Raw genomic sequence first — 56,478 nt, forward strand, 5'->3', positions numbered from 1 at the left:
TCCGGCATCAGCACGGTATCGGCTACAACGTTCACGATCGCCGTTATGGCAGGCAAATCCGTAATGATCTTCATGGTGGCATTCATCGGACATGACTGGCAGGCCTTTATCCAGCAGCCTTGGCGCATTCTTATCGCGGCCGTCGTCCTCTGGCTGTTGTGGCTGGCCGGCAAAAAGATGGAAAACCGTTACCATCACGATGATCAGTCCGGAAGCGTCGTCATCAGCAGTAAAAAGAAGAAGCGTTAGATGTTTAACAAGAAGACCCGCCGGTCCCGATTGCTGGGATGGCGGGTCTTGTTATTTATGAGCGTGCTATGTTGGAAATCATCATGTTCGCTCCAATACGTATGCCGCCAGTTCATGCACCGTCTCAAAGCCCGCACGATGATACAGCTGGAGCGCCCCTGCATTGTCCTGGTCCACGCATAGCGAGATTTCTTCCAGCTGCAGGACCTGGAACAAATAATGGAGCCCTTGATCAAGCAGGATCCGGCCATAGCCTTTGCGCCGGAAATGTTCGGATACCGCAATGTACTCTATGCTTCCTTCCTGGAATTCGGGGTCTCCCTCCACATACACATACCCGGCGAAACGGCCATCTTCCGTAAGTATGAAGAGCCGGTGATCCTCATCCAGCTTCCGCAAAATAGACTCCGAGCTGAGATAGGTATTCGGGAAGGCCTTGCCATGCAGATCCGCGAACTCATCCCAATACTCGGGCGTGATATCCTGCAATCCAGGCGCGGCATTCGTTAACAAGGTGGATTTTTGGAACCTCAGTACATGATGCACGCCTGTCTTTCTTCCCCCTTTGTCCTCCATAAACCTCGCAGCGGACTGATGAGCTGCATTATAAAATCCGAAATAGCGTGATACGCTGCCATTCAGCTTCGTTGTTCCTTCAACCCATAGCTCCTTCGCCAACCGATGCCAAAGCTCGCCTTCCGCATCGATAAAAGGTCCCCATATCTCAGCAGTTCCCTCTTCTTCGTCCACATCGAAACCCAATGCGCCTACCATCTGATCTTGATCATAGATCACGGTAAATCGCTGGCTGCTCAGCCGGCCATTTTCCGAAAAATCTTCCAGCAGCGTGCAATAAATCTCCCCTTCCTGTTCGCCGCAATATCCGACATGATGATGACGATTCCCATTCATTCGGGCAAGAAAGGAAGACAGCTCTCTTAATTTCGTTTGATCTGTATCCAATACCATCTGTACACATTCTCCTTGTTCAGGATCAGCTTTCCTAGCGTGATATCCCATCACTCCGCGAACCCGTTTTGGTCAATTTTACCACGGAATGATACTCGTGAGCCAGGCATGCAACCAGAGATGGGCTTCCCATATGCTTGGAAAGCCCATCTCATCTTCTCCATTATTCATCGGGAACTTGTTTACGGTTTGCGGTCATCCTTTCTCGGAATGTTCGGCCTTCCGGGAATCGCGCATGCGTTCACGTTCGCGCTTGAGAGCAGGCTTCAGGTCATCATGAACGCTTTTCTCCCACATGGATACCCCAGACCGGTAAGCCGCCCTCCCGTTCAAGTGGCCGGCAACCGGACCCGTAATGAAAACGAACACGATCCCCAGCAGCAGCTTCGCGCTGACATGCTCCAAGTAAAAGGTGAAATATAGAAATGCGCCCGCAAGAATAAAGAGGACGCCAAGGGTAGCGCTCTTCGTGGCTGCGTGGGATCTCATGTACACATCCGGCAGGCGAATCAGGCCGAATGCGCTCAATGCGCCGAGTAAAGCTCCGAGCAGCACCATCAGCGCAATCAGAAACTCACCGATCTGACTCATCGTTTGTGCGCTCAATGACGTCACCCCTTTCGATATATCTGGCGAGTGCGGTCGTTCCGATAAACGTTAGAATTCCGATCAGCAATATGATGTCGAAATAGACCGTTGTGCGGAAGAGCATGCACAACACAGCGATCATGGACAACAGGATGATTCCGATCGTATCCAGCGACATGATCCGGTCGTTCATGGAGGGTCCCTTGATCAAGCGATACAAGCAGCCCAGGATGGCAAGCGACAAAATCACCAGCGAAGCAATCAGCATGCTCTGGATCATGTGCGGGTCACCTCCTTGATCGCCCGTTCGAAGGTGCCGCGAATCTGATTCGACAGCTCTTCGACGTCCTCGATATCCATCGCATGAATATAAAGCGTCTGACCCTCGCGCGACACTTCCAGGGTAAGCGTTCCTGGCGTCAAGCAGATCAGGCACGATAGCACCGTGATCTCCCAATCGGATTTCAGCTCCGTGGAGTAAGCGAAGATGCCGGGACGAACGTTCAGCTTCGGTCTTATGATCTGACCGATGACCGTGACGCTCGATTTAAACAGTTCGCTTAGAAACAAGAGCAGCAGCATCAGGATGGACCACAGCTTGCGCAAATAGAAGTCGTTCGGCCAGAAGCGCCGCAGCATATAAATGAGCAAGATGCCGATCAGGTATCCAACAATGAATTGCTGGGGAGACCAGTTATTGTTCAGGAACATCCAGACAACGGCAATGATGATATTTAACAGGATTTGATGGCCCATATCCACTACTCCTTTAATACGGCATGAATGTATAGTGACGGATCGGATAATACGGCGCCTGCTTGGGAGGTATAGGAATATACCCATTCTGAACCGACCCCCAGGACAATCACTATGATCGCAAGCCCGATCGCTCCCGCATATGCGGTCCGATGGATTCTGACCGGCCGCGATTCGTTAGGCCCTGGGAATTCGCCCCAGAATGCTCCCATAAACACTTTGATCAGGGAGTAGAGCACCGCCAGGCTTGATGCCAGCGCCAATCCCGTCAGCGCATAATGCCCCTCGCTCAGTCCGCCGCGAACGATAAGGACTTTGCCAAGAAATCCGCTAAGCGGCGGGATGCCGACCAGCGCCAGCGCCACGATGAAGAACATCCACCCTACCAGAGGATGCCGCTTCATCAGGCCGCCCATTTCGCTCAGCTTGCTCGCGCCCGCGCTCGCCATGATGATACCGCCCAGAATAAACAGCAGCGCCTTAGCGATCATATCATGCATCAAATAGAACACGGCTCCGTTTAAGGAATCGGAGGAGGCCACTGCTACACCAAAGGCGATGAAGCCCACGCTAATGATGATGTTGTAATTCAGGATGCGTCCGAGATCCTTATACGCAACCGCGCCCAAGCTGCCCAGAACGAGCGTAGCTGCGGCCATCCAGCCGATGACGGCGTGAATGTTGCCGGTATCGTGATGGAAGATCAGCGTAAAGGTTCGGATAATCGCATATAACCCGACCTTCGTCAGCAGGGCGCCGAACAGAGCCGTTACGGCCGCCGGAGGTGCGCTGTAGGAACCGGGCAGCCAGAAGAACAGGAACAAGCCTGCCTTCAGTGCGAATACGATCAGGAACAAAAGGCCAATGACCGACAAGATTCCGTCCTGCTGTACTTCTGCCACACGCAGGGACAGATGCGCCATGTTCAGCGTGCCGACCGTGCCGTACAAATAAGCTACGGCTGCAACAAACAAGGTGGATGAAATAATGTTAATCAGCATGTACTTCAAGGTTTCTCTCAGCTGTCGCTTGGTGCCGCCCAGCACGATCAGCGCATAGGAAGCGATCAGCATGACCTCAAAGCAGACAAACAGGTTGAACAGATCCCCCGTCAGAAACGATCCGATCACGCCGGCCAGCAGAAATTGAAAAAAGGGATAGAAGTAATGCTTCTCTCTCTCTTCCCCGATGCTCCGAAAAGCATAGAACAGGCAGGCTCCCGCAACGATCAGCGTCGTAAGCACCAGCAGTGCCGCCAGCATGTCCGCCACGAACACGATCCCGTACGGCGGCTGCCATCCGCCCATATGAAGCGTCTGGATGCCTTCGTTACTCACCTGGTTGACGATGAACAGGGCACAAAGCAGGTTGATTAGAATACTAACCGCGCTGATCCACCGCTGCGCGCGGACGTATTTGGAACAGAAAATAAGCATGACGGCCGTAACCAAAGGAATCAGGAGCGGAAGCACAATCACGTTATTCATCGTCCATCCCCCTTAACTCCTCCATGTTGTCCGTGCCCAACCGTTGATATGCTTTATAAGCCAGTACGAAAAAGAACGACGTGACGCCAAAGCTGATGACGATGGACGTCAGTATCAATGCTTGCGGAACCGGATCAACGTAAGAGGAGGCCTCTTCGCTAAGCAGCGGCGCAGCCCCGGTCTTCAGCCTTGACATGGTGAGCAGCAGCAGATGGACGCCGTGGGTTAACAGCGAAGTGCCAAGAATGATCCGCAGCAGGCTCTTGGATAAGATCTGGTAGATCCCAACCGCGAAAATAATTCCGATGGCAAGCGACATGTATAGTTCCATGGTCAGTTATCCCTCCCGATCGAATTGATGATGGTCATCGTCACGCCGACTACGGCCAAATAAACGCCGAGGTCGAAGAGAACCGCAGTAGCCAGCTCCGTTTTCCCGAGCAGCGGCAGGTTGAAATAACCGAAGGAATGACTTAAGAACGGTGCGTTAAAAGCAAAGGAGCCGATCCCTGTAAGCAGGGCGATGGCAAGTCCCGCCGCCGTAACCTTTCGGAACTCGAAAGGCACGATCTTGCGGGTCATATCCATGCCGAAAGCCATGGATAACAGAACCAGTGCCGCAGAGGTCATCAGTCCTCCGATAAATCCGCCGCCCGGCTCATGGTGTCCCGAGTTGAACAGGAACCAGGAGAAGGTTACCACGATAAAGATAACCACCTTGGATACGGTTCGAAGAATGACATCATTGCTGTCGGGCAGATATGCCCCTTCATAACGATCCCGCTCTCCCAGAATCCCTTCTCCCAAATCGATTTTGATCAAGGCATAAATTCCAAGGGATGCAATGCCCAGAACCGTAATTTCAAGCAGGGTATCAAAGCCGCGGAAATCCACCAGAATGACGTTGACGATATTTTTCCCGCCGGCGGAGCGATAGCTCTCTTGAATGAAGTAATCCGCAATGGAGTCGAAGGTCCTGCCGCTGCTCGCAGCCAGGGCGATCAAGGTCACGACAGCACCGACGCCTGCCGAAATAAGCAGATTTCTCCATTTCAAGCTCATCGGCACCTTCTCCCGCTTCAGCTTCGGCAGATGATAAAAACAGAGCAGGAACAGCATCACGGATACCGTCTCGACGACCATCTGGGTCAGGGCCAAATCCGGCGCCCGGAACAGGACGAAGAACAAAGTCACCATGTAACCGGCAGCACCGGTCAATATGATCGCCATCAACCGCGTCCGGACGAACGGCAGCGCGATGACCGGAATGACCAGGCCGAGTATGGCGACGGCCTCATAGAAGGACATCGGCGCGTAAGCGGTCCTATCAAACCCGATATCGTCGATCAGCAGAAGCCCCCCGCCAAGAACGGCTATAAAAAACACGAAGATATACATCACGTAATGACGGAGAGAGCCTGTCATATAGGTTGAGGTCAGCGCTTCGCCGCCTCTTTCGAGAACGCGCAATCCCCCGTCATACAGTTTGTTCCATGTCCATCGCTTCATCAGCGATGTATTCAATATTCGAGCTCTGCCGTGAATTTTATACAGCACGGTACCGAGAACTATGATGCCGATGGTCATGAAAATCTCCGTCGTCCAGCCGTGCCACATTTCGATGTGTACGTGAAAACGATCCTCCGCCCCGAGCAGCCCTGGATGAATCGCGGCCATCGCCGGTTCGATGAGCGTTTGGGACAACAGGTTCGGAAACAAACCGAACACGATGGCGAGCGATGCCAGAATGACCGGTGGAATCAGCATTCCCAGCGGGGCTTCGTGCGGCTTCTTCTCCAGCTTTTCAGGCTGGAAGCGTCCAGTGAAGGTTTTGAAGACCAGGATCATGCTGTACAGGAACGTAAACACGCTGGCAATCCAGGCGACGACCGGGATCAGTATGCCCCAGGTCTCTGCATTCCAGAAATTCATGTCAGAGGCCTGAAGGACTGCCGTAAAGAACATCTCTTTACTCAAGAATCCGTTGAACGGAGGCAACCCGGCCATGGAAAAAGCCCCTATGACCGCCACGGTAAACGTAATCGGCATGAGCGACATCAGCCCGCCGAGCTTCCGCAGATCCCGGGTGCCCGTCTCATGATCCACGATGCCGACGACCATAAACAAGGCGCCTTTGAATATGGCATGATTCATCAGATGAAAGATGGCCGCCGTCGTCGCTTTCGCGTAGAGCAGCGTGTCCACGCCGCCTCCATAATAAGCGGCGGCAGAGCCCAAGCCGAGCAAGCTCATGATCAGCCCCAATTGGCTGATGGTGGAGAATGCCAGGAGCGCTTTTAGATCCGTCTGCTTGATCGCGCGGATCGAAGCATAAATCAGCGTGGTCAAGCCCGTAATCGCTACGATCCAGAACCAGGATGCCTGCCCGGCAAACACCGGACTAAACCTGGCCACCAAATAGATCCCGGCCTTCACCATGGTCGCGGAGTGCAGATAAGCACTTACCGGGGTCGGTGCTTCCATCGCATCCGGCAGCCAGATATGGAACGGAAACTGCGCGGACTTGGTGAAGGCCCCGAGCAGGATCAGAATCATGGCCGGAATAAACATCGCATCTCCGGCAATGCTCCCTACATCGGCGACGATCTCCCGTACGCTAAAGGTGCCCGTCATGGCATAAAGCAGGATAAACCCCGCGAACATGGCAAGTCCGCCGAATACGGTGATGAGCATGGATTTTAAGGCTCCGTATCTGGAGCGGTCCCGATGATGCCAGAATGCAATCAGCAGGAAGGACGAGATACTGGTCAGTTCCCAGAAGCCGTACAGCACCATCAGATTATCGGAGAGCACGACGCCCAGCATGGCGCCCATGAACAGAAGCAGGTACACATAGAATCTGTGAACCGCTTCCTTGTTTTTATCCATATAAAAGATAGAGTACAGGACAACGAGTGAACCAATGCCGGATATTAATAGTGCAAAAATCAAGCTTAATCCATCCAAATAAACGGTAAAGTTTATTCCCGCGCTTGGAATCCATTCCAGGACGGCTTGGAGCTGTTCACCTCCCTGAATGGTTGGGATAAGTCCCAAAAAATAGGCGAACAGGACAACCGGGACCGGCAAAACCACCCATCCGGTGTGGACGCGGCCGATGAGCTTGTAGGTCAGCATAACCACAAGCGCTACGATAAAAGGTGCCAAAACGGCGATGTGCAGCAAAGACAAAGTCTACTCCTCCTATAGTCCGATTTTTCCTTCATTAGTAGTATTTCCCCATAATTTAGGCATAAGTCCAAAAAAACACAAAAAGAGCCCGCTGTTGGCAGGCTCCTCCAGGTAAAACCATATGGTATTTTTTCGAATCACACTGAAAATCAGTATATCTTGAGATCAAAGCTTTGTCAAAGGGTATGTCGGGGAATGAAGTGGAGGCTCTCGGGAAATTACTGTATGTAAAGGAGTGGTTCCCATGATGATCAAAAAAGCGGCAGTTTGCGCCTTCGTCTTTCTCATGATATTGACGGCGGCCATCGTGATGAATCTACGCACGCAGTCCGCCTACCTACAGGAAAACCCGTCAAACGGCGTATATCACATGCAGCATTCCCAAGGAGGAGCCCCCTTGTTCTCTCCCCGGGAATACGTGAAAATCATTCGCCATTCACCCGAAACCTTGCCGGATCAGCCTTAAGCTAACGCAGAACCCAATCCGTGGGCCTATCCATGAAATTGGATCTCATTATTCTCCTTGCTTCGTTTATTTCTTCGCATCCACCACGAAATGATCAGGATGACGGCCAGCGCCGCAACGATTCCAGCCGCATAATAACCGTACCGGTTAATCAGCACGCCAATATGATCGACGACCTGATCGCCTACAAACATGCCCAAAGAAAAATAACCGGTGGTCCACACCAAGGACGCGGTATACGAGTAGATCGCAAACCGGCGATACGGCATTCCCTTCATCCCGACCGCATACGGAGTAACATTGCGCAGGATGGGCAAAAAGGCGCTAATGCATATGGCATAATTGCCATATTGGCGGGTCAAGCGTTCGGATACATCGAGAAACTGGCGAATCTTCGACTTTTCCCCTACGCGGTTTAACAGCTTGCTGGCGGTAAATCGGCTAAGCATGAAACCGACCGTCGATCCCGAGCACACGCCGAGAAATGTCATGATAAAAGACGGGGCCGGCGATAATATCCCGGATGCCGCCAACGCTCCGCCAGTCATGGCCACGACTTCATTCGGCACGGGAAGCCCGACCAATCCCAGGCATAATACGAGGAATAATGCGTAATGCCCGATTTGTTCAATAAAATTCAATAGCGTATCCACGCCCTGGCCCCCTAATCCGTCCCTGGAATATATATCAGCTTATATGACAACGCGGCTTTCGCAAACGTGCTGTAGACGAGGATATGAACTGGACCTGAGACCAGGTTTGTTTGGGATTATGCTCGTTCAGAGATTTTTAAATGCCGAAATGAAGGACCCCGGATCCTCCTTCACCGTGTACGAATACACCCCTTGCTGGGTATGCAGGTACAAGAAACCTCCGCCGTCTCCCATCGGCCGATAGGACAGGTCAAACACCTGCCGGATCGGAAACTCCCGGTATTTGGTTACGATTCGATCCTCGTACAGGAACATCTCCCGACCTTGCTCTTCCGTTCGTTGTTCAATGCCGTCCACGATTCGGTTGATTTTGTAGTACGGCTGTACGGCTACCCAATTCACAAGCTCCCTCCTTGCCGTCTTCATATTCTCACTTGGAAGATCGCATGTCTCCCTTCTTCTTCCTGCGGCTCTTCATTCGTTCCAGCAGCTCCAGCGCCCCGATAAAAAGCACGAATACCACGAAGAGTGCGGCGGCACGGCCAGGCTCGATCAGACCGGTAACGGACGCTATAATGCCTGTAATGCCTACAATAATAATACCTAATACAGATAGTTTCCAACCTGTTAACATATGTATGCTCCTATAAGTAAACATAATTGCCGTCCCATATGATCGTAGACCTTCATCATCAACCAACTCTCCGGCACACACGGAATGTATCATAAAGAACACCCTATATTCAAGTTATGGCCGCTATGCCCGAATCCAGAATTTCGATTGCCAACCTGCGATACATTTGCAATAATTTACACATGGAGAGAAATGATAGTCCCGCCTCCGCATACCAAAATAGACAGGAGGAGCATGTATGAACTCAACAACCTGGATACTGCTCATTGTATTCATCGTGGTGGATGTATGGATTATTTCTTTTTTCGTTAAACGCTCGTTACGCAAACAAAATAGCCAGCTGGTCCCTAAGGGAAATAAGCCTCGGCGAGGGAAAATACCGGAGCTGCCGCCGATCGTCAAGGCCGGAAGCCCGGCAAACGAGCTTGTCGGCAGACTGGAGGCTGCGCTGCCCGATACTTATCAGAGCATGCTGAAACAGCGCGTGATGAGTGAGCATCCGGACATGTCCGAACAGGAATATGAATGGAGATGGCAGGAGCTTAAACGTTTCTTTATCATGTGCGCCGTATTGGACCGCGTACCGATGTTCAGCAAGGACGTCGATGAGGTCTGGCATGAAATGCTGATGTATACATACGAATATCAACAATTCTCGGACCGCTTTCTTGGCCGGATGCTTCACCATGCTCCCAACACCGGTACCGAACAAGTGCCGATTCCGAATGAACGCGCCTGGTTCGATACCGTATATGTGCAATTATTCGGCTGGCATGGATACAGTGCCAAGCTATGGGGAGCTTTCTTCCGCGTCCCGCTGCCGCGTGAAGAGCTGGACCTTTGCACCTCCCCCCATTTTGCCGTGAATCATGGCCAGAAGCGCTTTAATGCCTGGACCTATGAGAAGATTCCTGCAGCACGCATGGCCATTGATGCTATGATCCGGGATCTGCAGGATCGGGTCAGAACCGCTCAAACCGAGCCGCGGCGTCAAGAGAAGAGGGTCAACTTTCAGAATAGCGATGTGCTCCTGGCAGCGGCCGTCTATTTTGCCTGGAATGCACCGGATCAATTCACTGATCATATGATCCCGGATGAGCGCGAGCTTCATAAGAACAACAGCAGCTCCTCCTGCACCTATGCTTCGGCTTGCGGCTCAGGCGGCTCGGATTCCCATGACGGATCGTCAAACGATGGTTCATCAGGCGGCGGTTCCTCCTGCAGCAGCGGGTCCTCTTGCAGCAGCGGTTCGTCCTGCAGCAGCTGCGGAGGCGGCTGCAGCAGCTAAATACAAACTTAACAAGAATGGTTGCTTATTCATGAATCGAACAAAAGCATGGACCTGAGAATTCAGGCCATGCTTTTTGTTATATCCAGCGTTCAAACCCCGCCATATACAACTTGGCCTCGTCTTACCTTGATATCGCCTAGCCAATTAATATTAAGAGATTTCGTATTAACCCAAAACAAATCCGGATGATCCGACACTTGAAAATGCAAATGCGCTTCGGTTGAGTTGCCGGAATTTCCGCATAGACCTATCAGATCCCCTGCTTCGACCTCAGAGCCTTCCTTCACGCATACCGATCCCTGCTTTAAATGTGCATATAGGCTATATTCTGAATGTCCATGATCGATGATGACATAGTTGCCGACGGGCTTGGTTTCGTTTGTCTCACCCACAGGCTCATTGTCCCTGATGTTATTCTCGATACCCACCACCTTCCCGCGGGCACCAGCAAGAATCTCCTCTCCAAACGCGAAGTAACTCTCATTCTTGGCTGGATCTCCTTCATAGGACATGGCGTTCTCCGTCTTGATGACGTCTATTGCGTACCGCTGGCTTTCCTCTGCGTAATGGTAATTATCCGTAACATTCTCGCCGCCCCAGAACACATACCATTTTCCCTTAAACGGAGCTCGGAAAACCGTGACGGTTTGCTTGGCATCCGATTCAGGAAATCTCTCAATAGGCGATAGCATAAGCCCTACAATGGTACCCGTTTCATCGATCATCGCTTGAATGCCTTTTTGCCCGCTATCATCCATCCAGTTTATCAATCGGATTTTGTTGAGCGTGTCGTCCAACGTGATATGGAACGTTTTTACGCCTGCCGTATACTCCACTGCCATCGCTTCAAATTGTTCGATCGTTGCAAGTGAACGCAAATCCTCTCCGAACAGCTCGTACAGCTTGCGATGTTCCCCATTCAACAGGAATCTAGTAACATCTACCATATTCAAACCTCCTTAATATTCAAACCCAATGTTATAAATAGTATATCTGACGAAATGAACCTGCATTGAAACAGAAACTTAACATTGGTTAAACTTTCAGTTCCCGTAGGTACAGATGCCCGGAAAAACAGCCTTCCTCTACAACTAAAACAAAGAAGCACCCGAACCCATTCGTCAAGGTTCAGATGCTTCTATTCTTAATATACATACAGCCTATTAATGGTTAGATGTGAGTACCAAGCCGGAACGGGTTTGCGGTCCGACCTTGCGCACGGAAACCTGATTTTGCTCGGCCCAACGCGTGAGACTCCGAATGCCTTCACAATTCTTCTCTTCAAATTTAAAGCAGCAGTACATCGGATTTACGCTCTTATCCTTGAGGCTAATTTGAAAAGCGGCTTTATGGCAACCGGAAACCTTGATTTCGCGGATCTGTTCAGCGTGAATCTCTACGCCGTTGATCGAAATCGTCTCCGAATTCTCCTGAATATTCACTTCCCGCTTCACCAATCTCGCATAACCTTCAATAGCCAGTGCCGCAACGACAACGACATTCACGGCCATCTGCATATAGAAGAAGAAAGGATAGGAATATTCGGTCAAGGTGGCTACCTGAAATAGGATAATGCTAAGGACAAAGGAAAACAAAATAACGTCTTTCATTCTGGTAGAGTAATGGATCGCATATTTCATGATTAATCAGCTCCGTTCATTCTGTAAGGGTTTTCATTCAGCTCTTACCTTATTATAACACCATTGTACATAATTTTGACACATATCATTCACATTTTTGTCAAAAAAATATTTGCCTCGCTCCTTATCCTATGCTTATCCATTTCGCGTCGTGTCGTTCATGGTCCAACCAACCATATAAATACACGGTTTGTTTCCTGACAACAAAAAAAGAGAGCATCCCGCCAGATCCAAGATCCGTTGGGACGCCCTTTGCTTCAACACTTTTATCTTTACTTGGTTAACGCCGTATTGCCTTCCTTTCCCCGAAACCATTTCATCACGACAGATACGGTATCAATAAGGGTAATGATCACAATGATGTAAATGAGGCCATCCCTGGATCGATCCCAAATTGATTTTACGGTCTCATACGCTTCATCCCCCGGTGTTACGAAACCCGCTTGAACGAGCTGATCCATGAATGTCGGATTCCAAATCGTCATATCGGAGAACAGGATCACCGTAACGATAACGGAAGCAACGTTAAATATGACATGCATGACGGCAATCTGCGGCGTCCACTTTCTTGTGATTAATTTCCTGGCTTCATTGAATATGCTGAAGGCGGTAAGAAGCCATATCAGCGGTAAATACTTGGCGAAGGCAGCCTGTTCAAACACCGGAATGGCGATCGAGTTTTCGTCGAATCGATGAACACCAATCAGGTTAATGGAAAACGTGAACAGGACGAAGAACAGCACGGAAAACAGGATGCCGAGCACAGGCTCGATCGGTTTAATCCGAGCGGCTGGTTCCGGAATTGCCGGCAATTCCGAGGGTTTCCATGGATCATTGGGGACTTGGCGAGCCCCGCGGTATTCGATAAAGGCAAAAATAACGGTAACCCATGCAAATCCGTGGATTCCCACGCTAAGCAGCGAAACAAGTAATTCCAGCAGCTTCTCGGCAGTGTGTTCCGTGCTTGTAAAGAAATCAATGATGTAGACGATGCCAAGAGCAACGGCTATCGAATACAGTACGATCCTCAGGACGGACCAATAGCTGTTAATCAAACCCGGACCTATGAGATACCTTTCCCTTCCTCTGTACCTGGCTGCCATTTCCCCGGGCGGCCCTAGCTCAAACAGCACCTGCTCCACCTCTTCCAAACTTGCGGTCTCTACGCCGGCTCCCCGGTCTTCCAGCATGTCTTCGACGAGTCCTTGAAGCTCCTTCTCAATATCCGTCCGCTGCGATTCGGGCAGCTTCTGGGTCACCGCATAAATATACCTGTTAATCAGATCCATCACCTTAGTCCCCCTTGTCATTCACAAGTCCCTCCAGACTTGTCATCATATCCTTCCATTCATGGTAGAGCTGCCGATATATGTCCTTGCCTGTCTGACTTATGATGTAATATTTTCTGGGCCGGGCTTCATTCGTATCCCACTCGCTGTTAAGCAAGCCTTGTTTCTCCAGCCGACGCAGCAACGGATAAAGCGTACCCGCTTCCACGTTGATCCCCCTCTCCTGCAATATGGTCACCAATGAATATCCATACTGTGGTTCGGACAACTGACTGAGAACACCAAGGATGATCGTACCCCGCCGAAGCTCCTGCACCATACTGTTTAAAATATCCTGATCCTCTGGCATATCATCATCTCCTGGAAATTATTATACTGTACGTCACACACTAATGTAAATAAACAATTAATAAATTTTTAAAAATATTTTAGTTAACCTTATGTTAACGGCTCCCAAGCTTGATGGCTACCATAATTCAAGCATTTCCTTGTACGCAAAAAAAGGTTATCCTACAGCCGTGACGGACCGTAAGATAACCTTCTCTAAATACGCTCACCCATAACCGGGTTCCTGATAATGTTCACTTTCTGGGAATGATAAGCCAATCTCCATAGTTCGTTGGCAGCTATATGTTCAGCCGCCTATCTATCTCGATTTTCTGGGAAAACCGTTCTGGTATTGTGCCGGAATCGCGATCTCCTTCTGAAGCACCGTTGCTGCTTCTAATGCCCAGTACGGATTGCGCAGCATTCCTCTTCCAACAGCGACGAGATCAGCGTCTTCGTTGCCTATTACCGCATTCGCCAAGGCGGGTTCATCCAAACGGCCCACGGCAATGACGGGTACTTGCAGCGCTTCTTTGATCTGTCTGGCTAGCGGTACTTGGTAGGCGACGTGGGTGCCCGGTCTTCCTTCCGCCGCGATTGGTCCTTCGCCGCCAGCGCTGACATGGAACATGTCAACGCCTGCAGCCTGATATATCCTGGAGAATGCGATGCTCTCTTCGATGCCATAACCGCCCGTTACGTATTCTCTAGCCGAGATTCGCATGATTAGCGGCATGTCCTCAGGCATTTCGCTTTTTGCGGCTTGAATCACTTCTTGGCCGAACTTGGTTAGATCCTGGCCGTATTCATCCGTTCTCCGGTTAGTCAGTGGAGAATGGAATTGATGAATCAGATAGCCGTGGGCTCCATGCAATTCAATCGCGTCAAAACCGGCCTTCACCGCACGGCGTACAGCCACGCGGAATTTTTCCACCATCTGCTTAACTTCTTCGGTTGTGAGTGCCCTTGGCGTTTTCGAGTGCTCATCGAATGGAATAGCCGATGGGGCAACGGGCGTTTCCGCGTCCTCCGCTTTGCGTCCGGCATGCGCAATCTGAATCGCCGCCTTGGCGCCATGCTGATGTATCGCTTCAACTATGCGGGCCAAAGCGGGAATCTGCTCATCCGACCATAACCCAAGATCATAATCGGAAATACGGCCGTCCGGTTCCACATCCGTCATCTCCACGATAACGAGTCCGGCTCCGCCGATTGCCCGGCTTGTATAATGCAAATAATGCCAATCGGTGGCAATGCCGTCTTTGTTCGTTACCGAGTATTGGCACATGGGGGGCATAACCACCCGGTTTTTCAGATCTAACGATTTCAATTTATATGGACTGAGTAAATGTTCCATTCAGAGACACGCTCCTTCTATCCTCATGATTTGATCTCTTTAAACAAAATGCATGCACATGCATCTAAGTTAGCAAAACAAAGACCATTCGTCAAGAATGGCTGTTGAAACGATCTAGTTACCCTCGAATATGCTTCAATGCATCTTCCAGACCATGCTTCATTTTGGGCATTGCGAATTGCTGCTCCAGCACGTCTTGGACCGTGTTCTTGGCTTTTTGCAGCTTCTCTTCGCCAATCGGAGTCAGTGACGTGTAGATTCCTCTCCTGTCATCCTCGCAAATCGCCCTTTGCATGGCGCCGCAGCCTTTGGCTTCAAAGCGGCTGACCAGTCTCGACATCGCACTCTGGCTTAGCCCCACCATCGTTTGCAGCTGCTGAAGCCTTAATTTTTGCTCGGGAGCCTCGGACAGAAATAACAGCACGTAAAATTCATTCAGCGATAAATCGTGCTTCTGCTGGAGCTTTTGTTCCAGCTCGTTGGAAATCAATGCATGAATCTGCGTCAAGGATAGCCAACTTGTGATGAGTTGTCGCGTTTGATCGGCTGACATAGGGTCTCCACCTGTTCCGGTATATTTCCGCCAGAAAGTTCGTATTACCATATAGCGGGTCACTGTCAGTTATTAATAATAGCAAGTCCCTGTTTCCGTCGTCAAACCTGCGATGGGGCGTTAGCATACGGAACGGAAATTCATGCCAGTCCTCACGCACCGCAAAATGCGCTAAGACTGACACGCTGTCCAGGCTTTTTTATCGTAAAACCCGTTACTTAATCTCCTGCGGCTCCTTGCCCAGCAAACCGAGCATGCGAAGTCCGTATTGTATTCCGTCTTGGCCGACATCGCGGGTGACATGCCTGGCCGCCTGCTTCACGATCTCCGGCGCATTGCCCATTGCCACGCCGTGGCCCACGTACGACAGCATCTCCAGATCATTCAGATAATCGCCAAACGCGACGGTATCCTCCAGATCGATGCGCAGCAGCTGAATCAATTGTTTGATTCCTTCGGCTTTGGAGCCCCCTGCCGGTAACACGTCAATTCCATAGGGGCCCCAGCGCACGAAATCGAACCGCCCTTCGAATCTTTTTACGTAATCGGCCTCCTCATCCTCGGTACAGAATACAATGGCTTGATATATATCGCGGCCCAAGTAATATTCCGGATCGTATTCCGGGATCGTCAGTTTCAGCTCCCCCCAGCTGGAATCGATATGGACATGCTCGGTTACGTTCATCTTCATCGCTTCGCTGCCGGCATAGATAATCGGATGATCCAGCCGAACCGCTTGTTCCGTCAGCTCCTGCAAGGCATCCTCCGCCAGAGGATTACCGTAGATCGGTTTGCCTTCATAAACCACATATTGACCGTTCAAGCAAACATAAGAATCGATGCCGAGCTCTTCCCGCAGCTCTTCAAAATGATAGGGGGCGCGTCCCGTAGCAATGGCTACGATATGGCCGGCCTTCTTTAATTCAGCAATGGACTCCTTCGTTGTCGCCGGAACCTGCTTCTCATGATCCAGCAGCGTACCGTCAATATCAAAAAATAGGATCTTCTTCATCAATAACGCTCGCCTCTCTTTACGTATATTCAAGCTTGTAACTGTATTGTAAATGATGAAAAGCATTTCAGAGCAAGCCATAATTTTACCAAGCTCCCCTGGGTCAGCCTTGATAACGCCAAAAAACCGCAGTAGAGCACTCTTTTCAGATATCCATTTTAATGAACAAGAAAGCCGGTCAGCAAGACGATTTACCAGCATCCGGACCAAAAAAGGCCCGCCTGTTCAGGGCGGACCTTTCGCTTATGGCTTTATTTCGCTTCAGAGCGGACCTCTTCAAGCATCTTATCATTGAATCCGAATATCCAGGTCAGCACGAACGTAATCGCCATCGCCGTCAGGTTGCACAAAATGTAAAGAGGAAGCTGGCTGTTCAAGTACAACAGCGTGCCCGGGATGACGGTAATGGCCATGCCTGTGGCCTCAAGCTGAAAGATGGAAGCCATGAAACCGCCCACGCCGCCCCCGATCAAGGCGATAACAAACGGTCTGACGTAACGGAGGTTGACCCCGAAGATCGCCGGCTCGGAGATTCCCAGCAAGGCGGAGAATGCCGATGGCAGGGATAATGCCTTGAGCTTTTTATTTCTCGTCTTGAGTCCGACAGCCAGACAAGCTGCACCCTGCGCTGCCATGGCGCTGGTCACGATCGCATTGAACGGATTGCTCCCTGTCTTCTCAAGGAGTTGGATCTCCAGGAAGTTGAAAATATGATGCACCCCGGTGACCACAATGATCTGGTTAAAGAAACCGATGACCAGACCCGCGATACCGAACGGCAGCTCCAGCAAGAACGTCGTCGCGTTCAGAACCACTTCTTCCAGGGAGTGGAACACGGGGCCGATCGCAAACAGGCCGAGGGTTATCATAACGAGCAAGGTCAGAAACGGGGTAACGATCAGATCGATGGCGTCAGGAATGCGTTTTCGCAAAAATCTCTCGAATTTCGCGCCCAGCAGTCCAATGAAGAATGCCGGCAGGACCGAGCCCTGATACCCGACAACCGGAATGAAATCAAAGATCATGAGTGCCTCAGCCGAGCCGTTCGCCACGCTGTACGCGTTGGGAAGAGCCGGGTTAACCAGCATCAATCCCAGGACGATACCCAGCACGGGGCTGCCTCCGAACACCCTGAACGCGGACCAAGCCACCAAGGCGGGCAAGAAAGCGAAAGCCGTATCCGTCAGTACCTGGGTGAAGAGCAGGAAATTAGCCGAGATATCATCCGGTGTCGCACCGAACCAGGCAAGCACGGTATCCTGGGTCAGCAGCCCCCGTAATCCCATGAACAAGCCAGTGGCGACCAATACCGGGATAATCGGCACAAACACGTCACCGAATGTACGAATCGCCCGCTGAAACGGATTCCCCGACTTTTTCGCCTGAGATTTCAGTTCTTCCTTGCTTGTGCTCTCCATTCCAAGGGATTCGACCGCTTCAAAAATCTGATTGACGGTTCCTGTTCCGAAAATGATCTGGTACTGCCCGGAGTTGAAAAAGGCTCCTTTGACCTTGTCGATCTGCTCGACCTTCTTCTGGTCAATCTTCTTCTGATCATGAACCATGATTCTCAGCCTGGTGGCACAATGGGCAAAGGAAGCGATGTTCTCCCTGCCGCCAATGGCTTCCACTACCTGCCTTGCGATTTCCCGATTATCCGCTGCCATGTTCATTCAGCCCCTTCTTTATCTTTTACGGCTTCGGTCAGATCCCATTTCTCGACCTTCAAGCCGGCACTGCCGTTCTGTACGAAAAATCGAATGTTTCGGCTGTTCCACTTCGGAAAAATTCTGCTTGTAAACACCTCTTCGCCATCGTTGATGAACAGCTCGACCGAAGAAATGTCCACGAACAGATGAAATTTGATCGAATTTCTTTCGGTTGGCAGCATACAGGATCGTTCCGCTCCGTAATCACTGACAATCGTTGCACCCGAAGAAGAGCGATCCAGCGTAACCTTCCGTTGGCCGGATTCATATCGAATAACGGTTCGTTCCCCTTCGCCAGCCCGAAATTCAATGCCAACGACGTCCGCCTCGATGGCTTGGAACTCGCATATCATTTCAAATGCGGTTCCTTGAACCCCCTCGTAACTCTTCACTTCGCTGTGAAGCGTATCCACTGCCTGAGCGGCATGATCGCGGAGCGCTTGAAGCTCGGGAACCGGCTGTTGAATCAGCCTGCCTTCACGGAACGTAAGCATACGCGGAAGCGTCAAACAATGGGCCCAGCCATGCGAATCGGTGGGATACCCGATATCCGGCAAACCCATCCAGCCCACCATGATGCGCCGGTCTTTCTCATCCAGCATGGTCTGCGGCGCGTAGAAATCAAAACCTCTGTCCAGCTCGCAAAAGGGACCGTGATCAAACTCCAGCGTATTCCTATTGAGCGGCTTGCCTGAAATATAGCCGGATTGGTAAATGTTTCGAAAATGGTCGTCCTCCGGAAGCAGCCCTTGCGGGGAAAACAGAAGCACGCCCTGGCCATCCAGTTCAAAATAGTCGGGGCATTCCCACATATAGCCGAAATGCTGAAGCCGGGTTTGTATCTCCCCCTTGAATTCCCAAACCAACAAATCCGAGGATTCATAAACGACAGCCGCACCTGTCTGGTTAACCCTTTGGGCACCGATGACGAACCGGTACTTGTCTTTGTCTTGCCATACTTTCGGATCCCTGAAGTGTTCGGTATATCCGTCCGGCACATGGTCGATCAGCGGCTTATCGAGCTTCGTGATGGATCCGTCGCGGTCCATCACAGCCATGCATTGATAAGATTGCCTGTTCCATTCCTCATCCCGGGCATTCCCGGTATACATGAGGCATAGTTTGCCATCTTTCACGATACCGCTGCCCGAATAAGCGCCATAAGCATCATGCGGGTGACCGGGTTCAATAGCGATGCCTTGGTTCTGCCAAAACACCAGATCTTTCGAGGAAGTATGGTACCAGTATTTCAAGCCGTGAAACGTACCCAGAGGAAACCATTGGTAAAACAAGTGATACTCTCCGTTGTAATAAGAAAATCCATTGGGATCATTCATCAGGCCCATGATGGGCTGCACGTGAAATTTTTGCCTCCATTCGCTTAATCGCACTTTCTTCCTAATGGAGGAAAGCTCTTCGGGAGAAGCCTGATCCAGGCGTCGGTATTTCAGTTCTCTGTCCATATCTCTTCTCCTTATAAATGGGCTTGCTGAAAAATCAAACTGAACATGCTAACACGTGCACGCTACTGTGGTGGAACCGGTTCCAATCAAAGGTAAAAATAATGAACTCAGTTCCAATACCAAGCAAACACTCGGATTGGAACCGGTTCCGTTATTTGAAGTATAAAATACCTAATTCAGATTGTCAACGCTTTCCCGATGAATCATCTCGCAATTCATGACCGTCAGGAAATCCACCGGCTCGTCGTTGACCAGCTTCATAATATGCTGTGCCGCGAGGTGGCCCGCTTGGAAATATCCATATTTCACCGTTGTTAACCCGGGATGAATCACCTCGGTTACGTCGTATCCGCCAAATCCGGTCACGGAAAGTTGGTCGGGAATAGAGATGCCTTTCATGTGCGCCGCTTTCATCACGCCTAGCGCAATGTTGTCCGTGGCGCAGACCACGGCCGTTGGCAGCGTTCGGTGAAGCTCAAACATGGAGCATGCCGTCTTCACACCATCCGACATCTTGAATCCACTCTCATAGAGAACCGCTTCCGCCTCTTCATACTCGCTTACCGCTTTGAGGAACCCTTCCTTCCGCTTGACTCCGACGGCTACGTCCTTTTCCGTCACCCCGATATAGGCAATTTGACGATGTCCCATCGACAGCACGTACCGGCCCATGTCATAACCTGCGGCATAATCGTTATAGATCATGCTGTGGACATGTTCATGCTGTTGTCCGAGCAGAATGACCGGAATGCCGATCTCTTGAATCGCGGCAAGATGGGTTTCCGTCACCTGCGTGGCGAACAGAATAATGCCTGATATTTTTTGTCTGGCGAGATCATACAGCGCTTCGATCTCCCTGGATAAATCCTGGCTTGCGTTGATGATCAGTAGCTGATATCCGTGTTTTCTTAATTCTTCGTCCATGCCGGCGACAGTCTGCGATGCGGAGAAGGAGTCCAGACGCGGCATAATGGTGCCGATCATGCTCGTTTTTTTCGCTTTCAGGCTTTGCGCAAAAGAATTCGGGATATAGCCGGTTTCCTGAATAACCTGCTCAATCTTGCGGCGTGTCGCATGACTGACGGATCCTCCGTTCAAGAAACGGGAGACCGTGCTTTTGGCAACTCCGGCTTTGTGGGCAATATCGGCGATCGTGTTCTTCATGCCAAGATCTCCGGAGCCGTTAGCAGCGCTGCATCGAACGGATCTTTCTCTGGAGCTCCCTGTTGTCCCGCACAACAGGCCATGATTCGTATAAACATGAATCTCTCCCCTTCGTATTTCTCTTATTCCTAACTATACCATGACGTCCAGGGGTCCGTGAAATGCGGGCTCCAAGCCTAGCATTGCATGGTCCATATTTGCAGGCTCTGGCATAAAATGAAAGATTCGAAGGGGATGATTCATGGGTGCAGCCTTGCTTCACATGCAAGTAGTCAAGTGCATTCCCTTAAGCTTGGACGGTTCGCTCGGCCGATTCGACGGTATGCTTCAGCAATGTCGCTATCGTCACGGGGCCGACGCCCGCCGGTACCGGCGTGATTGCGGAAGCCGCCTTGGCACAGGCTTCGTAATCGCAGTCCCCGATATTCCCTTTATTGTAACCGGCGTCCAACACGACGGCACCCGGCTTGATCCAGTCCCCTTGAATGAAATTAGGCTTGCCTACGGCCGCAACCACAATATCCGCTTGGGACACAATCTCCCCAAGGTTCTTCGTTCTCGAATGGCAGATCGTAACCGTGGCGTTGCGATTGAGCAGCATCATCGATACCGGCTTGCCCAGAATCGGACTGCGTCCGACCACCACCGCATGCTTCCCTTCGATCGGCAGGCTGTAATAGTCCATAATCGCGATAATCGCCGCCGGCGTACATGACGGGTAATCGGCGAAACCAAACGCATTTTGCGAGAACCCGAGCGTGGTTACTCCATCCACGTCTTTTTTAATGTCGATGGCATCAAAAGCCGCCCGCTCATCGATATGGTGCGGTACCGGGTGCTGAAGCAGAATACCGTGGACGTTCGGATCCTCGTTCAGTGCTTGAATCGCAGCGATCAGCTCCTCCGTCGTTGTCGATGTCTCCAGCACTACTTTTTTGGATATGATGCCAAGCCGCTCGCACGCATTTCCCTTCATCCGCACATAGGTCGCCGAAGCAGGATCATCGCCAACCAGAATCGTTGCCAGACAAGGGGTTACCCCTTGCTGTTTCAATTCCTGTACCTTCACCGCCAGCTTTGCCTTGATATCATCGGATACTTTTTTTCCATCCAAAATTACGGGTTCCTTACTCATGCTAATCCGCTCCTTCGCCATTGTATTAAAAAACATAAAGAGGCAAGGCGACTCGAACGTCTCCTTACCTCTTGCCCAGGCGTACGGCATATGATCCCATGTGCTCCCTCTTGGTAACCCAAGCTACGCCAGTAACACAGGGATAACTTTTTTTAATATATCACGACTTTGGACTTCGCGCCACCGGCTATGCGGCCGCCCTTTAATCGTAAAGTTTTTGATTTATTGCCTGAAATCACGTATGTTGCCGATGGTACAAGCATAGAATGTCTTAAGAACAATTCGCTCCAGGAGGCCTTGATGAGATATCCGGCGATCTTCAAAATGCTGCCCTTTATACTGCCGCTTGCGTTCGTGATTCCGGTCTTGACGATATGGCTGCAGAGGGACTTAAACCCCATACCCAGCCAAGACCTGCAGCAGGTTAAAACCGTCTTCACGGGCATCTTCCTTGAGGCACTTCCTTTCATTTTGCTTGGAGTGCTGCTGTCGTCCCTTCTGCAGCTGTTCGTACAAGAGCAATGGGTGCGGCGTCTCACGCCGAAGAATCCGATGGTTGGCGTCCTGTTCGCTTCCATGCTCGGCATCCTGTTTCCCATCTGCGAATGCGGGATGATCCCGGTCGTTCGCAGGTTGATGCTGAAGGGGATGCCCGCCTATATCGCCGTCACCTTTATCCTCAGCGGTCCTATTCTGAATCCCATTGTATTCGCATCAACGATCATGGCCTTCCGTTCACATCCCGAAGTGACGATCGGACGAATGGGACTGGCTTTTGCAGTCGCGGTGACGACGGGTTTGCTCGTTTATGTTTTTTCAAGAAGCAGCCCCCTGAAGCGTTCCTTTCAAGAGTTCGCCGAACAGGGCTCCAGCAAGGGGGAACGTTTGTTGCATGAGCATCCCAAAACCTGGAGAAGCATGTTTGTCCACGCCGGAGACGAGCTGATCGAGATGTGCAAATATTTAGTCCTGGGCGCTTTCCTGACGGCCTGCATCCAATCCTTCATTCCGAGGGAGGAGCTGCTGGCTCTGGGGAACGGTCCTGCCGCCTCCTATCTGTTCATGATGGGCTTTGCCTTCATCCTCTCCCTTTGCTCAACTTCGGACGCCTTCGTGGCATCGGCATTCACGCACACCTTTACCGTCGGCCCGCTGGTTTCCTTCCTGGTTCTCGGCCCGATGCTGGATTTCAAAAGCCTGCTCATGCTGTCGGCTACCTTCAAGACCAAATTCGTGATCGGCTTAAGCCTGCTGGTGATTACGCTTGTCTTTATCGGCTCTGTAGCCGTCAACGCGCTATTCGGCGGTTAGGTGTAGTAAACAAACTGGAGTGGCAATACACGAAAACGGTTGGAATAACGGCACCTTCAGGCTGTTATGCCTTCGGATATCCACTTGAGATTGGAGGTGTTCGGGACGTGAAGCCCCGTCTGAGCCTGCGAAGCCACTATATACTGCGATCGCTGCTTATCGCAGCTCTGGCCGCCTATATCATGCATCTGAACGCATCAAATTCGCTGGACTATTACTTGGCTCCCCATATGCAGACCCTGCTTCTGCTCTGTCCGGTGCCGCTGTTGTTCATAGCTTTCGGCATGCTGTGGCACGCCATTGCGGGAGCTTCCGGCGAGGTGTGCGATTGCGAGCACCCCCTGCCCAGCGGACTGATCAAAAACATATCGGTTTACGGGTTATTCACGGTGCCGCTGCTGTTCGGCCTGCTCCTGCCGGACCAAGCCCTCGGCAGCGATATGGCGGCCAAAAAAGGCATGATCTACACCTATCCGAACCCCGATGTTCGCCGTAAAACCGAGGAGCGGAATGCTCCCGCCGTTTCGGGCATGGAGAAGCATGGAACGAATGATGACCTGGCGGCAGCGGAGGACATCGCACTGAACGAGCGTTTTGTTCCCAAAGACATCTACAGCGTGGAATTCGCGGAGCTGGCCAAGCGCTTATATACCTTACCCGTCATCCGAGTGGAGCCGGACATTTTCTCGGAGACCGTTGGGGCCATGGATATGTACAAACAGCATTTTCAAGGAAAGGCCATCACCGTCCAAGGATTTGTTTTCCGCGATGGACATATGAACGAAGACGCCTTCGCCGTCAGCCGCTTCCTCGTGATGTGCTGCACAGCAGACGCCGTCCCGTTCGGGGTCATGGTGCGCGCCGCGAATGCTTCGTCATTCGCGAATGACGCGTGGGTTCAGATCGATGGCACGATCCAGGTCACCACCTCGGACGGTAAGGAAACGCTGCAGATTCAAGCGGAACGGATTCAGCCGATCGAGCAGCCGTCATCCCCTTACATTTTCACGAATCCCGACTCTGTCGCAGAGTTTGATGAACTGTATTCGAATGATATCGAGACCAAGGAGGTAATCAATAAATGAACAAGATACCCGTCGTGCTGATTAGCGGATTTTTGGGGAGCGGCAAAACCACGCTGCTCCTCAGGCTGCTGGCGTATGCCGCCAATCGGCAATGGAGAACCGCCGTCCTGATGAATGAGATGGGCGAACAGGACGTGGATGGCGATATCCTATCCGGTGAAATGCCTGATCTTCCGATCGAGAAGCTGCTTGACGGCTGCATCTGCTGCACCAAACGAGACGAGCTGGGGCAAGCCCTGAAAAGCCTGTTAGATCGGAAGCCCGATCTCGTCTTCATCGAGACGACCGGAGTGGCGAATCCTGAACAGATTCTTGAGGATTTGCAGGATCCGACACTGGTGGATCGAATATCGATCCGTGGCAAAATCGCCTTGGCCGACTGCAGCAAATTCCTCGAGTATAACAGCTTCTTTGCATCCAGTCGCGAGCTGGTCCGTACCCTGCGGGGACAAATCAGCTTCGCGGACCGGATCATCCTGAACAAGGCGGGAGAATGCGAAGAGAAACAGATCCATAAAGTCATTACCTCCATTAGAAAAATCAATACGACGGCAAGCCTGTCCGTAACCGACTACAGCCGTTTGGATGAGCATGAAATGTTTGCGGCCCTTCAGCTAGAGCCAACGGAGAATCATAGCCATTCATCTCATGCTTCCAACCGGCAAGGGAGTCCTGCGGACCGCCTGCAAGGCAGCGCTTGGAGCGGCGAAGAAGATCGGAGCAAGCTGGGGCGCCGCAACCATGAAGGAGCTTTCACTCATAATGAGCATCGCCATGGTCACGGAGAAGAGGCCGGGCATGGCAGCCATTCCTATACCGGCCTGGATACCTTGACTTTATCTGCTCCAACCCCTTTCCCGCTTGAGATCAGCCTCATCGAAACCTTTCTCGCTGCACGCGGTTCCGACCTGCTACGGGCCAAAGGATATATTCAGCTCTCCACGGGTCCCTCCCTGGTTCAGTGGGCAGGTTCACAGCTTGCCATCGAGCCCAGCACGCTGAAGCTGCAGCGCGGCTATCTTACGTTAATCGGCCATCGCCTGGATAAAACGCGCATTGTCCAGCAGTGGGAGGACTTGCTCAGCGGCGTGGTGCAGTGACATTTGAATGCATGCAGGGATATGAATAAAAGATAAGGAGATCCTCAGGGATCTCCTTTTTTTCGGTTCGTTTATGATTAGTCCCTAGGATAATTCACTTCCATAATATCCATAAAAGGAACCTTCGTAATGACGCCGTTCTGTTTCATATGCACCTTCCCTGTGCGGGAGTCCATTTGATCGATTTGTCCGCGGACCGCCTCTTCCCATCCCCAGACCGTCAGTACGATGACCGATTCCTCCTGGTAAGCTTCCGTTAGCTGATTTCCGAGCTCTTCCAGTACAAACTCATCCCTAGTGGGTCGCTTTGGAACTTTTGCTTTTGCCATGATCTTGTCCTCCTGATTTATGTTGTTCATGCGTCAGCATTACATTCTCAATGAAAACGAATCTTTCATCCATTCTATGAATTAGGAATCTACTACCTATTATACATCAAATGCGATTCAGAATTCTCGGGCTCTCCCAGGATTCAGAATATCTGAAGGAACTATGGACTCGATTCGCTTTTTTATACAAAAGACTTGATTTTCAGAAAATAATCCTATATGATTGACCCATCAACCATTGACCAGTCAATGAATTGAAGGAGGTCTTTATCATCTCTACATGCCATACACAAGACCTGCTGTACTTGCTAATGCATCTGAATAAGCACATTGCGACTCGGTTTGAACGATGTGCCGGTGTTAGTCCCAATCGGCTGGAACTCCTCTGCAAACTGACCGGCGGCGAAATTAGCCAGTCGGATCTCCAGAAGGCAGTGTCTATCGATCCAGCTGCGGTGACCCGTCATGTTCAACAGCTGGAAGCGGAAGGATTGCTTCTGCGGACGAGATGCGAGAATGACAACCGGATTACGTTGGTTCAGCTAACTGAAGTGGGCAAAAGTAAAGTCGCAGCGTTTAAGGCGGAGAAAGATCGATTTATGGAGGAACTGCAGGCAGACCTCACGGAATCAGAACGACTTGCGCTTGTTCATGCTTTACAGAAATTGAACAGCCAGATTCAACGGATGAAACACCCAAGCAAAACCGATTAACTTATAGAGACTAAAGGAGAGAATACCATGTCTGTAACGACCCTAAACAATGATTATAAAGAAATTATTACTTCCCGCCGCTCTGTGCGGGTATACGACCCATCGGTCAAAATCAGCCGTGAAGAGATGACTGAAATTTTGGAAGAAGCGACTTTGGCTCCGTCATCCGTTAATCTTCAGCCTTGGAGATTTCTTGTCGTTGATAGCCCGGAAGGAAAAGCGACGCTTGAAGAGCTTGCACCAGGGAACAAAACACAAGTTTCAACTTCTTCGGCAGTCATTGCGGTATTTGGAGATATGAACGCATTCGACAATGCAGATGAAATTATGGGCACTGCTGTGGAACGCGGTTATCTGCCGCAAGAGATAAAAGATCAGATGATGGCGAACTATACCGATCTGTTCGGACGTATTCCGGCACAGGCTTTCCGCGAAATGATCCTTATAGATAGCGGCTTGGTTTCCATGCAGCTTATGCTTGCTGCCCGTGCCCGTGGATATGACACGAACCCCATCGGCGGATATGACAAATCCCGAATTGCAGAAGCATTTGGTATGGAGAAGGAACGTTATGTGCCGGTCATGCTCATCTCGGTAGGTAAAGCTGCCAAAGAAGCGCGTTTGACGACTCGTCTTCCTATTGATCGTATTGCAGAGTGGAAGTGAGGTCACAGCGATGATTATTATTCATGCAGAAATGAAAGTAAACGGCGAACGTGAGGCTGAATTTCTGGAATCCGTAAAAGAACTTATTGAAGCATCCCGTGCGGAACAAGGAAATGAATCTTATAAGCTGCTCAAAGATACGGAGCAGGATAACACGTATCTCATGGTTGAACAGTGGAAAGACCAGGAAGCTGTGGGGCTCCACAATGCGAGCAGCCATTTTCAGGCGTTTGTGGCTAAAGCTCCAAAATACCTGACAGCTCCGCTAAACGTGCAGGCCTATGCAGGCCAACTGATCAACAAATAATGAAGCAAACTACAATCCGTATTAAAAAGCCAACTCGTTTAGACGAGTTGGCTTTTTTTATGCTATTACTCCACTCCATATCGGATCGAACAGATAAGCAGCCTTACAGCGATAGCTCTTCGATGGCCATCCATGGCAGCGGATTGTGAAACGTTGACCAGTCCAGCTGCATTTCCCGGTCGGTCAACAAACACTCGTCCAGCTCCCGCTCGATTTGTTCCTGTTCCATCCCAATCCCGATCATCACGAGCTCGGTCATCCGATCTCCCCAGACGTTATCCCATTTCCTCCGAACATCCGGCTCACTTCGTAACAGCTCCTGCTGCTCCTGCTCGGTTAAAGCCGCGACCCAGTATCCTGCAGGCCCGAACTGAATCGAAGGCCCGGCCTGGCTTACACTTGCCGCAACATCCTCGCGCACGGCCAGCCAAGCGATCCCTTTCGCACGTACGACTTCTTCCGGCCAATCACCCATGAATGCCGCCAACCGCTCCGGATGAAACGGTCTTCTTCTCCGATAGACAAAAGAGCTGATGCCGTATTCATCCGTTTCCGGCACGTGCTCCTCCTTCTGAAGCTCCTGGATCCAGCCGGGGGACTGTCTGGCTTTTTCAAAATCGAATAAACCGGTATTCAGAATTTCCGCGGGTGCCACTTGTCCCTTCACGGTGCGGATGATTTTGGCGTTTGGCTGAAGTTTTCGCAGTATGCCCTCTACCTTGGCCAATTCGTCCTCGCTTACCAGATCGCATTTGTTCAACAGCAGCACATCGCAAGTCTCTACCTGTTCGATTAACAAATCCACCACTTCCCGCGTATCCTCTTCGCTCAGCGCTTCCTTCCGATCAAGCAGGCTTTGCCCCGAAGAGAAATCTTTCCAGAATCGGTTCGCGTCCACCACCGTTACCATGCAATCCAGCCGGGCGAGATCGGACAGCTGTACGCCGGACACCTCATCCGGGTAAACAAAGGTCTGCGCAACGGGCACGGGCTCGCTGATTCCCGTCGATTCGATCAGTATGTAATCAAAACGATTCTCTTGAGCCAGCTTCTGAACTTCCTGCACCAAATCTTCCCGGAGCGTGCAGCAGATGCAGCCATTGGACATTTCGACCAGCTTCTCATCCGTTCGGGACAGGCTTCCTTCCCCTCTCACCAAATCCGCATCGATGTTCACTTCGCTCATGTCGTTCACGATGACCGCTACCTTCAACCCTTCGCGATTATGTAGCACATGATTCAGGACCGTCGTTTTGCCTGAACCGAGGTAACCGCTAAGAACAGTAACCGGAATTCTATTGTTGTAATTCATCAAATGAACTTCCTCCATTCCTTAATCGTAATAATTACGATTTATGGTATGATGATATATCCCCTCCATTAAATTGTCAATCCTTCACGTTTAAAAAATTTCTACAAGCAGAAAAAATCTCCGCAATCAATTTCATAATATTCCTTTACAAGAATATTCTCAAAATGGTATATTACAATTAATCATTGGTTAATCTTTACAAATAAGGAGGATACGTTATGAGCCAAGACGTAATTTCGTTCATTGAAAACCTGAGTTTGCCTTGGCAAGCAGAAGTCGGCAAAAAGCTTCGACTTATGGTCCATGAAGCCATTCCGGAGGTAGAAGAACGGATTCAGTACAAAAAACCGCATTTTCTCAAAAACGGACACTATGCAGCCGTGATTTCGCCATCCAAAGATGCAATCGCCTTTATGATCATGAACACAGCCAATCTAGAAGTCCCTTCAACTTTCGATGGTCCACCCGAACGGAAATGGCTCAAAATTCGAAAAGACGATACTCCTGACTATGAACAGCTATCCGAATTATTAGTTCAAGCATCAAGTTCGTTGTAATAACCAGATCGGGGGTAAGGTCCCATGAAACAGACAACGTTGCACGCGCTAGCCGAACCTAACCGATTACAGATGGTCGAACTGTTACGAGAAGGTCCTTTAACCGTCAATCAGATTGCTGAACGTCTTCAAATCCGGCAACCTCAGACTTCCAAACATTTAAAAATATTGCATGAAGCTGGACTGGTAGAAGTCCAAGCGGAAGCTAATCGACGAATTTATAAACTACGTCCTGAACCGCTTCAAGAAATGGACGAATGGTTGGACTCGTTCCGCAGTATTTGGGAAAAGCGCTTAGATCAACTTGAGGATTATTTGGAAAAAATACAAAAGAAAAGGTAGCTGCCGCTACCCTTCTTCTTAGGAGGAATTCAAATGACCGAGCAAAGCAAACAAGGCTTACTTCTGTCACGTGTTTTCAATGCCCCCCGGGAACTGGTTTTTAAAGTTTGGACCGACCCTGAACACTTCGGCAAATGGTGGGGTCCTCAAGGGTTTTCCTTAGACGTTATCAAAATGGATGTACGTCCCGGAGGCATGTTTCTAGGCTGTCAGAAGTCTCCGGACGGCAGTCAAGCCATGTGGGGTAAATTTGTATATCAGGAAGTTATCGAACCTGAGAAGCTGGTATTCGTTCAATCATTCTCTGATGAGAAAGGGAACACGATACGTGCACCTTTTAACGCAAACTGGCCGCTTGAAATTATGAATATCATCACATTTGAAGAAATCGACGGAAAAACTACGCTTACCATGCAGGGAGGCCCCGTAAACGCGACCGCGGAAGAACGGGCAGCGTTCGATGAAATGGCTCCAATGGTGAAACAAGGATTTGGCGGTACTTTTGATCAACTCGCTGAACACCTTGAAAGCCAGCTATAATTACATCGATTAAGGAAGCTCAACCGAGCGGAGGCGAACCTGTTGGTTCGCCTTTTTTTAATTCTTCAGAATGCAGCATCATCACGCTCGAAAACCCCCCTTAAAATTTAAGGAGGGTTTTTCATACTTGCATTCGCATGCAGGTTCGAGAAATTACAGCTTTTGGGCGACCGCTTGTTCCGCTGCCTGTACATCGTCTTTATTCTCAGGCAACTCGCCGTCTTTCCAGATGACTTGTTCGCCGTAATCTTTTCCCCAATCGTACATCAATTTCAAAATCGGCATCAAACTCTCCCCGTAAGGAGTAAGCGAATATTCCACCCGAGGGGGAACCTCAGGGTAAACCACGCGGTGGACCAGCTGGTCTTCCTCCAATTCACGAAGCTGATTGGTCAGCATTTTTTGCGTGATGTGGGGAATCATCCGGTTCAGTTCACCGAAGCGTTTCACGCCCTCCAAACCGAGATGCCAGAGGATGATCAGCTTCCATTTGCCGCCGATGACCGCCAGGGTTAACTCCTTATGGCAGTTTATTTCCTTCAGATTAATTCGCTGCTTGACCTCGTTTGCCATAATGCATCACCCCTTCTTCCCTATAGTATACAACGGTTGCGGGGATATCATCAAAGCGGCAAACTTATCATCATCACCGTTTTTTCTTATTCCAAATTGGCATGCAGGCTAAACATTTGGTCTGAGCGAAGCTTGCTTTTTTCCATCAATCTCAGGATAACCGCATCGAGCACGATCAGCATGCTTTGCTCAAATAATGAAGCCATCGGTTGAACGGTGACGAGGATATCCTGATTCTGCTCCTTCGTTGTTCCCGGAAGCTGGACCATCGTATCCGAAAGCTTGCCGATACTCGATTCCGGTCTCACGGTTACGACCGCAACCGCGGACCCGATCCCTTTGGCTTTCCGAGCCATGGATACCAATCCTTGCGTTTCGCCGGAGCCCGAACCGATAAGAAGCAGGTCATTCGCTCCGATGGCCGGTGTTACCGTATCGCCGACGATATGAACCTTAAATCCCATCTGCATTAACCGCATGCCGAAAGCCCGGATCATCAGGCCGGATCTGCCTCCCCCTGCCAAGAAGACGGCATCGGATTGCACGATCCGTTCAATCAATTCCTCGATCTGGCCAGCATCCACCTGCTGAACGGATTCCGATAACTCCTTGGCAATGACGGATGCATGTTGAAAGATGTTATGACTCATGGCGACTTATGCCTGCTTCACAAGCTCGTTCATTTGAGCCGCTGTGGCCTTTTTGTCGGTTTGGCTTGTAATTCCGCCGCCGACGATCACAAGATCGGGATTCGCCTGAATCACCTCAGGGAGCGTCTCCATTTTGATTCCGCCCGCAACGGCAGTTTTGGCTTGTTTCACGACGCGTTTGATCGCCGCCAATTCCTCGAATGAGTTTTTGCCTTCCGCCTGGTGGTCGTAGCCGGAATGAACGCAGATATAATCCACGCCGAAAGCATCGATCTCCCGCGCCCTGCCTTCAATGTCCTTTACATTGATCATATCCACCATCACTTGCTTGCCTTGCTTGAGGGCTTCCGCTACCGCGCCTTTGATCGTGGAATCGTCGGATACGCCAAGCACCGTAATGATATCCGCACCGGCTTCGGATGCCTTCATCACTTCATAACCGCCGGCATCCATAATTTTAAGGTCGGCCAGCACGCGCAGATGCGGGAACGCCTCTTTAATCGCTTTGACGGCATGAAGCCCTTCGTTAATAACAACCGGCGTACCGATCTCCACGATATCGATAAACTCGGCTACCTCTGCCACGACTTCTTTTGCTTCCGGAATATTCACCAAATCCAACGCCAATTGAAGTTCCATATTGTCAATCTCTCCTTATGAGTGTATTGGTTAATAACTACACGATCATTGTAGAGTAGACAGTTTACTTTACGGAAGTACGTACTTATAAGTGAGATACTTACGTGGAAGTAAGTAATAGGGAGGGACAAGGGTTCTCAGGTTTTCGTTTATTTGCGAATCGTTCGTCTCGATGCTGGTAAAAAACAATTAAGCCTGTTTGCTCACTTTAGTCCAGTCTTCGGCTGTGGTTTAATATAGTTGTCAGGCCGGACAAAATGATCGGAAAGGAGGCTGAACGAATTGATTCAGAATATGGAGGTGGCATCCGCGTAAGCGGGTGTCGCGTTTAGGGGAGCCCCATGCCAGGGCTCCCTTTCATTTGAAATCCACAGAACCGGAGGAAACATGATGTCCTATCCACGTCAACCTGCCGTTATCGTTGTCACCGGCGTCATGGCATCAGGTAAGTCGACCGTAGCCCAGCTGCTGGCCGAGAAGTTTGATCGCGGAGTCCATTTGCGGGGAGACTCGTTCCGGAAAATGATGGTCAAGGGCAGGGAAGAAATGCTTCCGGATGCTTCCGACGAAGCGAAGCGGCAGCTTGCCTTGCGCTACAGATTATCCGCCTCCGCTGCCAAAGCTTATGCCGAAGCCGGTTTTCATGTCGTTCTGCAGGACGTCATTCTCGGCCCGGCGCTGCAAGAAATGACCGTTATGTTAAGAGGCGTTCCCGTGTTCGTCGTTGTGCTGAATCCTTCCGAGGATACCATCCGTGCCCGGGAACAGAATCGAGGCAAAAAAGGCTACGGAGTCTGGAGCATTCATGAGCTGAACCGGCGGTTAACCGACGAAACGCCCAGAATCGGCCTCTGGCTGGATACTTCCGATTTAACACCCCAAGAGACCGCCCAAGAGATTTGGAAGCGGATTTGGGATGAGGGGAAGATCCATTAACCCTTACCCTGCATCTTCACGACCGGACTTCCTGGTAAAAAACAATTAAGCTTGTTTATTCACTTCAGTCCTGCCGCCGGCCGTGGTTTAATATAGATGTCCGGCTGGACCAAATGATCGGAAAGGAGGCTGAACGAATTGATTCAGAATATGGAGGTGGCATCTGCGTAAGCGGATGCCGCGTTAAGGGGAGCCCCCACAGGGCTCCCCTTCATTTCATTTATTCATAGATTACGGCTTTGATTTCGTCGCTATCGATATTGTTTTTGTCGTACCAGTAGAACCCCGTATCGATCTGCGGTTCGACCTTCTCCCCTTTGATGGCCGCCACGGCGGCTTTTACCGTCTCATATCCGATGCCGACCGGATTTTGCGTGATGGCTCCCGCCATCGTTCCGTTCTTGATCGCGTCGATCTGCGCTTTTCCGGAATCGAATCCGACCACGATGATTTGGCCTTCCTTCTTCATCTCCGTCACCGCATTGATGACGCCGACGGCGGAGCCTTCATTCGCGCCGAATATCCCTTTTAAATCCGGATGCGCCTGCATCATCGCTTTGGCCAGGTCCGTCGACTTCAAGTGATCCCCGCCGCCATATTGAATGTCCACGATCTCGATATTCGGATACTTCTCTTCGATCTGCTTCTTGAAGCCGTCTCGGCGGCTGACCCCGGTTACGCTGGTCTGGTCATGGACCACCATGGCGATTTTGCCTTCATTCCCGATGAGCTCCGCCATTTTGTCCGCCGCGAGCGCCGATGCAGCCATATTGTCCGTTGAAGCCGTCGTTACCGGAATGTCGCTATCCACGCCCGAATCGAAGGCGATGACCGGAATGTTGTTTTCCTGGGCTTTTTTCAGATAAGGTATGGAGGCCTGGCTATCCAATGCGGCAAAGCCGATCGCGTTTGGTTTCTTGTCGAGCGCGGCCTGCAGCATTTCGATCTGCTTATCCACCTGGGATTCCGTCTCCGGACCTTCAAAGGTAATCCGCACGCCAAGCTCTTCCCCTGCTTGCTCGGCACCGGCTTTCACCGCCTGCCAGAACTGATGCTGAAATCCCTTGGAAATGATCGGGATGTAGATCTCTCCTTCGGCTTGAGAACCGGCTCCTGATCCGGATCCGCCCTCGCCTGGACTGTCGGTACCTCCGGCAGCGTTATTGCCCGATGAACCGCAAGCCGCCAGCATGCTTGCAGTCAGCAAAAGAATCAGAGCTAATATGGAAAGCTTTTTCATAATGCAATCTCCCCTTGTTTAGACATATTGGTACAGCTATAGATCTTCCGTTATGGAAGCTTCTATCGAGATCAAGCCAACCTACGGCCAACCGAGCTCCGGAGCAAGCACTAGTAAGGGCTTACGCTTTGCGTCTGCGCAAAATATCCGCATACACCGCGAGTATAATAACGAACCCTACAACAACGGTTTGCCATTCCTGGGGCACGGACAGAATGCGCAATCCGTTCGTCAGCACGCTCATGATCAACGCCCCGATCACCGTTCCGATAATGGTACCCTTCCCACCACTGAGCGAAGTTCCCCCGATCACGACCGCCGCGATGGCTTCCAGCTCATACCCGGCACCCAGCGCCGGATTGGCCGAGTTCAGCCTCGATGCCATCATGACGCCCGCCAAACCGGTGAATGCGCCGGTTAAGGTGTAGATCACGATTTTCCAGAAGCCCACGTTGACGCCGGACAATCGGGTCGCCTCTTCGTTGCTGCCCAGCGCAAAGTTATACCGGCCGAGGATGGTCTTCGACAAGATGAGATAGCCGAGGATCGCCGCAATGAAGAAAATGACGACCGCATTGGGAATATCGAGCCCCGGCACCAGCCAGCCCAGCACGCTGCCCTGGGACACCTCGGCAAAGCTTTCGGCATCGTTGAAATAGACCGGTTTGGCCCCGGAGATGATGAGCGCGAGACCTTTGGCGATCATCATCATCGCCAGCGTTGCGATAAAAGGCGGAATCTTCATTTTCGCCACCGCCGTCCCGGACAGAAGCCCGCACAGGGCGCCGGTCAAGATGCCCCCAAGAATGCCGACGGGGACCGGTAATCCCCAGAAGGTGATGCAGACCCCGGTCATAACGCCGCTCAGCGTCATGACCGTCCCGACGGACAGGTCGATGCCGCCGGTAATAATGACAAAGGTGGATCCCAAAGCCAGCACGCCGATTACAGCTGTGGAGAGAAGAATGCCCACGATGTTGGAGAATTGAAAGAAATTGCTGGACGAGAACGTAAAGAATAGGACGAGAACGACCAAGCTGGCAAGAGCCAGCACTTGCTGGAGCGCGCCCGATTTGATTTGAATGTTCATCTGCTTGTTCCTCCTGACGTGAATAGATGACGGCGACGGCGTCTTACATCCTCGCTGTAGCCAGATGCATAATGCTTTCTTGGGTCGCCTCTTCATGATCCAGCTCGCCCGTAATCCGGCCTTCGCACATGACGAGAATCCGGTGGCTCATCCGAAGAATTTCCGGCAGCTCCGACGAGATCATGATGATCGACTTGCCCTGTGCTGCAAGATCGTTCAGCAATCGGTAGATTTCGCTCTTGGCCCCAACGTCGATTCCTCGCGTCGGCTCGTCGAAGATCAGGATGTCGCAATCCCTCGTCAGCCATTTGCCAATGACGACCTTCTGCTGATTGCCCCCGGAGAGGAACTTGACTTCCTGATCGACATGCGGCGTTTTGACCTTCAATCGAGACACCATATCCTCCGCCTGCTCGCGAATCTTCGCCGTATTCATCCAGCCGCCGGGACGGAGGAAGCTGCCGTATGAGGCGATAGCCACATTGCTCTTCACGTCGAGATCGACGACGCATCCATAGCGCTTGCGATCCTCGGATAGATAGCCGATCCCTTGCCGCACCGCATCGTGCGGGCCCTTGATCGTTACCTTGCGGCCGTGCACGCGGATCTCGCCGGATTGGATGCGGTCGGCGCCGAAGATGGCCCGGGCAAGCTCGGTCCGTCCCGCGCCGACGAGGCCGGCAATGCCAAGAATTTCTCCCTTTTTCAGAGTCAGGTTAATATTCTTCAAGTTTCTGCCTTGATTCAGTTCTATAACCTCCAATACCGTCTCGCGCTCACCAGCCGTCCTCTCCGGCTTCGAGGTCTCGTAAATCTGCCGACCGACCATCTTCGAGATAATGTCCTGGGTCGTGACTTCAGCCGTGGATACCGTATCGATGTACTGCCCGTCGCGCATCACTGTAATGCGATCCGTGATTCGTTTGATCTCGTCCATTCGGTGGGAAATGTAAACGATTCCAACTCCGCTCTCGCGAAGCTGCCGTATGATGCGGAACAAATCCTCAATCTCCGTTTCGCTCAAAGCCGCCGTCGGCTCATCCATCACCAGCACATCGGCGTTGTAGGATAATGCCTTGGCGATCTCCACCATCTGCTGCTTGGCAACCGTTAATTCCGAAACCTTGATGGAGGGGTCCATGTCGAGGCCCATCCGTTCGAACAGTTCCTTCACCTGCCGGTGCAGCGCCCGGTCGTCCAGAAACAATCGGAGCTTTCGCCGCGGCTCCCGCCCGATGAAGATATTCTGGGCGACCGTCAGGTCAGGGGCCAGATTCAGCTCCTGATGAATCATGCTGATTCCCGCGTCCTGAGCCGCTTTCGGGTTCGATAACTCAACGGGCTGCCCTTTGAATTCGATCGTTCCTGCATCCTTCTGATAAACGCCGGTCAGGATTTTCATCAGGGTTGACTTGCCCGCACCGTTTTCACCCATAAGGGCATGGACTTCACCGGCCCGAAGGTCGAACCGGCAGTTATTTAATGCAAGCACGCCCGGAAATTCCTTCATGATTCCTTCCATCTGTATCAGCCATTCGCTCAACGTCCCTCACCTCTCTAGCTGGCACCTTTTATGAATCATTGTACAAACCGCTACCCCGCGAAGGAATGGAATATTCTCTGATCGATGTTGAATAATCTATGATCCGCCGCAGAAACCCAAAAGAGAAGAAGCTACTCCTCCACAAAGGGAAAGAGCAGCTTCTGGTTCTCCTCGGTATACATATTGTCCTTATTGATGATAACGGAATCGGTGTATATATGCCGTGGCATCCTGTCGCCCTCGATAACGGATACGGCTGTTTTGATGCCCAAATAACCGATGTTGAAGGGCTTCTGAACGATCGTGGATTGCAAGACTCCCTCTTCGAGCAGCTTGACTTCCTTCACCGAGCTGTCGAATCCGACCAGCTTGACTTTGCCCACCAGCCCCAGTTCCCGAATCGCTCTGCCGGCCCCCACCGTAGAAGGCTCATTCAGTCCGACGATTCCATTCAGGTCAGGCCTTTCAAGCAGGAGCTTTTTCGTGATTTCGTACGCCCTCTCCTCCTTGCCTTCGCTGTAGTAGGTGCCCACGATTTCCGTGCCGCCGCGCTGCTCCAGAATGCTTCGAACCCCTTGCTCCCTCTCGATCTGCGTCGAGGTGCCCTGCACGAAACTGATGATAGCAACCTTGGCATGTTCCGGCAGGCGCGACGAAAGCTCCTTGCCGGCCTTCTGTCCCGCATTCACATTGTCGGTCGCGATCAAGCTCTGCGCGTAATCGCCATTCACGGCCGAATCAATCATAATGAGCGGGATGCCGGCCTTACGAATCGACTCTACTACGGGAACCAGGCGATGATAATCACCCGCGGCCAAAACGATCGCATCCGGCTTCTGCTTGACGGCTTCCTCCAACAATTGAATCTGCAAGTCAACCTCGATTTCCTGAGACGGTCCTACCACCGAGACGTCAACGCCGAATTCCCGGGAAGCCGTGTTCACCCCTTCAATCAGTACCCGCCAGAATTCATTCTCGTCCAGCGCCTTTACGCCGACGATGATCTTCTTGGTTCCGGGTTCTTCCTTGGACCACTGATAAACGGCATAACCCAGAAGAAGCAACGGAATCAGCAGCAGTACCATATAACGCATTCGCAGGTACGACTTCAAGGCACATCCCCCTCCACACGCTGCCACTCATCTGCATGAACGGCCGGAATGACCAGCGTTACGCTTGTACCCGATCCGGGCACGCTTGCATAGCTAAGACCATATTCCGTTCCAAAATATAACTGTATCCGCTGATGAACATTCGCAATGCCAACGCTGTTTCTCGATCGTGTGCCTTCTTTGGACGTGAGCAGCGTCTCCACCTTGGACTGATCCATCCCGATGCCGTCGTCCTTAACTTGAAATTCGATGCGGGTATCTCGACGCACCCCCGTAATCGTGATCGTCCCCGGCCCTTCCTTGTTTTTGATGCCATGATAAATGGCATTCTCCACCAGCGGCTGCAGCAGCACCTTCAGCGTCAGATACGGGTAAAGTCCGCGATCGATATCCAGGGCAAACGTGATTTTGTCCTGATAACGCATCTGTTGTATTTTCAAATAATTCGTTATATGCTCCACCTCGGTCGCAATCGGTATCATTTCCTTCCCCTTGCTGAGCGAAGCCCGAAACAGCCTGGCTAAAGCCGATGTCATCAAAATCACCTCGTCATGCTTCTTGCTCTCGGCCATCCATATGATGGAATCCAGCGTATTGTAGAGAAAATGGGGGTTGATTTGGGCTTGCAGGGCATTCAGCTCGCTTTTTCTCTTAATCTCCTGCTCTACCACGATTTGATACATCAATTCCTTAATCTTCAGCACCATCACGTTGAAGCTGCGGGCAAGTCCGGAGATTTCCCTGGAATGCCCCACCGGGACCCGGATGTCGAAATTCCCCTTCTCCACCTCCATCATCTTCTCTTGCAGCTCCTTGATGGGACGCGTCAGATTGCGCGAGAGGACGACGGAGAACAGCACGCCGACGACGAGGCATAACAATCCCGCTATAGCAAAAGACAACTGCATCTGCTTCTTATTGTCCACCAGCTCATTCTCGTAAAAAACGCCTACGATTTTCCAGCCGAAATCCGTGTTCTTAATGCTGTAAATCCGGCTCGCGCCGTCCTCCTTCACGACAAAACTTCCATGTTTGTCCTGCAGCACCTGGTCCAATCTCTCCGTTTTCAGATTGCTGTAAAGCAGCTGCTGCTGGGGGTGATAAACAATCCGGCCTTCGCGGTCGATAACGAACACATACCCCCGGTTCCCCAGATCGAGCTTGCTGAGCATATCGTTAATCACTTTGAAGTTAAGATCGATTAGCAGGATGCCAAGCCCTTGGGTCGAATCCATGCCGCTGAGCTCACGGCTCAGCGATACAACCCAGCGATACTCTCCCTTAATGACGGGCTGTACATGCGAGGAAGAGATCACCGTCTGTCCTTGGTTTTCCTTCGCCTGCCGATACCAGGGCTGATCGGATATTTCAATATAAGGATTTAACTCCGCGTTGGACCGATCGGATATGAAGGTTCCGCCCGCTCCGAAGATGTTGATCGAAGCAATGTCTTTGCGCGAAATGCGAATCGAGTGAAAATAATCCGATATCTTCGCCTTTAATACCGCCAGCTGCGCAGGCTCCAGCTCGTCGGCCGAGGCCAGGTATTCTCTTACGTTCGGATTGTTCATCGCGGCCAGCGAAATGTCCTTCATGCCTGTAATGTAGGTTTGGATATTCGCATTGACTTGATTGATCAGCTCGGAGGTATAACTTTCCGCCGTTTCGCGAACAGCGGATTCGGACAGCCGATAGGAGATGAAGATAAGCAGCAGCGCCGTGAACAGCACGAGCATCACGAAGGAACTGGCAATGCGGGACTGAATGCTTTTGATTCGCTGCGGAGCCTTCATGGCTGTACCCCGCCAGACGCCATTTTGTTCCGGTACTCCGTCGGGGTATCTCCGGTATGTTTCTTAAACAGCACGCTAAAATATTGTGGATCCTGATAGCCGGTTTTCGCCGCAATTTCATAGGTTTTTAACAAGGAATGCTTCAGAAGTTCCTTCGCTTTCTCCATGCGGACTTCCGTAACGTATTCGACGAAGGTCTTCCCGGTATGCGACTTGAACAAGGCGCTGAAATAACTCGTGCTCATGAAGATCCGGCTGCACACGGTCTTAATCGATAACTCCGCATCCTCATAATGCCGCTGGATGAAATCGACCGCCTCCAGCATCTGGGAGCGTGTAATATCCTTTCTGGTCTTGGCTACGTCCCTTAACGCCTGCTCGCATACCTCGTTTAACCAGCGCTCGATCTCATCCAAGGACCGAAAAGAATACAGATCGGACAGCAGCCTCTTCTCCTTGCCGATCAGCTCGTTCCCATTGCTGCCGATTTCCATCAAGGTTTGAAGCACGGAAAGCATGACCCGAAGGACCCGCACGTAACAGAGCTCGATCGAAATTGAAGCGCTTCCAAGTTCGCTGATCAACCGCCGGATGCACGCCTTCACCTCTGAGCCTGTGCCCGCCCGGATTGCCGAAACCAGCGCCGTCTCCGTTTCGATCCCCTCCAGGAGAGGACCGCTCCCGCGTTTTTCTAGATCGGTGATATGGACCACCTGATCGCGGCCGATCAGAAGCCGGTACTCCAGGGCGGCCTCCGAGGCCTTGCAGGAATATCGTATGTCCTGCAGCTCGCGACAGATCGTTCCGATGCCAACCGTGACCGTGAATTTCATGAACTGCTTGGTGGAGCCGCGAATGTCCTCCGCCAGTTCCTGGGCCCGGGCGTACAGATCTTTCTCGTCGGAGCCCGACAGAATGGTCATGACCTTATTCTCTTTGTACCGAAACACGGCCGCACCAGGCTCACCCGCCAGGATCTCCTGCATGATGTTGTATAAGGCAAAAGCATGCAGTTCATTATCGGCGTGCTGTTCATCCGATCGCAGCTCATCCATATCCGCTGCCATGGCGATATACAGCGGCCCGCGCAGCGGAATATCGAAATAAGCCAGCCGGCTCTCCATTTCGGACCGCTTCATCGGCGATGACGCCAATCGTTCCAGAAAACGTTCCCTAAGCAGGACCAAGCTCTCGTTCAACTGCTTCTTGAGTCTCTTCAAGTGCTCGGTGTGACCGCTCTCCTCATCCATTTCCAGCTTGAGCTTGTCGAGCATGTCCCTTAATTCCGCCGCCGTAACCGGTTTCAAAATAAAATCCGTCACCTGCAGCTTCACCGCCTGCTGGGCGTATTCGAAATCGTCGAACCCGGTCAGGATGATGATCTTCGTCTTAGGAAAACGTTCCGTAATATGACGGGACAATTCCAAGCCATCCATGTACGGCATGTTGATGTCCGTTAACACGACATCGGGCTGATGGCGGGTTACGGCCTCCAACGCATCTCTGCCGTTCTCGCAATCCCCGATGCATTCATAGCCATGCTCCGACCACTGAATCCGGTTTCGGATCCCTTCCCTTACGATCGGTTCGTCGTCCACAATAAGAATCGTATACAATCAAAGCCTCCCCCGTTCAAAAGCAAATCCATTCGCTTTGGTTTATCGTGTTACGAGGTGAATAATACAGGAAAAGCCCTTCGGCAGGCAACTGCCAAAGGGCTCCAGACATCATGTTTTATTTCCGGGCATTCATCCACGTCATGAAATTGTTCACCACGATATCGATGAAACCGATCGTCGGTTCATGGATCAGCTTGCCGGACTCATCCATCTTCTCGTGCACGGCGCCGATATAAACTTCATTGTTAGGAAGCAGCGGCGAGGTAATGCCAACGGAGAAGAGTATGTCCCGAAGATGCTCTTGGGCGCGAACCGTTCCGAGCTGCCCCATCGACGCCCCCATGATCCATGAAGGCTTCCCGTTCATGACCTTATCGACGCGCGATAACCAATCCAGCGCATTCTTGAGCACGCCCGGTATGGAATAATTATATTCCGGCGTGATCCACAATACGGCATCGGAAGCGGCAATCCGCTCCTTGAATTCCTTGACGGCTGCAGGAGGGTCCAACTCCGTGTCTTGATCGTAGAACGGAAGATCGCGAAGATCCACGATATCAAAGGCGATCTGATCCGAATAGCGCTGCTTCAAATATTCCGCCAGTTTCCGATTGTACGACTCTTTTCTAATGCTTCCCACAACGATTGCAACGTTCATGATATCCTCCAGTTCTATGCCTTTCCAGCACACATGATTCAGTTATTGGGTAACTTATTTTAGCGTATCACCATATTTTACCATTGTCAAAACAACCCCTACTTCATTAGGGAAAGCAGCTTGCACACATCGCGTTCCAGATCTCCCCTTCTTTCTACAGGCACATGCCGCAGCAGCGCCATGGCGGCGTAAGGAACCTTGATGGCATGCGGATCTTCATACAGCCTGCTCCAATAGGCCGATTCCGTGATGGATGCCTTGGCAGGCGCATCGATCCCCTGAGCCATAAGCGCTTGAGGTCTGAGACGGTTAAGTTTCGTTTGGAGCCGGTGATTGCCTTGGCCCAGATTGGCCAGCTGGGCATAACCGAGCCGTTCCAGCTCAATCAGCGCGTGGGCGTGGGTAATCCCATGCTCAAGCTCACCGGCAAAAAAATAATATTGGCCATCCACATGCTGATCCGGCAGCACGTGATCCAGCTCGGAAAGTGCGCGGCATGCCAAATCGGACGCATCCCGGTAAGGCGGTATTTACGAGAGTGAGATTTCCGATAGATCCAGCTGCGTATAATCGTCAATGCCGTAATACCTTGCAAGCTTATGTTCACTCGCTGCATCGTCCATGAGCTTAAGCAAACCTCTCACGATGGACGGAGTCAGTAAGTCCGGACGGTCCCGCAGCGCTTTCAGTCCGAGCACGCCCAGGGTCACGCCGTGGCCCGAGGTGCTCAGGCTTGTCAGGTTGGGCAGAAGCCCTTCCAGCAATTGATCCATCAATTCAGGCTGTGCGGGCTCGGATGGATACGGTTCAAACCAATCTTCATGCTGAGCGCGCAGATGACGGCAATTGGCAGCCAATCCATGAAGCACATTTTGAGGCAGATCTTGCTCCTTCTGCATGTAATACGCTGCCAAATACGCTCCGCCGACATGCCCTTCAAACCAACCGACTTCGCCGCCGCGGCTCAAAGCCGTGAGACCGTCTATCAAATATTGGTCGTCAATGACCGGGTTCACCTCCTCCCCTTCAGCGGCACTCGGCAGATTCAGCTTGGCCGCAATGTCCTTGGGAAAGCTGGTTATCTTCAACCTGATGCTGTAGCCGTACATTCTAAAACGCAGTCCCTCATCGTTATCCGATTGGATCATCCGCCGATCCAGGGCCGAGCGAACCCGGTCTATAAACCGCTCGTCGGTGACGCCATACGTTAATTCCAGCGTCGGTGCCAGCGCGTACATCGAGATCGGGATCCATTTGCGCCTCGTGGATACCACAACGGCATGGGCCGTTCCGCCGATGACAAAAGCAAATTGTTCCGATTCCTTGGCGATGGTGAATCCGAGCGTCCGCTGCATCCACAGTCGGGCAGCTACCGGATCCTCGACAGGCAGTCCCACTTCCCGCAAATAGAGGACGCCATATTTACCGCTCGGGGTCAGGACCCCTTCCTTTAAATCCGGATGGGCGATAAACTCCAGCAAATTTCCATCCCCATCCCTGAAGTATACGTTCACGCCGGAATCGAAGGGTTCGACCACCTTGCCGTCCGGCCATTTCAACAACGGGACCTGTTCCGCGAGGCTCCGGACGGTGGAATCAAATTGGGAGAAAGCCACTTCAAACGCGATATGGGCAGGGGCTATGGGTTCAAACACCTCTTCAAATACAAGCGTGAAATCGGGTGTAGGCTGAAATGCAATTTCGGCCTCGCTTTCTCTGACGACCGGGAATTGAAGCAATCCGTGATAGAATTGCTTCACTCCCTCGATGGAGACGGTCCTTAATGTTAATCCGGCGAAATGGGTGATCATGAGATTTCAGCCTCCACTTTATTGCTGATCTTCTTAACCAGCTCCAAAAAGATGGAAAGCGCCTCTTTCGCCCGATAATCCAGCACGATCGTGCCCTCAGCCGCTTCCGATTCGTAAATGGCCCGTTGAGATCCGCCGATGGAAATCCATTCCGGACTATTAATACCATGCAAATTGCGTATGGTGGCCTGCATTTGCTGCAGTGAACTTACGCCGACCGCCCCGCCTGCCGAGCTTACCGATAAGACGGGTTTACCCGAGAAATGCATTTGCCCCAAATGATCCAGAGCATTCTTCAACACGCCGCTCATCCCGCCGTGATACTCCGGGGTAGTCAAAATGACGCCGTCCGCCTCCATTAATAAACGCTGCAGCTCACGCACGCCCTCATGCCGGTTGAATATTTCGTCCGGGGAATAGAACGGGAGCGGCGTTTCATACAAATTAAACAGCTTCACTTCGACGAACAACCGGTTCATTTGCGCTTCCAAGGCTTTGGCCAAAATGGTGCTTGTCGCTTCTTTGCGATTGCTGCCTGCGATAATTACGATCTTCATGGTAATGCCTCCCTTATTCGTATTCGAATGTTTTGTTAAATACATTGTAGAGGAGGCACGTCACGAAATCGTCAACATATCGAGTGATTTTACGAGCAAAAGCTCTCATGCCTTCGGCTGAGAGCTTCTACGACTATAGTCTGAGAAATGATCATTATGTACGGTTATATTGCATAAGCAGCAAATCCCTAATCCTATACGATTCCATGCTTAAGCGCATAGATGGCAGCCTGTGTCCGGTCGGCAACCCCCAGCTTATCCAGCAGGTGGCTGACATGGGTTTTGACCGTCTTCTCGGTAATATAAAGCGCTTCGCTGATTTCCCTGTTATTCATCCCGGAGGCAATCAGCTGCAATACTTCCTGCTCTCGGCGGGTAAGCTTATCGAGCTGCGCAGCTTCCTGATGGCTGGACCCATTGGCCTCATCCTCTCCCGCCGGGGAAGTAACATGCGTCATGAGCAGGCCGGCAGCATCCGGATGCAATTCGACCTGTCCTTGGAACACGCGTCGGATCCCGGCTACCAATTCCTCCGGCTCGATATCCTTCAGGAGATAGCCGCGAGCACCCGCTCGAATCGCAGGCAGAACATGATCGTAATCAACAAACGAGGTCAGTACGATCACTTTGATATGAGGCAGTTCTTTTTTCAAACGTGCCGTGGTATCGATGCCATTCAATACAGGCATATTCAAATCCATCAACACGACATCAGGCAGCAAAAGTTTGGCCTGTTCCAGCGTCTCTTCGCCATTCGCGGCTTCTCCCACCATTTCGATATCCGGCTGCGTCGCCAGAAAAACCTGGAGGCCCCGCCGTACCATGGCGTGATCGTCAGCTATTAACAATCGGATCATCGGTTATCCCCCCTTTCTCTGTTGTGACCGCCTTCAAGGGTATCGTAACCTCAATGATGGTTCCCTCCCGGTGCACGCTGTATAAACGGAACTGGCCTCCGAGCGATTCGGCCCGCTCCCGCATGCTGGACAGGCCGATGGAATGCCGCGTCAGCTCGTTCCATCGCTGCTTGGTTATCCCGCGCCCTTGATCCTCGATCCGAAGCTCCGCTTCATCGTTTTGCAAGGACAACGCTACCGTTACTTCCTTCGTATCCGCATGCTTGCTCACATTGTTCAGCGCCTCTTGCCCGATCCTCCACAACGCCTCTTCCGCGATCCGCGGCAGCTCCTGCATCCCGGTGATATGTGTACGCACATGAAGCTTCAATCGTTCGCCGTATTGCTTTAGACCTGTCATCAGCCCCTCCTCAAGTCCGGGCGGGCGAAGCTGCATGATCAGCTCCCGCATTTCCTTTAGTGCGCTTTGCGATAATGACTGGATATCGCGGATCGTGTCCTGGAGCAAGCTTTTCTGCCCATCCGGTTCAGCGGCAATCATCCCCCCTACACCTTTGGACATCATCACCAGCGAGAACAGGGTTTGGCTTACCGAGTCGTGCAGGTCCCGGGCCAGGCGATTTCGTTCATCCATCCTTGCGAGCTCCCGCCGGTTCTCCTCCAAACGGATGCGCTGAAGCGTCATGCCGATATGCTCCGCTATGGCCTCGATAACCTCCATGTCCGCCCGATGCTGGTCTCCATACTGATCATAGCCCACCAAAAGCATCCCGGTTAAGGAGTCCGAAGCAACCGCAAGCGGTACCGCAACGGCTCGACGAATGGGAGCTATCCATCCTTTCTCCACCAGTTGATCCGCAAGTTGCTGCGCATCCGGATCGCCGACCGGCTCTGCTGAGCGCTTCACTGCATCAGGACCGGTCCGAGCCATGTCGGCTAGCGGAAATTTGGCATGGGGCAGCGTGGTCTGTCCGCCGCTGTATAGCGCACGCAGCGTGATTTCCTGGCCCACCGGTTCCAGCAGCGCCGCAACCGGCCAATCAAAATAACGGCCGAGCAAACTTATCACCTGCTCCGTTAATTCGGCCCGGCTCACCGCTTGGGATGCATAAGCGCCTAGCGCGCTGCTATATTCTCCTAGCCGGGCGAACAAATCAGCCCGACGCTGCTCAGCCGCGTACAGACGCATGCGCTCGATGGCGGTGCCGATTTGGTAGGCTACCGATTCCAGCAGCGCCAGCTCCTCCTTGGAAAAATGAAGCTTCCCGGGTGCGGCCACATTCAGCACGCCGAACCTGCGGCTGCCGGAACGCAGCGGAACGGTAGCATGATGGGTAATTCCCTCCGTGTCGCCCCACTGATAACGAACGGCGTTATCCAGACGTTTGCAATTCAAAATGTTCACGGCATTTTTCAGTCGGCCGTCATCATAGCGCTCCAGGCACCAGCAGCTGCCGCACCTCATCGGTTCGTCATCTTCCCGTCTCAGAGCGGGCGGCAGATTCCGGCCCGCTACGAATTCATGCGTTCTCTTCTCTTCCACCAGGAACAGCCAGCCGGTCGTAAGTCCGGTCAGCTCCAGCAGTTTGCCGATAACAACGTCCAGCATGGGGGCTAACTCATTGGATTCGTTCAGCGTTTCGGCAATCGTCTTCAACGTGATTAACTCCTGGATATGCGGGTCGTGAGTGGACATACAAGCAAGCTCCTTCTTTATTTTGCATTCTGAAGTAACTATATTATATAATCCTGTCACGCACCATCCAAATTCCGAATGGAATTCCTGGCCGGTGCAGATCATTCATCCCATGAATTGTGGTAAAAAACAATTAATATTGTTTTATCTCTTGCAAATTTCCACCTACATATGGCTTAATATAGAAGTCGGGCCGACGAAATGAGCTGAAAGGAGGCTGATTGCAATGATTCAGATCCGTGAGGTGGTATTCGCGTAAAGCGAATATCCGTTAAATGGGAGCCCGCCGCGGGCTCCCTATATCTATTTTCAACTCCAATAAAACCAAAATCTAAAAAAACCAATTTCACGAAAGGAGGAGGGCAAGCATGATCAATGCAATTGTTTTGAAACTCAGCGATAGCTTAAATATGTACACAGAAAGAGGAGGGCATCGATGGGCCATTACAAGAACGGAAGAGAAGTGCTTCCCCCCGAGCTGCTGCAGCAAATTCAACAGTATATAGACGGAGAATTACTCTACATACCGAAACAGAGCGAGCAAAGAGCCGGCTGGGGAGAGTTAAGCGGTTCCAAACAACGCATCGAAAGTCGCAATAAAGAAATGTATCGCGCTTACTGCAAAGGACGGTCCATTGAGGAATTGGAACGGACCTACTTCCTGTCTGGAGAAAGCGTACGCAAGATCATAAGTAAACTTACCCGCGTAGGGACCTGAACCGATGAGGTTTAACGGTCTCCGCACGGATTAACATAGGACTGTTCCCACGGGGTACAGTCCTTTTCATGTTGCATGGATCGGGCACGGTGAACCCGTGATGTACCGTTTTTAGGGCTGTTCGGCATTTTTACCGCATTGCCACCCTGTCCGATTGGTCTGCACCATAGAAAAGGCCCGGCTGCAAACGAGCTGCAGCCGGGCTTGATTGTACCCTAAAGTTCTTCCCGCTTCTCCCCGGCTACATCCCATCGATGGCGGAATTTCTCCAGCCTCGGATGCAGAACCGGCGGCTCGGACAACAAGATCAGCCTCAGCTTCACGATCCATTCCTCGAAGGAAGAAAACGAAGCAAACACGTTAGCTACCTCCGGAGTCATGAGAAGAAAATGGGGACTTCCGTACTTCTCGACCAGATGTCGAAGCGCCGTATCGATCGGCGTGTATTTTTTTCGCTTCGACTCGAACGATTCAATCACGACCGAAGATCTTCCAAGCTCCTCAATCCATTCCTGAAGCTGTTTCTCCCGCTTGTAATAAGGGCTCACCGGCTCCTTGAACATCCGCTTCACCGTCTCTTCGTGCAGCGGATACAACACCAACTTTGCGAAGGATCGTTCCTCCAAGATGGCAGCCGCCTGCTCGAGGGCCACCTGATCCTGCTCAAAAAGATCGTAGAATATCAAGGTGCCTTTCGTGGTCGGCTTCGGGGGCTCGTAGCCGTACGGGACATATTCCAAATTGCGCGGCATGATGGAACATCACCTCTCTTTACTATGATGACTGGGATGAAAGCTTCGGCGGTACACGATGCTTGGTGGCCTGCTCGAAGCCGTAGGCTAACCGAATCAGCACCGGCTCGCTATAAGCCGTCCCGATGAATGTAATGCCTTGAGGACCTTTGGTGTTGTATCCTCCCGGAGCTATGATCCCATTCTCGGCATAACCGCCGGGAACGGTAACCGAAGGATGCCCTGCACGGGCAGCCAGATCGGGTCCATATTCATTACCCAGAAACAGCAGCGCGTCCAGCTGATGCTCCCTAAGTACATGGTCAATCCCCATGGTGCCCGCCCTTTCCTTGTTCCTCCGCCTGCTCTCCAAATACTCTTTTTCGGTCAACGTGCCGCTTGTTTCCTCGGCCCAAATCAGCGTATCCTGTCCATATTTCAGGGCTGTGTCGGCGTGTGCCTCATTATAGGCGATAACCTCAGCTAATGAATGAACCGGCAGGGACGGATCTACATTCGCCAAATAATCATTGACGTATTTCTTGAATTCATAGCGAAGTACGTTGGCATCCCAGCGGGTGCCCTGGCATGGCAGTTCCACCGGATCGATGATGGTCGCGCCTTGTTCGCGAAGAACATCAATGGCAGACTCTACGATATCTAGTCTATCCCGATCCAGGTGCTTATAGTAGTATCGGGGAATCCCGATTCGTGCCCGCTTCAGATAACTGGCGTCCAGAAACTTCGTGTAATCCTCTACCCTTGCTTGAGCAGCTGTCTTGGTCACCTCGTCCAGGTCATCCGCACCCGCGATCGCGCCAAGCAGAATCGCGGCATCTTCCACCGTTCGGGTCATTGGACCTGCCGTATCCTGCGTATGCGTGATGGGAATGATGCCCGTCCGGCTTACCAGACCGATCGTCGGCTTCAAGCCAACCAGACTGTTCTGGCTGGAAGGGCTGATAATCGATCCCGAAGTTTCCGTGCCGATGGCTGCCGCAGCCAAATTCGCCGCCACTGCAGCTCCGGAACCGGAGCTCGAACCTCCGACGAACATTTCGCCGGGACCGTAGGGATTTAAAGTAAGCCCGCGTCTTGACGAGTATCCTGCCCACATGGTCGAGGACATGAAATTCGCCCACTCGGTCATGTTGCTCTTGCCCAGAATAACGGCCCCCGCCTCTCGGAGCTTTGCGGCAACAAAGGAATCTTTGGCGGCGTACGAATCGGCCAGCGTGATGGAGCCGGCGCTCGTATGCAGCCGATCCCCGGTGTCGATGTTGTCTTTGAGCAGTATCGGAATCCCGTGCAGCCGTCCCCGCGCTCCCAAGTTTCTGCGCTCCTGATCCAGCTCTCGGGCAATCTGCAGCGCATCCGGGTTCACCTCTAGAATCGAGCGAAGCCATCCATCGTATAACCCGATCCGTTCCAGATACAATTGCACCAGTTCGACCGAAGACATCCAGCCTTCTTCCATGGCATGCTGCATATCCGCTATGGTTGCTTCCACAATCCATGTTCTTTTATCCAAGCTCATATATGGTCCCCCTTATTTTTCTGGTCTTGCGGCAGGTGTGGGGTTTAACGTTTCATATTTTAGCCTCCAGATGTTTCAAGTCCCTATTCAATTCGGGATTCAGACACGAAACTCCTTCTGGCACGCAATCGGTCGGCATCTTAGCGGCTCTCTCGTCTCCCATGGCGGCTTGCCCCTCCTAACGTAAACTAAACGCAGGAAGCGGACCAAGAATGACTTCTTGATCCGCTCCGCTTAACTTTCGCACGCGCTTCAAAACCGGTGCCGCATGCTAGCGATACCACTGGGCCTGCTTATTGAACATCTCGGCATAATGGGCTCCCTGTCCGATTAATTCCTCATGTTTTCCCTCTTCAACGATTCTCCCTTCCTTGAGGACGAGAATGCGGTCCGCATGTCTGCAGCTTCCCAATCGGTGCGATATGAAGATGGCGGTTTTGCCTTCGGTCATGTACATCAGGCTCTCGAATATCGCGGATTCCGTAAGCGGGTCTACGGCCGCCGTCGGCTCGTCCAGATAGATCACTTCGAATTCCCGATAGAACGCCCGGGCGATCGCGACCTTCTGCCATTGGCCCTGAGACAGTTCGCGCCCGCCGGAGAAGCGCGTACCCAGCTGGGTTGCTACTCCGTCCGGCAGCGAATCTACTAGCGGGGTCATCGCGGCCTTCTCCATGGCATGATTCAATCGGCGATGGGCTTGCCGGTCGTCCGGATCATGCTCACGCAGCGCAATGTTAGCCTCAAGGGTCCATTCATATCGATAAAAATCCTGGAACACCGCCGTTACTTTGCTGCGGAAGCTGACGGTATCATAATCCTGGATCGGGATGCCGCCATAGCGCACAACGCCATGCGTCGGTTCATACAAGCCTAGCATGATTTTTACGAGCGTGCTCTTCCCCGCACCGTTCTCCCCGACAATGGCAACCTTTTCTCCGGGCTTGATACGAATCGTCAAATCGTCAAGCACAGGCTTATCTTGATTCGGATAGCAAAAGGTAACGCGATCGACTTCGATTCCTTCACGCAAAGGCGTGGTCATCGGCAGAGCTTTTTCCGGCTGCGGAACCGGCGTATCCAGAAATTCGAACAATTCGTGGATAAACAGACCGTCATGATAGATTTGCCCGATGTTCTGACTGATGTTCTGGATGGAATATCGCGTGTCCTGGACCGCTTGATAGAGGGCGACATAACTGCCGATGGTTAGTTTGAGGCGTGAGCCGAGCCAGACGAACACGGCTAAAATGCTAAAAGAACAAATCGTCACCGCCCCTTCCACGATCAGGCGATTCTTCATGTTTTTCCGCTCGACACCCAGCATTTCATACGTATTTTTGAAATAGATGCCCCGCCATTTGTTCAATAAATAATCTTTGGCATGAAACAGCCGGATTTCCTTGGCCGCTTCCTTCGTCTGCAGCAGTTGGTTCATGTAGGCCGCCATACGGGACGAAGCCGTCTGCTGATGAATGACCACGAAGCGGGAAGCCCCCTCTTTCTTCTGGATGATCAACAGCGGAACGATCAGAAGCAGCATAACGATAGGCAATATGTAATGAAAGCTGAACAAGAGCACGAGCAAACCCGTCAACGTGATGAGGTTCTGAATAATCGAGAACATGTAAAACACCATGTTAATTCCGCATATATTCAGATTGCGAAGAGCACGCTGCAGCTTGTCGTAGCTTTCCGGAGATTCAAAGAATACGAACGGAAGCTTGCTTAGCTTCTCCGACACTTGGAGATTAAACCAGTAGGATACATAAGCATTCATCTTTCGCTCGGTATACTTTTGAAGAGATGCCAGCACGAGGCCAATCAGAATGACCGCCATCTGGAGTAACAGCCAATACAATGCTTGGTATGGAGCTTGATCCCGAATCAACACGCCGGTAACGGCGTCTATGACTTGAGCCGTAATATAAATCTGGGCAACGGGCAAAAAGGCCTGCATTAAATAAATCATGGTCGATCTGGTGAACATCCGCGGAGAGACGCGGTACACCTGCTTCATAACCTCGAACATCAGGTTTGCATATTTCATGTTGTATAACCTTGAGCCTCCTTCGTCGCTAAGCCGATTTGTTTAGGGCTGAAGGTTTGCATGAGGCAGCTGGTTGATCATTTGTTCTAAATGATGCAAATAATTCGTGACGCTTTTGTTGATGACGAGCTGCTCCTCGGATAGGTAGAACGCCAACGGAAACCGGTTCACTTTAAACGAATCGATCATAGCCCGGTCTGCCCACACGACCTGCATATCGGTTAACTCATTGGCAACCGCCATTTCTGCGGCCTCATCCGCATCCTGGGCATATAGGAATAGCGTGACCGAAAGATCCGGATGCGAAGCCATAAACGCTTTGATGGCCCCGTACGTTTCTTTGCAGGCATTGCAATGGTTCATCGTGAACAATAGAATTTTGGGCTTGCCGTCGTACAAATTCACGGTATCACCGGCCATGCTCGTATAGGCTGCCCGAGGAATCTGCGTGCCAAGCTCGAGCCCTTCCTTCGGAACCGCAGGCATCTCGTGCCCGGTCACGACTGTCTGCGGCTTCAACTTCAACTCCCGAACCTGACGATACAGTTTGAACACGAAGAAAGCCAAGCTGAATATCAAGCCATACTGAATTACGAGCACGGTCGTAATCAAATTCATGGATTCGTTCCCTCCTTCGCCTGTAATGAATCAAGAGTATACGCATTCACCGCCACCAACGAAATAACGGCAATGCCGCCGGCCGACAGCATAGTAAGAACCGCTTCTTGGGCCGGCATGAGGAAGAGATTCACGGGTTCGGACAAAAGCCAAATTAGCGCATTCAATATACCTAAGCATGCAATCTTAACGACCGTATTCAAGCCGAGGGCCTCACTAGACCATGAGCCAAAGCAGCTGCATTGGATCTCCTGATTCTGCACCACCCTGGCTTGATAAACGGCGTATCCGAACCCTGCCAGCAAAGTAAAAATCGCGATCTGCGCAGCGGCTCTGCTCCAGGAAAACAATAAACCCGCCCCGGCTGCAATCTCAGCGGCGCAAATGAGAACAGGTACAATCCGTAAGCGGCCTGCAGGCATCTGCAACCGTTCGATCGTCGTCCTGAAATCCGCTAACGATAACAGTTTCGACACTCCCGAAAACACAAACACCAAGGTCAGAAACAAAAGGCAAAGCGCGCTCATGGACATGGTTCATTCTCCTTCCCGACAACCAGGGGGACCAAGCCCCCATTCGATGACTTTGATATCTTGCTTGGACTGCACCTTGCCGTTTTTCTTCGCTGTTCACCCGTTCACGATCATACTGCAATGGACCCAAAACCATATTCGACCCCTCACTCTTCAACCGTAATAGGAAGCCGCATGCCCTGCGTGAAATAGAAACAGCGGAACAAGAAGTTCCGCTGTGTATAAGTGATAGGTTCATGCGTTTACAAAAAATTAACAGCCGCAAGTATATCTCTCTTCGGAACCGTTGCCGCAGTCCCATACTTCAAGACGAACGCCGAATTTGTCGCGTCCGCATTGCTCCGTAGTGTTACAGGAAGTATGACGAAGAATGCACATTAATGCTCACCTCCTTTCAAGTCATGAAGTTCATCCATTTATATGAAAGGTGTTGCTATGCAAAAAGCTTTGGAGTGTGTTGAACGCTGGCTGCAGGGTTCTTCCAATTTTTTTATGCCGTGTCGTTTGTAAGCGGGTTCAATTTCTGAGGGGTGTAAGTGGTTTATGCTAACTAGCTGGCTTGCAGGATAATTTTAATATACTATATTTATCATTTCTTACAAGGATAATATCTTATAGTAAAATAATAGAATATTATCCCTAATTAAAGAAATTACATACACAAAAGGCCGCCCCATTTTGTTAATCGGGGCAGCCCATTGCTTACCAATTTAACTGATGATCGTAATGACCGGCGCCGAAATGGTAGGCTGTGTCGTGATGGCGGAGGCCGTATTCGTGAAGCTGGCAATTTCCAACAGTACCGGTATTCCCGCCGGAACATCCGTCGTATCGAGCACCAAGCTGGCGGTTGTCAAAGTCGATAACGCAAGCTGCTGCAGCATCCCGTTAATATACACATTAAAGTATTCAGTGCCTGTCAACGCGGGAAATGCCGTCACGGGTGCTTCGGCATCATCGATGAAACTCGTGGCCGGCATGGTAATCGAGTCTGCACCGATCATCGCTTCGTCGACCAGCGCAAAATAACGGGTTACGGTTGGCGTTACCGTCGTGGTGATCGTGCCGCCGGTTGCAACGGGAACCGATGCGACCGCGGTAATGATAGGTTTAATAACTGGCATGATCTTCACTCCTCTCTTGTCTTAGATAGAATAAATATGGCTGTGCCACATTATCATTAAATGATAGATTCTGAGATTTGGTTCTGACATTCTCCCACTATATAAAAAAACAAACAGTGAATGAATCCATGCTCAGGCCAATATATCACCGAAGAAAGGATAAATGTCCACTCGAGTCCTTCTCCAATGACATAAACTAAGTACAGACATTCATCCGGGGGGAGGGGGGATAAGACTGAAAACTCCCGTGATCAAGCGGAAACGATATCGAATTCTAAAAGCTGCAGAATATCGAAAACGAAGCAACTGCAAGAAGCGAAAATACAAACGAGTCGTGTCGGCAGGCAAACGAAAATGGAGATGCAACCCTAGATCCACTCATCGGACCACCCCCTCAGCTCTTCAGCATAGACGTCAAGTGGGACGCAGTCCAAAAAAATTCTTATCGACACTATTACCTCTATTCCCTCAAGTCGTTCCTGGGAACCCGGGCTTGGCGGGGCCAGCCGGGCTCCAAGGACCCCAGGGCATTCATGGCAACCCTGGCTCGGAGGGAGCAGCGGGCATTCCCGGACCGGTGGGACCCCAAGGCCCTCAGGGCGCTCTAGGCACTCCAGGTGTGGAGGGGCCGGCGGGCATTCCCGGACCGATGGGACTCCAAGGTCCTCAGGGCGCTCCAGGCAACCCTGGCATGGAGGGGCCGGCGGGCATTCCCGGACCGGTGGGACCCCAAGGTCCTCAAGGCGCTCCAGGCACTCCAGGTATGGAGGGACCGGTGGGCATTCCCGGACCGATGGGACCCCAAGGTCCTCAAGGCGTTCCAGGCACTCCAGGTATGGAGGGACCGGCGGGCATTCCCGGACCGGTGGGACCCCAAGGTCCTCAAGGCGCTCCAGGCACTCCAGGTATGGAGGGACCGGCGGGCATTCCCGGACCGATGGGACCCCAAGGTCCTCAAGGCGTTCCAGGCACTCCAGGTATGGAGGGGCCGGCTGGAATCCAGGGGCCCACGGGGCCGCAAGGCCCTCAAGGAATCCCCGGAAGCGTCATCGTGCCGGAGATTAACGTGCTGCCGACCACGCTTCGCTATTTTTACGTATTGATGTCCCAGGTTAGTCTGGATGATCCCTTCGTCATATCTGCCGGACAATTTACGGATGACGACGGTAACCAGGCATTTCAGAGCATTATGGTAGGTCCGAACAGCTCCTCGACCGTTTATATCAACGGCATGATTCAGGAAGGCCGTATCTACACCATCACTTCGGAGGCACTAACCTTATATTCTCCCGGCGATGTGCTTCTGGCCGGAACGCCCATCTTGCTGGAGGTGCTGTATCTCACCGTTCAGGTGGTAGCTTGAACGGTGAGCAAAATACCCCGCTGCGGCGGGCAGCAAGGTTCGCGCAAAAAGACATCTGCCGCAAGGAAGATGTCTTTTTTCTCTGCTTCTTAACATGTTACCGAAATAAACGGTCCCCTCTCTTTCATCTTATCGAATTCGACTATTCGGCCCGGCTATCGATGACTTCATAATCGAACCAGTCGAACAGCGCAGGGGTTGTTCCATTGTCGCCGAATGCATACATAGCAATCATTAACCCTGTAAATCCGCCGGCTACTTCCGTCGCAAGCAGATGGGTTTCACCTGATCCCATATTCAGGACCTCTGATGAACTTTGTCCCATGGAGAATCGGAAATGCTCGGGCATTGCTTCGATTCGTAACACGACAGGCCCCTACGGACATCGACTGGTTTGTTCTACGCTAAGCGACCCCACGGTACGTCTGAATACGATCGTTTTTTCCCCGTTTATAAGCTTTACGGCCAGATCATAATGATACCTTTCATTCATAAATACGGTTAATCCCGCTTCTTCCCCCTCGTTTGCAGGCTCAAAGTCCAGAGCAGCGGATATATTGCAAGAAAAGTGCCTTAATCGTCGCCCGCACGTCCTTCAATAAGCATTTTCCATCGGATAATTGTCTTCTTACGCCCATTCATGAAACCAATCCTCTTCTGTCGGCGTACTAAAAGAAAGCACTCACGCTGGTAAACGATCGTATATTTCCTAGTACTGCTATCCAAATCAGCATCAGGTGAAAGGTGTTTTTATTCCTAAACGCTATTGAAAAATTATTTGAAAGAAGGACGATCATATGATTATGACAACAACATCTACCATTGAAGGTTACC

60 protein-coding genes, 1 pseudogene and 1 riboswitch (2 of these 62 cut by a window edge) are annotated in these 56,478 nt (G+C 51.5%); of the genes and pseudogenes, 16 read left to right on the top strand and 45 right to left on the bottom strand.

What is annotated here, in order from left to right; all coding sequences use genetic code 11:
- Positions 1 to 249: the end of a TVP38/TMEM64 family protein gene (locus RB297_RS07815; RefSeq protein WP_375120191.1), read on the top strand. The gene continues 405 nt to the left of window position 1, outside the view; only the last 249 of its 654 coding nucleotides appear in the window; its start codon lies off the left edge, out of view; the stop codon is at positions 247 to 249.
- A gap of 81 nt (positions 250 to 330) precedes the next feature.
- Here RB297_RS07815 and RB297_RS07820 read toward each other — a convergent pair whose 3' ends face one another.
- The 7 genes from RB297_RS07820 to RB297_RS07850 form a co-directional block, all read right to left on the bottom strand.
- Positions 331 to 1,218, bottom strand: coding sequence for a GNAT family N-acetyltransferase (locus RB297_RS07820; protein ID WP_375120192.1), 888 nt, complete (start codon positions 1,216 to 1,218; stop codon positions 331 to 333).
- Between the two features lie 195 nt (positions 1,219 to 1,413).
- On the bottom strand, positions 1,414 to 1,809 hold the full coding sequence (gene mnhG, locus RB297_RS07825; protein ID WP_015736053.1) for a monovalent cation/H(+) antiporter subunit G: 396 nt from the start codon (positions 1,807 to 1,809) through the stop codon (positions 1,414 to 1,416).
- Complete coding sequence (locus tag RB297_RS07830; protein ID WP_009592424.1) at positions 1,793 to 2,086, bottom strand: Na(+)/H(+) antiporter subunit F1; 294 nt, start codon at positions 2,084 to 2,086, stop codon at positions 1,793 to 1,795. The genes mnhG and RB297_RS07830 overlap by 17 nt, the downstream gene beginning before the upstream one ends.
- Positions 2,083 to 2,562, bottom strand: a complete 480-nt coding sequence (locus RB297_RS07835; RefSeq protein ID WP_096774305.1) for a Na+/H+ antiporter subunit E — start codon at positions 2,560 to 2,562, stop codon at positions 2,083 to 2,085. Before RB297_RS07835 ends, RB297_RS07830 begins: the two co-directional genes overlap by 4 nt.
- Before the next feature lie 5 nt (positions 2,563 to 2,567).
- Positions 2,568 to 4,049: a Na+/H+ antiporter subunit D gene (locus RB297_RS07840; RefSeq protein WP_375120193.1), complete on the bottom strand. Its 1,482-nt coding sequence runs from the start codon at positions 4,047 to 4,049 to the stop codon at positions 2,568 to 2,570.
- Entirely contained in the window at positions 4,042 to 4,380 is a 339-nt protein-coding gene (locus RB297_RS07845) for a Na(+)/H(+) antiporter subunit C (RefSeq protein WP_375120194.1), read from the bottom strand. Before RB297_RS07845 ends, RB297_RS07840 begins: the two co-directional genes overlap by 8 nt.
- A gap of 2 nt (positions 4,381 to 4,382) precedes the next feature.
- Positions 4,383 to 7,241 (bottom strand): Na+/H+ antiporter subunit A, encoded by a 2,859-nt coding sequence (locus RB297_RS07850; RefSeq protein WP_375120195.1) that lies wholly within the window; start codon positions 7,239 to 7,241, stop codon positions 4,383 to 4,385.
- Between the two features lie 244 nt (positions 7,242 to 7,485).
- Between RB297_RS07850 and RB297_RS07855 the strand changes: the two genes are divergently transcribed.
- Entirely contained in the window at positions 7,486 to 7,707 is a 222-nt protein-coding gene (locus RB297_RS07855; protein WP_375120196.1) for a hypothetical protein, read from the top strand.
- A gap of 26 nt (positions 7,708 to 7,733) precedes the next feature.
- Here RB297_RS07855 and RB297_RS07860 read toward each other — a convergent pair whose 3' ends face one another.
- The 3 genes from RB297_RS07860 to RB297_RS07870 all read right to left on the bottom strand — a co-directional run bounded on the left by RB297_RS07860 (position 7,734) and on the right by RB297_RS07870 (position 8,994).
- Complete coding sequence (locus RB297_RS07860; RefSeq protein WP_096774310.1) at positions 7,734 to 8,360, bottom strand: DedA family protein; 627 nt, start codon at positions 8,358 to 8,360, stop codon at positions 7,734 to 7,736.
- A gap of 126 nt (positions 8,361 to 8,486) precedes the next feature.
- A complete protein-coding gene (locus RB297_RS07865) occupies positions 8,487 to 8,762 on the bottom strand; it encodes a hypothetical protein (protein WP_015736058.1) in 276 nt (91 codons plus the stop codon).
- A gap of 28 nt (positions 8,763 to 8,790) precedes the next feature.
- Positions 8,791 to 8,994 (bottom strand): hypothetical protein, encoded by a 204-nt coding sequence (locus RB297_RS07870; RefSeq protein ID WP_009592431.1) that lies wholly within the window; start codon positions 8,992 to 8,994, stop codon positions 8,791 to 8,793.
- Between the two features lie 238 nt (positions 8,995 to 9,232).
- On the opposite strand from RB297_RS07870, the gene RB297_RS07875 reads away from it, so the two are divergent.
- On the top strand, positions 9,233 to 10,282 hold the full coding sequence (locus RB297_RS07875; protein WP_375120197.1) for a glycine-rich domain-containing protein: 1,050 nt from the start codon (positions 9,233 to 9,235) through the stop codon (positions 10,280 to 10,282).
- Positions 10,283 to 10,374: 92 nt separating this feature from the next.
- On the opposite strand, the gene RB297_RS07880 is transcribed toward RB297_RS07875, so the two are convergent.
- The 11 genes from RB297_RS07880 to RB297_RS07930 all read right to left on the bottom strand — a co-directional run bounded on the left by RB297_RS07880 (position 10,375) and on the right by RB297_RS07930 (position 21,934).
- A complete protein-coding gene (locus tag RB297_RS07880) occupies positions 10,375 to 11,232 on the bottom strand; it encodes a M23 family metallopeptidase (protein ID WP_375120198.1) in 858 nt (285 codons plus the stop codon).
- A 216-nt stretch (positions 11,233 to 11,448) separates the two neighbouring features.
- Positions 11,449 to 11,925: a hypothetical protein gene (locus RB297_RS07885; protein WP_096774315.1), complete on the bottom strand. Its 477-nt coding sequence runs from the start codon at positions 11,923 to 11,925 to the stop codon at positions 11,449 to 11,451.
- Positions 11,926 to 12,197: 272 nt separating this feature from the next.
- Positions 12,198 to 13,214: a hypothetical protein gene (locus RB297_RS07890; RefSeq protein ID WP_375120199.1), complete on the bottom strand. Its 1,017-nt coding sequence runs from the start codon at positions 13,212 to 13,214 to the stop codon at positions 12,198 to 12,200.
- A 4-nt stretch (positions 13,215 to 13,218) separates the two neighbouring features.
- Positions 13,219 to 13,563, bottom strand: a complete 345-nt coding sequence (locus tag RB297_RS07895; protein WP_096774317.1) for a PadR family transcriptional regulator — start codon at positions 13,561 to 13,563, stop codon at positions 13,219 to 13,221.
- A 297-nt stretch (positions 13,564 to 13,860) separates the two neighbouring features.
- The gene (locus tag RB297_RS07900) at positions 13,861 to 14,898 is read right to left on the bottom strand and encodes an NADH:flavin oxidoreductase/NADH oxidase (protein ID WP_375120200.1); all 1,038 of its coding nucleotides are present in this window, start codon (positions 14,896 to 14,898) and stop codon (positions 13,861 to 13,863) included.
- Positions 14,899 to 15,016: 118 nt separating this feature from the next.
- Positions 15,017 to 15,451, bottom strand: a complete 435-nt coding sequence (locus RB297_RS07905) for a MarR family winged helix-turn-helix transcriptional regulator (RefSeq protein WP_009592361.1) — start codon at positions 15,449 to 15,451, stop codon at positions 15,017 to 15,019.
- Positions 15,452 to 15,665: 214 nt separating this feature from the next.
- On the bottom strand, positions 15,666 to 16,466 hold the full coding sequence (locus RB297_RS07910; RefSeq protein ID WP_096774320.1) for a Cof-type HAD-IIB family hydrolase: 801 nt from the start codon (positions 16,464 to 16,466) through the stop codon (positions 15,666 to 15,668).
- Between the two features lie 248 nt (positions 16,467 to 16,714).
- The gene (locus tag RB297_RS07915; RefSeq protein WP_096774321.1) at positions 16,715 to 18,136 is read right to left on the bottom strand and encodes a sucrose-specific PTS transporter subunit IIBC; all 1,422 of its coding nucleotides are present in this window, start codon (positions 18,134 to 18,136) and stop codon (positions 16,715 to 16,717) included.
- A complete protein-coding gene (locus tag RB297_RS07920; RefSeq protein ID WP_096774322.1) occupies positions 18,133 to 19,635 on the bottom strand; it encodes a glycoside hydrolase family 32 protein in 1,503 nt (500 codons plus the stop codon). The genes RB297_RS07915 and RB297_RS07920 overlap by 4 nt, the downstream gene beginning before the upstream one ends.
- Before the next feature lie 171 nt (positions 19,636 to 19,806).
- Positions 19,807 to 20,799 carry a LacI family DNA-binding transcriptional regulator gene (locus RB297_RS07925; protein ID WP_375120201.1) on the bottom strand — a complete coding sequence of 331 codons (993 nt, stop codon included), beginning with the start codon at positions 20,797 to 20,799 and terminating at the stop codon, positions 19,807 to 19,809.
- 286 nt (positions 20,800 to 21,085) lie between these two features.
- Complete coding sequence (locus tag RB297_RS07930) at positions 21,086 to 21,934, bottom strand: bifunctional 5,10-methylenetetrahydrofolate dehydrogenase/5,10-methenyltetrahydrofolate cyclohydrolase (protein ID WP_375120202.1); 849 nt, start codon at positions 21,932 to 21,934, stop codon at positions 21,086 to 21,088.
- A gap of 66 nt (positions 21,935 to 22,000) precedes the next feature.
- A riboswitch (ZMP/ZTP riboswitch) is annotated at positions 22,001 to 22,080 on the bottom strand.
- Between the two features lie 154 nt (positions 22,081 to 22,234).
- Between RB297_RS07930 and RB297_RS07935 the strand changes: the two genes are divergently transcribed.
- The 3 genes from RB297_RS07935 to RB297_RS07945 all read left to right on the top strand — a co-directional run bounded on the left by RB297_RS07935 (position 22,235) and on the right by RB297_RS07945 (position 25,430).
- Positions 22,235 to 23,245, top strand: coding sequence for a permease (locus RB297_RS07935; protein ID WP_375120203.1), 1,011 nt, complete (start codon positions 22,235 to 22,237; stop codon positions 23,243 to 23,245).
- Between the two features lie 107 nt (positions 23,246 to 23,352).
- Positions 23,353 to 24,330, top strand: a complete 978-nt coding sequence (locus RB297_RS07940; protein ID WP_096774326.1) for a TIGR03943 family putative permease subunit — start codon at positions 23,353 to 23,355, stop codon at positions 24,328 to 24,330.
- Positions 24,327 to 25,430: a CobW family GTP-binding protein gene (locus RB297_RS07945; RefSeq protein WP_375120204.1), complete on the top strand. Its 1,104-nt coding sequence runs from the start codon at positions 24,327 to 24,329 to the stop codon at positions 25,428 to 25,430. Before RB297_RS07940 ends, RB297_RS07945 begins: the two co-directional genes overlap by 4 nt.
- A gap of 77 nt (positions 25,431 to 25,507) precedes the next feature.
- On the opposite strand, the gene RB297_RS07950 is transcribed toward RB297_RS07945, so the two are convergent.
- A complete protein-coding gene (locus RB297_RS07950) occupies positions 25,508 to 25,759 on the bottom strand; it encodes a YolD-like family protein (protein ID WP_090908448.1) in 252 nt (83 codons plus the stop codon).
- A gap of 311 nt (positions 25,760 to 26,070) precedes the next feature.
- On the opposite strand from RB297_RS07950, the gene RB297_RS07955 reads away from it, so the two are divergent.
- From RB297_RS07955 to RB297_RS07965, 3 genes are read left to right on the top strand one after another with little or no spacing between them, the layout of a single operon-like run.
- Entirely contained in the window at positions 26,071 to 26,472 is a 402-nt protein-coding gene (locus RB297_RS07955; RefSeq protein WP_341283151.1) for a MarR family winged helix-turn-helix transcriptional regulator, read from the top strand.
- A gap of 27 nt (positions 26,473 to 26,499) precedes the next feature.
- Positions 26,500 to 27,138: a nitroreductase family protein gene (locus RB297_RS07960; RefSeq protein ID WP_096774329.1), complete on the top strand. Its 639-nt coding sequence runs from the start codon at positions 26,500 to 26,502 to the stop codon at positions 27,136 to 27,138.
- Positions 27,139 to 27,148: 10 nt separating this feature from the next.
- Entirely contained in the window at positions 27,149 to 27,445 is a 297-nt protein-coding gene (locus RB297_RS07965) for a putative quinol monooxygenase (RefSeq protein WP_015736075.1), read from the top strand.
- 103 nt (positions 27,446 to 27,548) lie between these two features.
- Here RB297_RS07965 and RB297_RS07970 read toward each other — a convergent pair whose 3' ends face one another.
- The gene (locus RB297_RS07970; protein ID WP_375120205.1) at positions 27,549 to 28,757 is read right to left on the bottom strand and encodes a GTP-binding protein; all 1,209 of its coding nucleotides are present in this window, start codon (positions 28,755 to 28,757) and stop codon (positions 27,549 to 27,551) included.
- A 218-nt stretch (positions 28,758 to 28,975) separates the two neighbouring features.
- Between RB297_RS07970 and RB297_RS07975 the strand changes: the two genes are divergently transcribed.
- The 3 genes from RB297_RS07975 to RB297_RS07985 are packed head-to-tail and all read left to right on the top strand — an operon-like array spanning position 28,976 to position 30,196.
- The gene (locus RB297_RS07975) at positions 28,976 to 29,314 is read left to right on the top strand and encodes a DUF1801 domain-containing protein (RefSeq protein ID WP_096774331.1); all 339 of its coding nucleotides are present in this window, start codon (positions 28,976 to 28,978) and stop codon (positions 29,312 to 29,314) included.
- Between the two features lie 24 nt (positions 29,315 to 29,338).
- Complete coding sequence (locus RB297_RS07980) at positions 29,339 to 29,656, top strand: ArsR/SmtB family transcription factor (RefSeq protein WP_096774332.1); 318 nt, start codon at positions 29,339 to 29,341, stop codon at positions 29,654 to 29,656.
- Between the two features lie 33 nt (positions 29,657 to 29,689).
- On the top strand, positions 29,690 to 30,196 hold the full coding sequence (locus RB297_RS07985; RefSeq protein WP_192571408.1) for an SRPBCC family protein: 507 nt from the start codon (positions 29,690 to 29,692) through the stop codon (positions 30,194 to 30,196).
- Between the two features lie 153 nt (positions 30,197 to 30,349).
- Here RB297_RS07985 and RB297_RS07990 read toward each other — a convergent pair whose 3' ends face one another.
- The 3 genes from RB297_RS07990 to hxlA all read right to left on the bottom strand — a co-directional run bounded on the left by RB297_RS07990 (position 30,350) and on the right by hxlA (position 32,058).
- On the bottom strand, positions 30,350 to 30,769 hold the full coding sequence (locus RB297_RS07990) for a winged helix-turn-helix transcriptional regulator (RefSeq protein ID WP_015736080.1): 420 nt from the start codon (positions 30,767 to 30,769) through the stop codon (positions 30,350 to 30,352).
- Positions 30,770 to 30,855: 86 nt separating this feature from the next.
- Positions 30,856 to 31,419 carry a 6-phospho-3-hexuloisomerase gene (hxlB, locus tag RB297_RS07995; RefSeq protein ID WP_375120206.1) on the bottom strand — a complete coding sequence of 188 codons (564 nt, stop codon included), beginning with the start codon at positions 31,417 to 31,419 and terminating at the stop codon, positions 30,856 to 30,858.
- A 6-nt stretch (positions 31,420 to 31,425) separates the two neighbouring features.
- Positions 31,426 to 32,058 carry a 3-hexulose-6-phosphate synthase gene (hxlA, locus tag RB297_RS08000; RefSeq protein WP_015736082.1) on the bottom strand — a complete coding sequence of 211 codons (633 nt, stop codon included), beginning with the start codon at positions 32,056 to 32,058 and terminating at the stop codon, positions 31,426 to 31,428.
- Between the two features lie 390 nt (positions 32,059 to 32,448).
- Between hxlA and RB297_RS08005 the strand changes: the two genes are divergently transcribed.
- The gene (locus RB297_RS08005) at positions 32,449 to 32,994 is read left to right on the top strand and encodes an AAA family ATPase (RefSeq protein WP_375120584.1); all 546 of its coding nucleotides are present in this window, start codon (positions 32,449 to 32,451) and stop codon (positions 32,992 to 32,994) included.
- A 220-nt stretch (positions 32,995 to 33,214) separates the two neighbouring features.
- On the opposite strand, the gene RB297_RS08010 is transcribed toward RB297_RS08005, so the two are convergent.
- The 12 genes from RB297_RS08010 to RB297_RS08065 all read right to left on the bottom strand — a co-directional run bounded on the left by RB297_RS08010 (position 33,215) and on the right by RB297_RS08065 (position 46,970).
- On the bottom strand, positions 33,215 to 34,234 hold the full coding sequence (locus tag RB297_RS08010) for an ABC transporter substrate-binding protein (RefSeq protein ID WP_375120207.1): 1,020 nt from the start codon (positions 34,232 to 34,234) through the stop codon (positions 33,215 to 33,217).
- 121 nt (positions 34,235 to 34,355) lie between these two features.
- Positions 34,356 to 35,324, bottom strand: coding sequence for an ABC transporter permease (locus tag RB297_RS08015; RefSeq protein WP_096774337.1), 969 nt, complete (start codon positions 35,322 to 35,324; stop codon positions 34,356 to 34,358).
- 43 nt (positions 35,325 to 35,367) lie between these two features.
- Positions 35,368 to 36,867, bottom strand: a complete 1,500-nt coding sequence (locus RB297_RS08020) for a sugar ABC transporter ATP-binding protein (RefSeq protein WP_375120208.1) — start codon at positions 36,865 to 36,867, stop codon at positions 35,368 to 35,370.
- 131 nt (positions 36,868 to 36,998) lie between these two features.
- Positions 36,999 to 37,979: a substrate-binding domain-containing protein gene (locus RB297_RS08025; protein WP_375120209.1), complete on the bottom strand. Its 981-nt coding sequence runs from the start codon at positions 37,977 to 37,979 to the stop codon at positions 36,999 to 37,001.
- Positions 37,976 to 39,772 carry a cache domain-containing sensor histidine kinase gene (locus tag RB297_RS08030; RefSeq protein ID WP_375120210.1) on the bottom strand — a complete coding sequence of 599 codons (1,797 nt, stop codon included), beginning with the start codon at positions 39,770 to 39,772 and terminating at the stop codon, positions 37,976 to 37,978. Before RB297_RS08030 ends, RB297_RS08025 begins: the two co-directional genes overlap by 4 nt.
- On the bottom strand, positions 39,769 to 41,388 hold the full coding sequence (locus RB297_RS08035) for a response regulator (RefSeq protein ID WP_375120211.1): 1,620 nt from the start codon (positions 41,386 to 41,388) through the stop codon (positions 39,769 to 39,771). The genes RB297_RS08030 and RB297_RS08035 overlap by 4 nt, the downstream gene beginning before the upstream one ends.
- 118 nt (positions 41,389 to 41,506) lie before the next feature.
- Positions 41,507 to 42,049: an NADPH-dependent FMN reductase gene (locus RB297_RS08040; RefSeq protein WP_009592221.1), complete on the bottom strand. Its 543-nt coding sequence runs from the start codon at positions 42,047 to 42,049 to the stop codon at positions 41,507 to 41,509.
- Between the two features lie 98 nt (positions 42,050 to 42,147).
- Entirely contained in the window at positions 42,148 to 42,552 is a 405-nt protein-coding gene (locus tag RB297_RS08045) for a hypothetical protein (RefSeq protein WP_375120212.1), read from the bottom strand.
- A 27-nt stretch (positions 42,553 to 42,579) separates the two neighbouring features.
- Positions 42,580 to 43,860: a VOC family protein gene (locus RB297_RS08050; protein ID WP_375120213.1), complete on the bottom strand. Its 1,281-nt coding sequence runs from the start codon at positions 43,858 to 43,860 to the stop codon at positions 42,580 to 42,582.
- A complete protein-coding gene (locus RB297_RS08055; protein ID WP_192571403.1) occupies positions 43,857 to 44,417 on the bottom strand; it encodes an NADPH-dependent FMN reductase in 561 nt (186 codons plus the stop codon). Before RB297_RS08055 ends, RB297_RS08050 begins: the two co-directional genes overlap by 4 nt.
- A gap of 194 nt (positions 44,418 to 44,611) precedes the next feature.
- A complete protein-coding gene (locus RB297_RS08060) occupies positions 44,612 to 45,274 on the bottom strand; it encodes a response regulator (protein WP_015736093.1) in 663 nt (220 codons plus the stop codon).
- Positions 45,252 to 46,970: a GAF domain-containing sensor histidine kinase gene (locus tag RB297_RS08065; RefSeq protein ID WP_375120214.1), complete on the bottom strand. Its 1,719-nt coding sequence runs from the start codon at positions 46,968 to 46,970 to the stop codon at positions 45,252 to 45,254. The genes RB297_RS08060 and RB297_RS08065 overlap by 23 nt, the downstream gene beginning before the upstream one ends.
- Before the next feature lie 436 nt (positions 46,971 to 47,406).
- Here RB297_RS08065 and RB297_RS08070 point away from each other — a divergent pair, with 436 nt between their 5' ends.
- Positions 47,407 to 47,688 carry a CD3324 family protein gene (locus tag RB297_RS08070; RefSeq protein WP_006211013.1) on the top strand — a complete coding sequence of 94 codons (282 nt, stop codon included), beginning with the start codon at positions 47,407 to 47,409 and terminating at the stop codon, positions 47,686 to 47,688.
- Between the two features lie 215 nt (positions 47,689 to 47,903).
- Here RB297_RS08070 and RB297_RS08075 read toward each other — a convergent pair whose 3' ends face one another.
- From RB297_RS08075 to RB297_RS08100, 6 genes are all read right to left on the bottom strand, one after another.
- Positions 47,904 to 48,440 carry a hypothetical protein gene (locus RB297_RS08075; protein ID WP_375120215.1) on the bottom strand — a complete coding sequence of 179 codons (537 nt, stop codon included), beginning with the start codon at positions 48,438 to 48,440 and terminating at the stop codon, positions 47,904 to 47,906.
- 22 nt (positions 48,441 to 48,462) lie between these two features.
- The gene (locus RB297_RS08080) at positions 48,463 to 49,956 is read right to left on the bottom strand and encodes an amidase family protein (RefSeq protein ID WP_096774345.1); all 1,494 of its coding nucleotides are present in this window, start codon (positions 49,954 to 49,956) and stop codon (positions 48,463 to 48,465) included.
- A 271-nt stretch (positions 49,957 to 50,227) separates the two neighbouring features.
- Positions 50,228 to 52,006 carry an ABC transporter ATP-binding protein gene (locus tag RB297_RS08085; RefSeq protein WP_375120216.1) on the bottom strand — a complete coding sequence of 593 codons (1,779 nt, stop codon included), beginning with the start codon at positions 52,004 to 52,006 and terminating at the stop codon, positions 50,228 to 50,230.
- 42 nt (positions 52,007 to 52,048) lie between these two features.
- The gene (locus RB297_RS08090; protein ID WP_375120217.1) at positions 52,049 to 52,624 is read right to left on the bottom strand and encodes a hypothetical protein; all 576 of its coding nucleotides are present in this window, start codon (positions 52,622 to 52,624) and stop codon (positions 52,049 to 52,051) included.
- On the bottom strand, positions 52,621 to 53,157 hold the full coding sequence (locus RB297_RS08095; RefSeq protein ID WP_375120218.1) for a MauE/DoxX family redox-associated membrane protein: 537 nt from the start codon (positions 53,155 to 53,157) through the stop codon (positions 52,621 to 52,623). Before RB297_RS08095 ends, RB297_RS08090 begins: the two co-directional genes overlap by 4 nt.
- Positions 53,158 to 53,867: 710 nt before the next feature.
- The gene (locus RB297_RS08100) at positions 53,868 to 54,281 is read right to left on the bottom strand and encodes a DUF4183 domain-containing protein (RefSeq protein WP_096774349.1); all 414 of its coding nucleotides are present in this window, start codon (positions 54,279 to 54,281) and stop codon (positions 53,868 to 53,870) included.
- 493 nt (positions 54,282 to 54,774) lie between these two features.
- Here RB297_RS08100 and RB297_RS08105 point away from each other — a divergent pair, with 493 nt between their 5' ends.
- Positions 54,775 to 55,644, top strand: coding sequence for a DUF4183 domain-containing protein (locus RB297_RS08105; protein WP_375120219.1), 870 nt, complete (start codon positions 54,775 to 54,777; stop codon positions 55,642 to 55,644).
- A gap of 142 nt (positions 55,645 to 55,786) precedes the next feature.
- Here the strand turns inward: RB297_RS08105 and RB297_RS08110 are convergent.
- A pseudogene (locus RB297_RS08110) lies at positions 55,787 to 56,221 on the bottom strand (beta-xylosidase family glycoside hydrolase); the annotation flags it as partial.
- 220 nt (positions 56,222 to 56,441) lie between these two features.
- Between RB297_RS08110 and RB297_RS08115 the strand changes: the two are divergent.
- A protein-coding gene (locus tag RB297_RS08115) for a YbjQ family protein (protein WP_053492862.1) crosses the window boundary here: on the top strand, positions 56,442 to 56,478 show its 5' end (the start). The gene runs 275 nt beyond the window's last position; 37 of the gene's 312 nt are visible here — the first part of the coding sequence; the start codon lies at positions 56,442 to 56,444; its stop codon lies off the right edge, out of view.

The sequence above is a fragment of the Paenibacillus sp. CR_12 genome, from assembly GCF_041953985.1.
Classification (GTDB): Bacteria; Bacillota; Bacilli; order Paenibacillales; family Paenibacillaceae; genus Paenibacillus_AQ; species Paenibacillus_AQ lautus_A.

Coding starts and splice junctions, on each gene's coding strand:
- RB297_RS07820 (WP_375120192.1), bottom strand. CDS start 1,218: ATGGTATTGGATACAGATCAAACGAAATTAAGAGAGCTGTCTTCCTTT.
- mnhG (WP_015736053.1), bottom strand. CDS start 1,809: ATGAGTCAGATCGGTGAGTTTCTGATTGCGCTGATGGTGCTGCTCGGA.
- RB297_RS07830 (WP_009592424.1), bottom strand. CDS start 2,086: ATGATCCAGAGCATGCTGATTGCTTCGCTGGTGATTTTGTCGCTTGCC.
- RB297_RS07835 (WP_096774305.1), bottom strand. CDS start 2,562: ATGGGCCATCAAATCCTGTTAAATATCATCATTGCCGTTGTCTGGATG.
- RB297_RS07840 (WP_375120193.1), bottom strand. CDS start 4,049: ATGAATAACGTGATTGTGCTTCCGCTCCTGATTCCTTTGGTTACGGCC.
- RB297_RS07845 (WP_375120194.1), bottom strand. CDS start 4,380: ATGGAACTATACATGTCGCTTGCCATCGGAATTATTTTCGCGGTTGGG.
- RB297_RS07855 (WP_375120196.1), top strand. CDS start 7,486: ATGATGATCAAAAAAGCGGCAGTTTGCGCCTTCGTCTTTCTCATGATA.
- RB297_RS07870 (WP_009592431.1), bottom strand. CDS start 8,994: ATGTTAACAGGTTGGAAACTATCTGTATTAGGTATTATTATTGTAGGC.
- RB297_RS07875 (WP_375120197.1), top strand. CDS start 9,233: ATGAACTCAACAACCTGGATACTGCTCATTGTATTCATCGTGGTGGAT.
- RB297_RS07880 (WP_375120198.1), bottom strand. CDS start 11,232: ATGGTAGATGTTACTAGATTCCTGTTGAATGGGGAACATCGCAAGCTG.
- RB297_RS07885 (WP_096774315.1), bottom strand. CDS start 11,925: ATGAAATATGCGATCCATTACTCTACCAGAATGAAAGACGTTATTTTG.
- RB297_RS07890 (WP_375120199.1), bottom strand. CDS start 13,214: ATGGATCTGATTAACAGGTATATTTATGCGGTGACCCAGAAGCTGCCC.
- RB297_RS07895 (WP_096774317.1), bottom strand. CDS start 13,563: ATGCCAGAGGATCAGGATATTTTAAACAGTATGGTGCAGGAGCTTCGG.
- RB297_RS07900 (WP_375120200.1), bottom strand. CDS start 14,898: ATGGAACATTTACTCAGTCCATATAAATTGAAATCGTTAGATCTGAAA.
- RB297_RS07905 (WP_009592361.1), bottom strand. CDS start 15,451: ATGTCAGCCGATCAAACGCGACAACTCATCACAAGTTGGCTATCCTTG.
- RB297_RS07915 (WP_096774321.1), bottom strand. CDS start 18,136: ATGAACATGGCAGCGGATAATCGGGAAATCGCAAGGCAGGTAGTGGAA.
- RB297_RS07920 (WP_096774322.1), bottom strand. CDS start 19,635: ATGGACAGAGAACTGAAATACCGACGCCTGGATCAGGCTTCTCCCGAA.
- RB297_RS07925 (WP_375120201.1), bottom strand. CDS start 20,799: ATGAAGAACACGATCGCCGATATTGCCCACAAAGCCGGAGTTGCCAAA.
- RB297_RS07930 (WP_375120202.1), bottom strand. CDS start 21,934: ATGAGTAAGGAACCCGTAATTTTGGATGGAAAAAAAGTATCCGATGAT.
- RB297_RS07935 (WP_375120203.1), top strand. CDS start 22,235: ATGAGATATCCGGCGATCTTCAAAATGCTGCCCTTTATACTGCCGCTT.
- RB297_RS07945 (WP_375120204.1), top strand. CDS start 24,327: ATGAACAAGATACCCGTCGTGCTGATTAGCGGATTTTTGGGGAGCGGC.
- RB297_RS07950 (WP_090908448.1), bottom strand. CDS start 25,759: ATGGCAAAAGCAAAAGTTCCAAAGCGACCCACTAGGGATGAGTTTGTA.
- RB297_RS07955 (WP_341283151.1), top strand. CDS start 26,071: ATGCATCTGAATAAGCACATTGCGACTCGGTTTGAACGATGTGCCGGT.
- RB297_RS07960 (WP_096774329.1), top strand. CDS start 26,500: ATGTCTGTAACGACCCTAAACAATGATTATAAAGAAATTATTACTTCC.
- RB297_RS07965 (WP_015736075.1), top strand. CDS start 27,149: ATGATTATTATTCATGCAGAAATGAAAGTAAACGGCGAACGTGAGGCT.
- RB297_RS07970 (WP_375120205.1), bottom strand. CDS start 28,757: ATGAATTACAACAATAGAATTCCGGTTACTGTTCTTAGCGGTTACCTC.
- RB297_RS07975 (WP_096774331.1), top strand. CDS start 28,976: ATGAGCCAAGACGTAATTTCGTTCATTGAAAACCTGAGTTTGCCTTGG.
- RB297_RS07980 (WP_096774332.1), top strand. CDS start 29,339: ATGAAACAGACAACGTTGCACGCGCTAGCCGAACCTAACCGATTACAG.
- RB297_RS07985 (WP_192571408.1), top strand. CDS start 29,690: ATGACCGAGCAAAGCAAACAAGGCTTACTTCTGTCACGTGTTTTCAAT.
- RB297_RS07990 (WP_015736080.1), bottom strand. CDS start 30,769: ATGGCAAACGAGGTCAAGCAGCGAATTAATCTGAAGGAAATAAACTGC.
- hxlB (WP_375120206.1), bottom strand. CDS start 31,419: ATGAGTCATAACATCTTTCAACATGCATCCGTCATTGCCAAGGAGTTA.
- hxlA (WP_015736082.1), bottom strand. CDS start 32,058: ATGGAACTTCAATTGGCGTTGGATTTGGTGAATATTCCGGAAGCAAAA.
- RB297_RS08005 (WP_375120584.1), top strand. CDS start 32,449: ATGTCCTATCCACGTCAACCTGCCGTTATCGTTGTCACCGGCGTCATG.
- RB297_RS08010 (WP_375120207.1), bottom strand. CDS start 34,234: ATGAAAAAGCTTTCCATATTAGCTCTGATTCTTTTGCTGACTGCAAGC.
- RB297_RS08015 (WP_096774337.1), bottom strand. CDS start 35,324: ATGAACATTCAAATCAAATCGGGCGCGCTCCAGCAAGTGCTGGCTCTT.
- RB297_RS08030 (WP_375120210.1), bottom strand. CDS start 39,772: ATGAAGGCTCCGCAGCGAATCAAAAGCATTCAGTCCCGCATTGCCAGT.
- RB297_RS08040 (WP_009592221.1), bottom strand. CDS start 42,049: ATGAACGTTGCAATCGTTGTGGGAAGCATTAGAAAAGAGTCGTACAAT.
- RB297_RS08050 (WP_375120213.1), bottom strand. CDS start 43,860: ATGATCACCCATTTCGCCGGATTAACATTAAGGACCGTCTCCATCGAG.
- RB297_RS08055 (WP_192571403.1), bottom strand. CDS start 44,417: ATGAAGATCGTAATTATCGCAGGCAGCAATCGCAAAGAAGCGACAAGC.
- RB297_RS08060 (WP_015736093.1), bottom strand. CDS start 45,274: ATGATCCGATTGTTAATAGCTGACGATCACGCCATGGTACGGCGGGGC.
- RB297_RS08065 (WP_375120214.1), bottom strand. CDS start 46,970: ATGTCCACTCACGACCCGCATATCCAGGAGTTAATCACGTTGAAGACG.
- RB297_RS08070 (WP_006211013.1), top strand. CDS start 47,407: ATGGGCCATTACAAGAACGGAAGAGAAGTGCTTCCCCCCGAGCTGCTG.
- RB297_RS08075 (WP_375120215.1), bottom strand. CDS start 48,440: ATGCCGCGCAATTTGGAATATGTCCCGTACGGCTACGAGCCCCCGAAG.
- RB297_RS08080 (WP_096774345.1), bottom strand. CDS start 49,956: ATGAGCTTGGATAAAAGAACATGGATTGTGGAAGCAACCATAGCGGAT.
- RB297_RS08085 (WP_375120216.1), bottom strand. CDS start 52,006: ATGAAATATGCAAACCTGATGTTCGAGGTTATGAAGCAGGTGTACCGC.
- RB297_RS08090 (WP_375120217.1), bottom strand. CDS start 52,624: ATGAATTTGATTACGACCGTGCTCGTAATTCAGTATGGCTTGATATTC.
- RB297_RS08095 (WP_375120218.1), bottom strand. CDS start 53,157: ATGTCCATGAGCGCGCTTTGCCTTTTGTTTCTGACCTTGGTGTTTGTG.
- RB297_RS08100 (WP_096774349.1), bottom strand. CDS start 54,281: ATGCCAGTTATTAAACCTATCATTACCGCGGTCGCATCGGTTCCCGTT.